General features: G+C 67.5%; 44 protein-coding genes, 1 tRNA gene and 2 pseudogenes (2 of these 47 cut by a window edge). 23 read left to right on the top strand and 24 right to left on the bottom strand.

Translation table 11 applies throughout. The features are described 5' to 3' along the window. From AC1RGU_RS12525 to AC1RGU_RS12485, 9 genes are all read right to left on the bottom strand, one after another. Positions 1-1358, bottom strand: the 5' portion of a protein-coding gene (locus AC1RGU_RS12525) for an amino acid adenylation domain-containing protein (RefSeq protein WP_492699245.1). It extends 6394 nt beyond the left edge of the window; only the first 1358 of its 7752 coding nucleotides appear in the window; its start codon is at positions 1356-1358; the stop codon falls past the left edge of the window. An 8-nt stretch (positions 1359-1366) separates the two neighbouring features. Next, positions 1367-4471 carry a non-ribosomal peptide synthetase gene (locus tag AC1RGU_RS12520; protein WP_492740796.1) on the bottom strand — a complete coding sequence of 1035 codons (3105 nt, stop codon included), beginning with the start codon at positions 4469-4471 and terminating at the stop codon, positions 1367-1369. A gap of 5 nt (positions 4472-4476) precedes the next feature. Next, the gene (locus AC1RGU_RS12515) at positions 4477-11532 is read right to left on the bottom strand and encodes an SDR family NAD(P)-dependent oxidoreductase (RefSeq protein ID WP_492699241.1); all 7056 of its coding nucleotides are present in this window, start codon (positions 11530-11532) and stop codon (positions 4477-4479) included. Further along, complete coding sequence (locus AC1RGU_RS12510) at positions 11532-16793, bottom strand: amino acid adenylation domain-containing protein (RefSeq protein ID WP_492699239.1); 5262 nt, start codon at positions 16791-16793, stop codon at positions 11532-11534. The genes AC1RGU_RS12515 and AC1RGU_RS12510 overlap by 1 nt, the downstream gene beginning before the upstream one ends. 5 nt (positions 16794-16798) lie before the next feature. Then, positions 16799-17500: a 4'-phosphopantetheinyl transferase family protein gene (locus AC1RGU_RS12505; RefSeq protein WP_492699237.1), complete on the bottom strand. Its 702-nt coding sequence runs from the start codon at positions 17498-17500 to the stop codon at positions 16799-16801. Then, the gene (locus AC1RGU_RS12500) at positions 17478-18224 is read right to left on the bottom strand and encodes a thioesterase II family protein (protein WP_492699235.1); all 747 of its coding nucleotides are present in this window, start codon (positions 18222-18224) and stop codon (positions 17478-17480) included. Before AC1RGU_RS12500 ends, AC1RGU_RS12505 begins: the two co-directional genes overlap by 23 nt. Positions 18225-18229: 5 nt before the next feature. Continuing rightward, complete coding sequence (locus tag AC1RGU_RS12495; protein WP_492699233.1) at positions 18230-18478, bottom strand: MbtH family protein; 249 nt, start codon at positions 18476-18478, stop codon at positions 18230-18232. A 160-nt stretch (positions 18479-18638) separates the two neighbouring features. Then, a complete protein-coding gene (locus AC1RGU_RS12490; protein WP_492699231.1) occupies positions 18639-18884 on the bottom strand; it encodes a FecR/PupR family sigma factor regulator in 246 nt (81 codons plus the stop codon). 39 nt (positions 18885-18923) lie between these two features. Further along, a complete protein-coding gene (locus AC1RGU_RS12485; RefSeq protein WP_492699229.1) occupies positions 18924-19457 on the bottom strand; it encodes a sigma-70 family RNA polymerase sigma factor in 534 nt (177 codons plus the stop codon). Between the two features lie 175 nt (positions 19458-19632). Here AC1RGU_RS12485 and AC1RGU_RS12480 point away from each other — a divergent pair, with 175 nt between their 5' ends. The 5 genes from AC1RGU_RS12480 to AC1RGU_RS12460 all read left to right on the top strand — a co-directional run bounded on the left by AC1RGU_RS12480 (position 19633) and on the right by AC1RGU_RS12460 (position 22966). Beyond that, entirely contained in the window at positions 19633-20481 is an 849-nt protein-coding gene (locus AC1RGU_RS12480) for a plasmid replication/partition related protein (protein ID WP_492699227.1), read from the top strand. A 352-nt stretch (positions 20482-20833) separates the two neighbouring features. Beyond that, the gene (locus tag AC1RGU_RS12475) at positions 20834-21550 is read left to right on the top strand and encodes a hypothetical protein (protein ID WP_492699225.1); all 717 of its coding nucleotides are present in this window, start codon (positions 20834-20836) and stop codon (positions 21548-21550) included. Then, positions 21547-22071, top strand: a complete 525-nt coding sequence (locus tag AC1RGU_RS12470) for a GTP-binding protein (RefSeq protein ID WP_062469903.1) — start codon at positions 21547-21549, stop codon at positions 22069-22071. Before AC1RGU_RS12475 ends, AC1RGU_RS12470 begins: the two co-directional genes overlap by 4 nt. A gap of 102 nt (positions 22072-22173) precedes the next feature. Continuing rightward, positions 22174-22503, top strand: coding sequence for a roadblock/LC7 domain-containing protein (locus AC1RGU_RS12465; protein WP_235944037.1), 330 nt, complete (start codon positions 22174-22176; stop codon positions 22501-22503). A gap of 103 nt (positions 22504-22606) precedes the next feature. Next, positions 22607-22966, top strand: coding sequence for a hypothetical protein (locus AC1RGU_RS12460; protein ID WP_070062428.1), 360 nt, complete (start codon positions 22607-22609; stop codon positions 22964-22966). 55 nt (positions 22967-23021) lie between these two features. On the opposite strand, the gene AC1RGU_RS12455 is transcribed toward AC1RGU_RS12460, so the two are convergent. The 5 genes and pseudogenes from AC1RGU_RS12455 to AC1RGU_RS12435 all read right to left on the bottom strand — a co-directional run bounded on the left by AC1RGU_RS12455 (position 23022) and on the right by AC1RGU_RS12435 (position 28153). Then, the gene (locus AC1RGU_RS12455; protein ID WP_492699222.1) at positions 23022-24263 is read right to left on the bottom strand and encodes a dienelactone hydrolase family protein; all 1242 of its coding nucleotides are present in this window, start codon (positions 24261-24263) and stop codon (positions 23022-23024) included. A 51-nt stretch (positions 24264-24314) separates the two neighbouring features. Next, on the bottom strand, positions 24315-24776 hold the full coding sequence (locus AC1RGU_RS12450) for a flavin reductase family protein (protein ID WP_253252594.1): 462 nt from the start codon (positions 24774-24776) through the stop codon (positions 24315-24317). 36 nt (positions 24777-24812) lie between these two features. Further along, positions 24813-26048 (bottom strand): annotated as a pseudogene (locus tag AC1RGU_RS12445) (styrene monooxygenase/indole monooxygenase family protein); the annotation flags it as partial. Between the two features lie 13 nt (positions 26049-26061). After that, positions 26062-27309 carry a styrene monooxygenase/indole monooxygenase family protein gene (locus AC1RGU_RS12440; protein WP_492699220.1) on the bottom strand — a complete coding sequence of 416 codons (1248 nt, stop codon included), beginning with the start codon at positions 27307-27309 and terminating at the stop codon, positions 26062-26064. A gap of 49 nt (positions 27310-27358) precedes the next feature. Beyond that, positions 27359-28153: an SDR family oxidoreductase gene (locus AC1RGU_RS12435; protein ID WP_492699218.1), complete on the bottom strand. Its 795-nt coding sequence runs from the start codon at positions 28151-28153 to the stop codon at positions 27359-27361. Positions 28154-28337: 184 nt separating this feature from the next. Between AC1RGU_RS12435 and AC1RGU_RS12430 the strand changes: the two genes are divergently transcribed. After that, positions 28338-29348 (top strand): AraC family transcriptional regulator, encoded by a 1011-nt coding sequence (locus tag AC1RGU_RS12430; protein ID WP_139702102.1) that lies wholly within the window; start codon positions 28338-28340, stop codon positions 29346-29348. Between the two features lie 15 nt (positions 29349-29363). Here the strand turns inward: AC1RGU_RS12430 and AC1RGU_RS12425 are convergent, their stop codons facing one another. After that, on the bottom strand, positions 29364-30173 hold the full coding sequence (locus tag AC1RGU_RS12425; protein ID WP_492699216.1) for a siderophore-interacting protein: 810 nt from the start codon (positions 30171-30173) through the stop codon (positions 29364-29366). Positions 30174-30280: 107 nt separating this feature from the next. Here AC1RGU_RS12425 and AC1RGU_RS12420 point away from each other — a divergent pair, with 107 nt between their 5' ends. From AC1RGU_RS12420 to AC1RGU_RS12400, 5 genes are all read left to right on the top strand, one after another. After that, entirely contained in the window at positions 30281-30904 is a 624-nt protein-coding gene (locus tag AC1RGU_RS12420; RefSeq protein WP_307696017.1) for a TetR/AcrR family transcriptional regulator, read from the top strand. Between the two features lie 419 nt (positions 30905-31323). After that, positions 31324-32274: a universal stress protein gene (locus AC1RGU_RS12415; protein ID WP_070062422.1), complete on the top strand. Its 951-nt coding sequence runs from the start codon at positions 31324-31326 to the stop codon at positions 32272-32274. After that, a complete protein-coding gene (locus AC1RGU_RS12410) occupies positions 32264-32779 on the top strand; it encodes a hypothetical protein (RefSeq protein ID WP_062469933.1) in 516 nt (171 codons plus the stop codon). Before AC1RGU_RS12415 ends, AC1RGU_RS12410 begins: the two co-directional genes overlap by 11 nt. A 76-nt stretch (positions 32780-32855) precedes the next feature. After that, on the top strand, positions 32856-33119 hold the full coding sequence (locus tag AC1RGU_RS12405) for a hypothetical protein (RefSeq protein ID WP_354343855.1): 264 nt from the start codon (positions 32856-32858) through the stop codon (positions 33117-33119). Between the two features lie 169 nt (positions 33120-33288). Continuing rightward, positions 33289-34932: an ATP-binding protein gene (locus AC1RGU_RS12400; RefSeq protein WP_492699212.1), complete on the top strand. Its 1644-nt coding sequence runs from the start codon at positions 33289-33291 to the stop codon at positions 34930-34932. On the opposite strand, the gene AC1RGU_RS12395 is transcribed toward AC1RGU_RS12400, so the two are convergent. Both AC1RGU_RS12395 and AC1RGU_RS12390 read right to left on the bottom strand, forming a co-directional pair. After that, positions 34929-35546 carry a DUF4337 domain-containing protein gene (locus AC1RGU_RS12395; protein ID WP_070062419.1) on the bottom strand — a complete coding sequence of 206 codons (618 nt, stop codon included), beginning with the start codon at positions 35544-35546 and terminating at the stop codon, positions 34929-34931. The two genes, AC1RGU_RS12400 and AC1RGU_RS12395, sit on opposite strands and share 4 nt — an antisense overlap. Positions 35547-35799: 253 nt before the next feature. Further along, a complete protein-coding gene (locus tag AC1RGU_RS12390; protein WP_492699210.1) occupies positions 35800-36171 on the bottom strand; it encodes a hypothetical protein in 372 nt (123 codons plus the stop codon). Positions 36172-36202: 31 nt separating this feature from the next. On the opposite strand from AC1RGU_RS12390, the gene AC1RGU_RS12385 reads away from it, so the two are divergent. Further along, positions 36203-37963, top strand: a complete 1761-nt coding sequence (locus tag AC1RGU_RS12385) for a tyrosine-type recombinase/integrase (RefSeq protein ID WP_492699208.1) — start codon at positions 36203-36205, stop codon at positions 37961-37963. 194 nt (positions 37964-38157) lie between these two features. Then, positions 38158-38523, top strand: coding sequence for a hypothetical protein (locus tag AC1RGU_RS12380; RefSeq protein ID WP_492699206.1), 366 nt, complete (start codon positions 38158-38160; stop codon positions 38521-38523). A 75-nt stretch (positions 38524-38598) separates the two neighbouring features. On the opposite strand, the gene AC1RGU_RS12375 is transcribed toward AC1RGU_RS12380, so the two are convergent. The 3 genes from AC1RGU_RS12375 to AC1RGU_RS12365 all read right to left on the bottom strand — a co-directional run bounded on the left by AC1RGU_RS12375 (position 38599) and on the right by AC1RGU_RS12365 (position 40803). Continuing rightward, a tRNA-Met gene (locus tag AC1RGU_RS12375) sits at positions 38599-38673 on the bottom strand. Between the two features lie 40 nt (positions 38674-38713). After that, entirely contained in the window at positions 38714-39346 is a 633-nt protein-coding gene (locus AC1RGU_RS12370; RefSeq protein ID WP_492699204.1) for a hypothetical protein, read from the bottom strand. Between the two features lie 260 nt (positions 39347-39606). Beyond that, on the bottom strand, positions 39607-40803 hold the full coding sequence (locus tag AC1RGU_RS12365) for a PIN domain-containing protein (RefSeq protein WP_492699202.1): 1197 nt from the start codon (positions 40801-40803) through the stop codon (positions 39607-39609). 1279 nt (positions 40804-42082) lie between these two features. On the opposite strand from AC1RGU_RS12365, the gene AC1RGU_RS12360 reads away from it, so the two are divergent. The 3 genes from AC1RGU_RS12360 to AC1RGU_RS12350 all read left to right on the top strand — a co-directional run bounded on the left by AC1RGU_RS12360 (position 42083) and on the right by AC1RGU_RS12350 (position 45976). Further along, a complete protein-coding gene (locus AC1RGU_RS12360; RefSeq protein WP_492699200.1) occupies positions 42083-43054 on the top strand; it encodes a hypothetical protein in 972 nt (323 codons plus the stop codon). Positions 43055-43290: 236 nt separating this feature from the next. After that, positions 43291-44109, top strand: coding sequence for a hypothetical protein (locus AC1RGU_RS12355; protein ID WP_492699198.1), 819 nt, complete (start codon positions 43291-43293; stop codon positions 44107-44109). Between the two features lie 310 nt (positions 44110-44419). After that, positions 44420-45976 (top strand): 3'-5' exonuclease, encoded by a 1557-nt coding sequence (locus AC1RGU_RS12350; RefSeq protein WP_492699196.1) that lies wholly within the window; start codon positions 44420-44422, stop codon positions 45974-45976. A 574-nt stretch (positions 45977-46550) separates the two neighbouring features. On the opposite strand, the gene AC1RGU_RS12345 is transcribed toward AC1RGU_RS12350, so the two are convergent. Beyond that, a complete protein-coding gene (locus tag AC1RGU_RS12345; RefSeq protein ID WP_492699194.1) occupies positions 46551-47819 on the bottom strand; it encodes an alpha/beta hydrolase family protein in 1269 nt (422 codons plus the stop codon). A gap of 15 nt (positions 47820-47834) precedes the next feature. Beyond that, positions 47835-48893 carry an SDR family oxidoreductase gene (locus AC1RGU_RS12340; protein ID WP_492699192.1) on the bottom strand — a complete coding sequence of 353 codons (1059 nt, stop codon included), beginning with the start codon at positions 48891-48893 and terminating at the stop codon, positions 47835-47837. 150 nt (positions 48894-49043) lie between these two features. Here AC1RGU_RS12340 and AC1RGU_RS12335 point away from each other — a divergent pair, with 150 nt between their 5' ends. Further along, a complete protein-coding gene (locus tag AC1RGU_RS12335; RefSeq protein ID WP_159270796.1) occupies positions 49044-49739 on the top strand; it encodes a TetR/AcrR family transcriptional regulator in 696 nt (231 codons plus the stop codon). 27 nt (positions 49740-49766) lie between these two features. On the opposite strand, the pseudogene AC1RGU_RS12330 reads toward AC1RGU_RS12335, so the two are convergent. Both AC1RGU_RS12330 and AC1RGU_RS12325 read right to left on the bottom strand, forming a co-directional pair. Next, positions 49767-49964 (bottom strand): annotated as a pseudogene (locus tag AC1RGU_RS12330) (GntR family transcriptional regulator); the annotation flags it as partial. Positions 49965-50018: 54 nt separating this feature from the next. After that, the gene (locus AC1RGU_RS12325) at positions 50019-50972 is read right to left on the bottom strand and encodes a LysR family transcriptional regulator (RefSeq protein ID WP_159270795.1); all 954 of its coding nucleotides are present in this window, start codon (positions 50970-50972) and stop codon (positions 50019-50021) included. Between the two features lie 135 nt (positions 50973-51107). Here AC1RGU_RS12325 and AC1RGU_RS12320 point away from each other — a divergent pair, with 135 nt between their 5' ends. The 6 genes in view from AC1RGU_RS12320 to AC1RGU_RS12295 are tightly spaced (at most 30 nt apart) and all read left to right on the top strand, a layout consistent with a single transcriptional unit that may run on beyond the window. Beyond that, a complete protein-coding gene (locus AC1RGU_RS12320) occupies positions 51108-52151 on the top strand; it encodes a porin (RefSeq protein WP_159277269.1) in 1044 nt (347 codons plus the stop codon). Positions 52152-52181: 30 nt separating this feature from the next. Beyond that, a complete protein-coding gene (locus tag AC1RGU_RS12315; RefSeq protein ID WP_390344562.1) occupies positions 52182-53156 on the top strand; it encodes a Bug family tripartite tricarboxylate transporter substrate binding protein in 975 nt (324 codons plus the stop codon). Positions 53157-53169: 13 nt separating this feature from the next. Further along, positions 53170-54681: an FAD-dependent monooxygenase gene (locus AC1RGU_RS12310; protein WP_492699188.1), complete on the top strand. Its 1512-nt coding sequence runs from the start codon at positions 53170-53172 to the stop codon at positions 54679-54681. Further along, a complete protein-coding gene (locus AC1RGU_RS12305; protein WP_139701785.1) occupies positions 54678-56015 on the top strand; it encodes an amidohydrolase family protein in 1338 nt (445 codons plus the stop codon). Before AC1RGU_RS12310 ends, AC1RGU_RS12305 begins: the two co-directional genes overlap by 4 nt. Continuing rightward, positions 56015-57007, top strand: a complete 993-nt coding sequence (locus AC1RGU_RS12300) for an alpha/beta hydrolase (protein ID WP_492699186.1) — start codon at positions 56015-56017, stop codon at positions 57005-57007. The genes AC1RGU_RS12305 and AC1RGU_RS12300 overlap by 1 nt, the downstream gene beginning before the upstream one ends. Then, a protein-coding gene (locus tag AC1RGU_RS12295; protein ID WP_062472329.1) for a VOC family protein crosses the window boundary here: on the top strand, positions 57004-57671 show its 5' portion. 265 nt of this gene lie beyond the right edge of the window; only the first 668 of its 933 coding nucleotides appear in the window; the start codon lies at positions 57004-57006; its stop codon lies off the right edge, out of view. The genes AC1RGU_RS12300 and AC1RGU_RS12295 overlap by 4 nt, the downstream gene beginning before the upstream one ends.

The raw sequence follows: 57671 nt of genomic DNA, 5'->3' as shown, positions 1-57671 counted from the left end.
GCATCGGTGAGCACGAGGTTCGCGAGCACGCGATCGGGGTCGTCCGACATCGCCTGCAGCACGCGCTGGTAGGCGCGCACCAGGCGCTGCGCGGTCGTGGCGTCGAACAGGTCGGTGTTGTATTCGAGCCGGCCGCGCACGCCGTGCGGGTCGATGTAGAAGTCCAGCGACAGGTCGAACTTGGCGCCCGCATCGTCGAACTCTTCCAGCTCGGCGCGCACGCCCGCGAAGTCGAGCGCGACGGCCTCACCGGCCATCTGCACGCCGAACATGGACTGGAACAGCGGGCTGCGCGCGGGATCGCGGCGGTCCTTGCGGCTGGCCAGCAGCACCTCGAGCGGCAGGTCGGCATGGTCGAGTGCGGCCAGCGCGTCGGTGCGCACCTGCCGGCACACCTCGCGCAGCGTGCGCCGGGGCGCGAGCCGCGCGCGGAACACCTGCGTGGTGATGAAGAAGCCCAGCAGGTCCTGCACCTCTTCGCGGTGGCGCCCCGCGTTGGGCACGCCGATGGCGAAATCGTCCTGCCCGCTGCAGCGCGACAGCAGCACCTGCCAGGCCGCGAGCAGCACCACGAACGGCGTGCAGCGTTCGGCGCGGCAGAAGGTCTGCAGCGCTGCCGCCAGGGCCGGCGGCAGCTCGAAGCCGAGCGCGGTGCCGGCGAAGGTCTGCTGCGCGGGGCGCGCGCGGTCGGTCGGCAGGTCGAGCGAGGGCACCTCGTCGCCGAGGTGGCGGTTCCAGTGCGCGAGCTGCGGCGCGAGCGCCCCGCCCTGCACGCGGGCACGCTGCCACACGGCGAAGTCGGCGTACTGCACAGGCAGCGGCGGCAGCTGCACCGGGCCGTCGCTGCGCAGCGCCAGCGCGTAGGCCGCGCCAAGGTCGCGCGCCAGGATCGGGTTCGACCAGGCGTCGGACACGATGTGGTGCAGGCAGACGGCCAGCACATGCCGGTCGTCGGCCAACTTCGCGAGTCGTGCGACCAATGCGGGCGCGCGGCCCAGGTCGAACACATGCGTCGCGGTGCGGCGCACGAGCGCATCGACCGCGGCTTGCTGCGCGTCGGCGCCCTGGTCCGAAAGGTCGATGCGCTCCAGCGCGAACGGCACCTCGGCCTGCACCACCTGCATCGGCACGCCGTCGTGCTCGACGAAGTGCGTGCGCAGGATCGCGTGGCGCGCAACGACCGCCTGGAACGCGCGCGCCAGCGCATCGGCGTCGAGCGCGCCGGTCAGCCGGAACACGCGCGGCAGGTTGTAGGCCGTGAGCCCGGGCTCGAGCTTCTGCAGGAAGCACAGCTGCTCCTGCGCATACGACAGCGGCACCGCCTGGCCGTCGTGCACGGTGCGGGTGATCTCGTCCATGGCCCTGCTCATGCGGCCTCGCCCACGGATTCGTCGGCGAGGTCGCGCTGCCGGTGCGTCTGCGCCAGATTTTCGAGTGCGACCGCGTCGGCGCTCGCCTCGCGCAACACGGCGGCCAGCGCCGCCGGCGTCGGGTGATCGAACACCACGCCGGCCGCCACCTCGACCTGCAGCAGCTTGCGGATGCGAGCGACCAACTTGATGACCTGCAGCGAGTGGCCGCCGAGTTCGAAGAAGTCGTCTTCCACGCCGACCGGGCCGCTGCCCAGCAGCGTGGCCATGCCGTCGGCGAGCAGCGCTTCGAGCGCGTCGCGCGGGGCCTTCACTGCACGCTGCGGCGCTTCGGCCGGGGCCGAGGCCGCCAGCGCGAGCCGGTCGATCTTGCCGTTCGGCAGGCGCGCGAAGGCGCTCACGGCCGTGCAGCTCGCGGGCACCATGTGTGCGGGCAGCAACACGGCGAGTTGCTCGCGCAGCGCGCGGCCGTCGGCCGCCTCGCTGTCGCCGACGAAGAAGGCGGCGAGCGTGGTCGCGCCGGCTGCATCGGGCACGGCGAGCACGACCGCCTGGCGCACGCCGGGCCGCGCCAGCAGCGCCGCCTCGACCTCGGCCGGCTCGACGCGGTAACCGTGGACCTTCACCTGGTGGTCGGCGCGCCCCGCAAGCCGCAGGCCGCCTTCGGGCAGCACCCACGCGAGGTCGCCCGTGCGATAGAGGCGCTCACCGGCGCGGAACGAGTCCGCGACGAACACGTCAGCGTTCGCGCGGTTCAGGTAGCCGCGGCACAGCTGCGTCCCGCCGATGCAGACCTCGCCCAGACCGCCGGTCGGCACGAGGCCGCGCGACGCATCGAGCACGCGCACGCGGTTGTTCGCGAGCACGCGCGTCAGCGGCAGCTGCTCGGGCACGGGCGCGCCGGGTTCGACGGCATGCACCATGACGCCGACCGTGGCCTCGGTCGGCCCGTAGTGGTTGTAGATGGCGCACTGCGGCGCCAGCCGCGCGATGCGCTCGACCAGCGCGCGCGGCGCGGCCTCGCCGCCCAGCACCAGGGTGCGCGGCAGGCAGGGCGTGGCGCTTTCGAGCAGCGCCTCGAGGTGCGAGGGCACGATCTTCAGTGCGTCGATGGCGTGTGTGCGCATGAAGCGCGCGAAGGCCTCGGCGTCCTTGGCCTCGTGCGGCACCGCCACGACGAGGCAGGCGCCGTTGTGGAACGCGCCGAACAGTGCGGTGTTGCCCAGGTCGGCCGCGACCGAGCTGGTGAGCGCCCAGCGGCGGCAGGTGTCGAGCTGCATTGCGGTCGAAGCGGCTGCCACGTAGTTCTGCAGCTGGCCCTGCTCGACGGCCACGCCCTTGGGTGCGCCGGTGGAGCCGGAGGTGTAGAGCACGTAGGCGAGGTCGCTCGGTGCAGCGATGTGCGATGCGGCTTGTGCTTCGGGCAGCGTGCTCGCATCGGGCAATGCCGCGTCGATGGTGAAGATGGGCTTCGCATCGGCCAGCACCGCCGCGCGGCGCGCCTCGGGCCAGTCGGGGTCGAGCGGCAGGTAGGCGGCGCCCGCGCGCCAGACAGAGAGGATCGCCACCGGCAGGTCGAGCGCGCGCGGCAGGTTCAGCGCGACGATGGCGCCGGGCGTCACGCCCTGCCCTTGCAGCCAGCGGGCGACGCGGCCCGTGCGCTGGTCGAGTTCGCGGTAGCTCAGGCGCTGCTCGCCCGCTTCGAGTGCGGGCGCTTCGGGCGTCTCGGTGGCCCAGTGGGCGATGCGCTGCGTGACGGTCTGCGTGCCAACATCGGCCACGGCTTCTTGCGACTGCAACAGCAGCTCGCGCTCACGCGCGCCGACCAGCGGCAACGCGCCGAGTGCGGCGTCAGGGCGTTCGACGACGGCGCCCAGCAGGCAGAGGTACTGCATCAGCAGGCGCTGCGCCGCCACCTCGCTGTGGCACGCGGCATCGGCATGCACCGAGAGCGCAGCGCCGTCGGCGTCCCATGCGATCTGCAGGGCGAGTTCGAACGTCGGCACTGGCCCCGGCAATGCAGCCAGTTGCCATTGCGGATCGGCGCCGTGACGACGCGGCCGGTCGTGGCAGGCGAAGCCGACCGCGAGGTGCGTGGCAATGGGCGGTGCCTCGACGGCCCAGTACTCCTGCGCCTCGACATGCGCGGCCAGCGTGCCGTCGACGTTGTCGAACCAGTCGGCAAAGCGCGTCTCGGGCGCGGTCTCGACGATGAGCGGCAGCACCTTGTCGAACACGCCGACCGCACCCTGCATCGGCGGGTAGTCGCGGCGGCAGTCGTGCTGCCAGCCGGCGATGAAACGGCCGGTTCCGTCCAGGCGCGCGAGCAGCAGCCACCAGACGGCCTGCAGCAGCGTGTCAGGCTGTGCGCCCAGCGTGTCGGCGCAGGCGGCGATGCGGCCCGCCAACGTGGCATTGACGGATTCGTCAGCACGCACGCGCACAGCCTGCTGGGAGGCAGCAGCCTGCCGGCCGACGAGGCGCGGCGGCGTGGGCGAGGACGCCTGCGCGAGGTAGCGCTGCCAGTAAGCACGGCCCTCGGCAGCGTCTTCGCCATCGAGCAGATCCTGGCGCCAGGTCACGAAGCGCGCATACGGGAACACCTCGGCGGCATCGAAAGCGTGCGCGTCCGCAAAGGCCGTGGCGATCTGGTCGAACAGATGTTGCAGGCTGCCCCGGTCGCCAACCCAGGCATGCACGGAAAGCGCCAGCGTGTGGCGCGCCTCACCGGTGCGTGCGAGCCCGGCACGGACCATCTCGCCACGCGCGATGTCCAGCGGCGCGGCTTCCATGTTCGCCAGCCATTCGGTCAACCCAGACTCAGGCGCATCGCGCAGGTCCGCGTCCGCCCAGGCCAGCGGCGTCATCCCGTCGGTGTACTGCTGGCGCAGCCCCCGGTAGCCCGGCACCGCGCGGATGGCGCTGCACAGGGCGCCGTGCGCACCCAGCACACGCGCCACCACGTCGCGCAGGCGCGCGGCGTCGATTGCGCCCTCGATGTCGGCGCGCAGCAGCAGGCGCGGCGCATCGGCCTGCACCGCGCGTTGTTCGGGGCTCAGCGGGAAGGTCGTGTCGTCGAAGGGGTCGGTCATGGTCGTCATTTCGTTCAGGCGCCTTGTTCGTCGGCCAGGCGGGACTCGGTGCCGCGCGCGCCGTCGTCAAGTGCGGCGCGGTCGAACATCGCGCCCATCGCCACCACGATCTTTCGCAGGCCCTCGAAGGGGTCGCGTGCATGGGCGGCGAGCATGTTGTCGAGCATCACGACGTCGCCCTGGCGCCAGTCGAAGCGCACGGCGCAGGCCTCGTAGGCCTCGCCGACGATGGTCATGGTCTCGTCGGCGATGGGCGAGCCGTCGCCGTAGGTCACGTGGCGCGGCAGGCGCTCGACGCCGCCCATGGCCAGCAGGTCTTCGCGCACCTGCGCCTCGAGGCAGGCGACGTGGTGCAGCTGCACCTGGTTGAAGAACACGCGCTCGCCGGTGAGCGGGTGGCGGATCACGGCGGGACAGCGGGTGCGCGTCTGCAGCGTGTCGCCGTCGAACCAGCGCCATTCGATGCCGGCGGCGGCCAGGCGCGCCTCGACCTCTTCGCGGCGATCGGTCTTGTAAAAGTCCTGCCAGCTCACGTCCAGGCCGGGCGTGAAGGTGCGCACGTACTGCAGCCCCTTGCGCTCGAAGCCGGCGACCACCTCGGCCGGCAGGCGGCGCAGCATCTCGCGGCAGTCGACGATGGGCGTGGCGCCGCCCACGGGCGACGGCAGCTCGCAGAAGAACCACTGCTTGCGCGGCCAGCGGTCCAGGTGCGCGCTCTCGTTGTGGAACAGGATCATCTGGCGCTCGGGGTACGGCGTGGAGCGGTAGGTCTTCTTGCCGCCCTCCTTCTTCGGCAGGTCGCCGTAGCTGCCGTACAGCTCGGGCTCGATGGCCTCGGCAAAAGCTTCGAAGTCCTGCGGCGTCTTCAGGCCGAAGTCGCGGAACAGGATGCCGCCGTGCCTGGCGACCAGCATCTCGATGTAGTCGGCCTGGCCCTTGGCCCAGGCGACGGTGTCGAGCTCGGGGCTGGTGGCCTGCAGCACGATGGGAAATTCGGCACCGGGCTTCAGGAACGAGGTCTGCACGGCGGGCCGCGCGGCGGCGCGCACGGGGGCGCGGCCGGCGCCCAGGGCGTCGAGCTTTCCGAGTTTGCCGAGCTTGTTGTCCAGTTTCGAGGCGGGACGGACGTTGGGAGCGTTTGTCATGGCGATGGATTCCTCCGAGGGCATGGGGGCCAGCGCATCGATCGGCTGGCCAGGTGTGACGACGATCCGCTCCAGCAGCGCGTGCCACGAAGCGGTGAAGGTTTCGACGGTCTCCCGCCGGTAGAGGTCGGTGGCGAACACCCACTCGGCGGTGAGCGCGCCGTCGTGTTCGCTGGCGAACACCGCCAGGTCGAACTTGGATTCGTTCATCTGCTGGGGCAGCACCTGGACCTCGGCGCCTTCGATGGCAAACCGGATCCCGGGCGTGTTCTGGAGCACGAAGAGCACCTGCACCAGCGGGTTGCGGTCGCGCGCACGCGGCACGCCCGACAGCTCGACGATGCGGTCGAAAGGCATGTCCTGGTGGTCCATCGCGGCCAGGGTGTCGGCCTTGGTGGCGGCCAGCCATTGCGCGAAGTCGGTGCCTGCCTTCGCACGGCGCGAGCGCAGCGGCACCACGTTGACGAAGAAGCCGAGCAGCCCTTCGAGGTCGGGGTGGCCGCGGCCCGCGACATCGGTGCCAATGACGATGTCGTCGGCGCCCGAGGCCTGGTGGAAGAACAGGAAGAACGACGACAGCAGCAGCGTGAACAGCGAGGTGTCCGACGCGCGCGCGAGCGCGGCCAGCGACTGCGACAGCGCCGGCGACAGCGTGAGCCGCACCGAGTCTCCGGCATGCGTGGGCACAGAGGGGCGTTGGTGATCGGGCTTGATGCCCGAGGCCTGCGGTGCACCCGCCAGCCGCTCGCGCCAGAATGCGGCCTTCGGCGCGAAGCTTTCAGAGGCGAGCGCGTGCGCATACCAGGCGGCGTAGTCGGCGTACTGCACGGGCAGCGGCGCCAGTTGGAGCGGCTGGCCGCGCCGCGCACGCTCGTAGAACGCGGCCAGCTCGCGTGCGAACACGGCGATCGACCAGCCGTCGAACACGATGTGGTGCACCACGAGCACCAGCACATGCTCGCGCGTCGCCATGCGCACGACGGTGGCCTTGATCAGTGGACCTTCGGCCAGCGCGAGCGGTGCGCGCACCAGTTCGTCGAACAGCTGGCCGTAGCGCGCGCTGTCGTCGAGCGCGATCACGGGAATGTCGAGCGGCGCGCCGGAACGCACGACGGCCATGGGTTCGCCGTCGTCGTCCTCGGTGAACACGGTGCGCAGCACCTCGTGGCGCGCGACGATGGCGTCGATGGCGGCGCGCAGCGCGCGGATGTCGAGCTCGCCGTGCAGCGCGAGGCCGGCCGACATGTTGTAGGCCGCGCGGCCGCTGCGGTTGGTGGCGTCGGTGAGGCGGTCGACCAGCCAGAGGCGGCGCTGCATCGGCGACAGCGGCAGTGCGCCGCCGCGCGCGACGGGCGTGATCTCCATCGCGCTGCGCTGCGGCGCGGCGGCGGTCGAGACGACGCCGAGCCGCGCGGCCAGGCCGGCGATGGTCGGCGCCTTGAAGAACTCGCTGGGGTGCAGCTCGGTCGCGTAGCGCTTGCGCACGCGCGACAGCAGCTGGATGGCGACGAGCGAATCGCCGCCGAGTTCGAACAGGTTGTCGTCCACGCCGATGGGCGCGATGCCCAGGCGCTCGGTCCACAGCGCGGCAAGCGCGGTCTCGACCTCGCCCTGCGGCGCGACGAACGGGGTCTGCAGCGCGGGCCTCGGGTGCGCCGCGCCTGCGGCGGCGGCCGGTGCCTCGTCGCCGAGCAGGTCGAGCATGCCGTTGTCGAGCGGGCCCAGGCGCGTGGCCAGGTCGGCGGTCGAGATGACGGTCTGCGCGCGCGCCGGGCCGTTGACGATGCGCTCGAAGACGCGCGCGCCCTCCGGGCCGTCCATGCCGATGTCGTCGGGCACGTCCATGTGCGCGGCCATGCCGAGGCCGCGCCAGGCGTCCCAGTTGACCGAGAACACCGGGAACGCGCCGAGCCGCTCGTGCGCGACGGCCACGGCGTCGAGGTAGGCGTTGGCGGCGGCGTAGTCGCTCATGCCCAGGCCGCCGGCCACGCTGGAGATGGACGAGCACAGCAGCACGAAGTCCAGCGGCTGGCCGCGCAGCGCGTCGAGCAGCACGCGCGTGCCGCGCACCTTGGTTGCGAACACGGTGTCGACCTGCGCGCGCGTGCGCCCGGCCATCATGCCGCCGCCCGCATCGCCAGCGGCATGCACGACACCGTGCAGCGGGCCGAAGCGGGCATTGGCCTGCGCGAGGGCCGCGCGCATCGCGTCGGCATCGGACACGTCGGCCGACACGGTGAGCACCTGTGCGCCGAGCGCTTCGAGTTCGAGCAGTTGCTGCAGCCGCGCCTTCAGAGCGGCGGGCGTGCTGTCGGCCGCCACCAGCGCCGGCCATTCCGCGCGCGCCGGCAGCGCCGTGCGGCCCAGCAGCACCAGCCGCGCCTGCCAGTGCACGGCCAAGTGCTTCGCCAGCGCGAGGCCGACACCGCCCAGGCCGCCGGTGACAAGGTAGACGCCCTCGCGGCGCAGGCGCGGCTGCGCGGCAGCGGTCAGCGTCGCGGGTTCGTAGATCTTGATCCAGCGGTGCGCGCCGCGGTAGGCCACCAGCGGCTCACCGGGCTCGGCCTGCAGCGCCGCGGCCTCGGCCACGATCTGCGCGACCAGCCGGCCTTCGGCATCGCTTTCGGGCGCGGGCAGCACGACGTCGATCACGCGGCAATGCACGCGCGGGTATTCCTGGCCGATCACCTTGCCGATGCCGCGCAGCGTGGCCTTCTCGGGGCACAGCGGCTCGGCGCCGGTGACGTCTTCGAGCTGGTTGGCGACGACGGCCAGCGGCAGCGTGCGGTCGCCGGCTTCGAGCGACTGCACGAGCGCGAGCAGGCTGAAGAAGCTGCGTTCGAGCAGCTCGGCCTGCGGCTGCTGCGCGGGCGGCGCTTCGTCGAGGCTCCACAGGTGGTAGATGCCGGTGATGGCGCCGAAGTCGGCCGCGATCTCGCTCTGCAGGCGGGCATGGTCGTCGCGCGCGCCGGGGCGCAGCGTCCAGTGGCCGTGGGCCGTGCGCGCGAAGGCGCTGCCGCGCTCGGCCAGCACGACGGTGCGGCCCTGCGCGCGCAGCTGCCGCACGAGGTGGCCCGTGAGGCTGCGGCTGTCGCCGAGCACGAGCAGACAGCCGTCGGTCGATGCCGACGATGCGACGGCCAGCGGCTCCGTGCGCTGCCACGAGGGCACGTAGAACGCGTCGCCAGCCGGACGTTGCGCCACCTTCGCAGCGTTGGGCGCTTCGACCCAGTAACGGCGGCGCTGGAACGGATACGCCGGCAGCGGCACGCGCCGACGCGCAGCACCCGCGCGGCAGGCGGCCCAGTCGATGTCCACGCCCGCGACCCACAGCTGCGCCAGCGTCTGCGCGATCTGCTGCGCGTTGCGTGCCTGCTGCTGCGGATGCGCCTGGCTGGCGAGCACGCCGGCGGCGGTGTCGGCCAGCGGATGCTGGCGCGCCAGGCCCGCCAGCGTTTCGCCGGGGCCGACTTCGAGCAGCACGCGACCCGGCACCTGCAGCAAGGTGCCCACGCCGTCGGCGTACTGCACGGTGCCGCGCAGGTGGCGCGCCCAGTAGGCGGGGCTCATGGCCTCTTCGGGCGTGATGAGCTGGCCCGTGACGTTCGAGACGAAGGGGATCGTCGGCGGCCGGCGCGGCACCGAGGCGATGAGCGCTTCGAGCGGCGCGAGCAGCGGCTCGGTCATTGCCGAGTGCGAGGCGATCGACACATGCAGCCGGCGCGGCAGGTGGCCCGCCGCGCGCAGCCGTGCCTCGGCGGCCTCGACCGCCTCGCGCGGGCCGGAGATCACGCACAGCTGCTCGGCGTTGGCGGCGGCGAGGTCGCAGCCCGGCGCCAGGAAGGGCGCGAGCGCGGATTGCGACAACGGCACGGCGGTCATCGCGCCGGGCGGCATCGACTGCAGCAGGCGTCCGCGCAGGGCCGCGACGCGCAGCGCGTCTTCGAGGCGGAACACGCCCGCCAGGCAGGCGGCGACGTACTCGCCCAGGCTGTGGCCCATCATCACCGCGGGCCGCACGCCGCGGCGCATCCACCACTGCGCCATCGCGTAAGCGACGACGAAGAGCGCGGGTTGCGCGAGCGCGATGTCGAACAGCCGCGCGTCGGCTTCGGCCTCGCCGCCGGGCGCGGGGAACAGCACGGTGCGCAGGTCGAAGCCCAGTTCGGGCTCCAGCAGCGCGCAGCAGCGGTCGATGTCGTCCCGGAAGGCCGCGTCGTCCTCGTAGAGTGCGCGGCCCATCTGGGCGTGCTGCGTGCCGCCGCCGGGGAAGAGGAAGACCACCTCGGGCGCCTGTGCGGGTGCGGCGCGCACGGCCAGGCCCTCGCCCGCCGAGAGCAGCTGCACGGCCCCTTCGGCGTGGTCGGCCACGACGGCGCTCCGGTGCTCGAAGGCGCGGCGGCCGGACTGCAAGGTGTGGGCGATGTCGGTGAGCGGCAGTGCGGGGTGCGCGCGCAGGTGCTCGGCGAGTTGCTGCGCGGCCTGCCGCGTTGCGGTCGCGCTGCGGCTCGACAGCGGCAGCACTTGCCAGCCTGCCGTTGGTTCGGACGCAACAACGGGCGGCGCCTCTTCCAGCACGACGTGCACATTGGTGCCGCCGATGCCGAAGGAGCTGACACCCGCGCGGCGCGGCGTATCGCCCTCGGGCCACGGGAGCGCCTCGGTGTTCACGCGGAACGGGCTGTTCGCGAAATCGATCTGCGGGTTCGGTTGCTCGAAGTGCAGGCTTGGCGGCAGCGTGCGGTGGCGCAGCGCCAGCGTCGCCTTGATGAGCCCGGCCACGCCGGCTGCTGCGTCGAGGTGGCCGATGTTGGTCTTGACCGAGCCGATGGCGCAGTAGCCGCAGCGCCCGCCATCGCCGCCATCCGCACGGAAGGCCTGTGTGAGCGCGGCCAGCTCGATCGGGTCCCCCAGCGTGGTGCCGGTGCCGTGCGCCTCGACATAGCCGACCGTGTGCGCGGGCACGTCGGCCATCAGCTGCGCCGCGCGGATCGCGCCGGCCTGGCCTTGCACGCTCGGTGCGGTGAAGCCGATCTTGTCGGCACCGTCGTTGTTGGCGGCCGTGCCCTTGATGACGGCGTGGATGGTGTCGCCGTCGCGCAGCGCATCGGCCAGTCGGCGCAGCACGACGATGCCCGCGCCGCTGCCGATCACCGTGCCCGCGGCCTTGGCGTCGAAGGCGCGGCAGTGGCCGTCGGGCGAGAGGATGGCGCCGTTCTGGTAGCGGTAGCCGCCCTCCTGCAGCAGGTTGAGCCACACGCCGCCGGCCAGCGCCATGTCGCAGTCGTGGCTCAGCAGGCCCTGGCAGGCCAGGTGCACGGCCACCAGCGAAGTCGAGCATTCGGTCTGCACGCTCAGCGCCGGGCCGCGCAGGTCGAGCTTGTAGGCCACGCGCGTGCACAGCGAGCCGGCGGAGTTGCCGCTCATGAGGCCCAGCATGTCGGCGATGCCGGTGCCCGCGTCGATGCCGACGGCGGGCAGCAGGTGCTTCATGAGGTAGAGGTTGGGGCCGTCGCCCGCGTAGACGCCGACCGGCGCCCCGCCCTTCGGGCCATCACGCCCCACTGGCCAGCCCGCATGGTCCATCGCCTCCCAGGCGCATTCGAGAAAGATGCGCTGCTGCGGATCGAGGTGCTCGGCCTCGCGCGGCGAGTAGCCGAAGAAGCCGGCGTCGAAGCGGTCGAAGCCGTCGAACAGCACGCCGGCCTTCACGTAGTCGGGATCGGCCAGCGCGCGTTCGGGCACGCCGCGCGCGCGCAGTTCGTCGTCGCTGAAGACGGTGACCGACTCGACGCCGTCGCGGATGTTGCGCCAGAAGGCGTCCACGTCGGGCGCGCCGGGAAAGCGGCCGGCCATGCCGACGATGGCGATCTCGAGGCCCGTGGTGTCGGGGGCAGAAGGCAGGGTGTCGTCTTGCGCGTGCATCAGAGGGTTCTTTCCGTGGGTCGGCGGCGTTGCAGCAAGGCGGCGCGCTGCTGCTGCGCACGCTGTTTCGCCTGCGCGGCGTCGTCGGAGGCCGCGGCGGGGCTGCGCTCCTTCTGCTCGATGTGACGGGCGAGCGCGCCGACGGTCGGGTACTTGAAGAGGTCGACCACCGCCAGGCCCGGCTGCAGGCGGTCTTCCACCAGCCGGTGCATGCGGATCACGAGCAGCGAGTTGCCGCCGAGGTCGAAGAAGTTGTCGTGCAGGCCGACCTGCACGACCTTGAGCAGCTCGGCCCAGATCGCGGCCAGCGTCTGCGCGACGTCGCCGTGGGGAGCTTCGTAGCCTGGCGTGCCGGCTGCCGCCGGTGCGGGCAGCGCGCGGCGGTCCACCTTGCCGTTGGCGCCGAGCGGGAAGCTGTCGAGCACCATCAGCGCCGAGGGCACCATGTAGTCGGGCAACGCCTGCGCCAGCTGCGTCTTGAGCGTGGTCGCATCGAGCGATGCGTCTGCAGCGGGTGCGACGTAGGCGACGAGCGACGGGCCCGCTGCGCCCTCGTGCAGGCACACCAGCGCCGCGCGCACGCCGGGCTGCTCGCGCAAGCGCGCCTCGACTTCGCCGAGCTCGATGCGGAAGCCCCGCACCTTCACCTGGTGATCGAGCCGCTCGAGGTACTCGAGCTGCCCGTCGGCGCGCCAGCGCACGAGGTCGCCGGTGCGGTACAGGCGACCGCCCGCCCCGTCGAAGGGGTCGGCGACGAAGCGCTCGGCCGTCAGGGCCGAACGCCCGAGGTAGCCCCGCGCGAGGCCGTCGCCGCCGAGGTACAACTCGCCGGGCACGCCCTGCGGCACGGGCTGCAGGTCGGCGTCGAGCACATGGGCAGTGCGGCGGCCGACCGGGCGACCGATGGGGGCGTAGCCCTGCACGATGGCCTCGGCGTCGGCGGACCACAGGGTCGGCGTGATCACGGCTTCGGTCGGGCCGTAGGCGTTCACGACGCGTGCCGGGTGCAGCACGCGGCGAACCAGCGCGAGGTCTTCGCCGGTCCAGGCCTCGCCGCCGAAGAGCGCGAGGCGCACGGCGTGGTGGAACGGCGGCTGGTCCTGCAGCAGCTGGCGCGCGTAGGCCGGCGGCAGGTCGACCACGCTGACGCGGTGGCGTTGCAGCAGGACATCGAGTTCGCTGGCGAGCGAGCACCACTGCGGCTGCAGCACCAGTGCGGCGCCGGAGGTCAGCGGCAGCAGGCACTGCTCGATGGCGGCGTCGACGTGCGGCAGCGCGAACTGCAGCGAACGGTCGCTCGCCGTGAAGCCGCAGGTGTGGGCCATGGCCTGGAGGTGCATCGACAGCGCGCCGTGCGCGACCGCCACGCCCTTGGGGCGGCCAGTGGTGCCCGAGGTGTGGATCACGTAGGCCAGGTGGTGGTCGTGCAGCGCGAATTGCGGGGCCTCGTTCGATTCGTCGTCGAGCGATGCGTCATCGACCGTGATGCGCGTGACGGGTCCATTCACTGAGCTGTGGCTGCCGGTCAGCAGCAGCGCGGCGCCGCTGTCGGCCAACAGCTGCGACAGCCGTTGCGGCGGGTGCGAGGGGTCCATCGGCAGGTAGGTCCCGCCGGCTTTCAACACCGCGAGCAGGCTGACGACGCGATCGACCGAGGCATCGACGGCCACGGCGACCCGCGTGTCGGGCTGCACGCCGTGGCGCAGCAGGCGGTGCGCGAGGCGGTTGGCGCGGCGGTCGAGGGCGGCGTAGGAGAGCTCGGTGTCGCCGGCGATCAACGCGATGGCATCCGGTGCACGGCGGACGTGCGCCTCGAAAAGCCGGTGTGCGGGAGTCGCGGCGGATGCAGGCGACGGGCCCGTGCCCCAGGCGTGCAATTGCGCCTGCTCTTCGGCAGCGAGCCACGGCGCATCGCCGATGGCGCGGGCCGGGTCGGCCGTCAGCGCGTCGAGCAGCGCGCGGTAGTGCGTGGCCATGCGCGCGATGGTCTCCTCATCGAACAGCTCGGCCGCCGCGGTGAGGACCGCGCGCAGCTGGCCGTCGGCGCGCTCGCGGATGTCGAGCGCGAGTTCGCACTGCGCGGCGCTGTCGTCCATGCGGTACTCGTCGACCGCCAGGCCCGGCAGGCCGCGCAGCACGGCCGTGTCTTCGCGCAGCAGGTTGAACATCACCTGGAAGAGCGGGTTGTGGCTGAGGCTGCGCTGCGGCTGCAGGGCGTCCACGAGCTGTTCGAACGGCAGGTCCTGGTGCGCCTGTGCGCCGAGCGCGGCCTCGCGGGTCTGGGCCAGCAGTTGCGCGAACGGGGTGCGGCCGTTCAGCGTGGCGCGCAGCACCTGCGTGTTGACGAAGAAGCCGATGAGGCCCGTGGTCTCGGGGCGGTGGCGGTTCGCGACCGGCACGCCCACGCGCACATCGGGCTGGCCCGTGTAGCGATGCAGCAGCGCCTGGAAGCCCGCGAGCAGCACCATGAACAGCGTGGCGCCGTGCGCCTGCGCGGTGGCGTGCAGGCGGGCGACGAGGGCCGCGTCGAGGTCGAAAGCGTGCGAGGCCGCGCGGTAGTTCGCGACCGCATGGCGGGGGCGGTCCGTGGGCAAGGCCAGCACGGGGTGCGTGTCGCCGAGCTGGGCGCGCCAGTAGGTCAGTTGCCGTTCGGCCTCGCCCGCGGCGAGCCAGTCGCGTTGCCACGCGGCGTAGTCGGCGTACTGGATCAGTGGCGTGGCGAGCGACGGCGTTTCGCCCTTTGCGTGTGCGGCATAGGCGGCACCGAACTCGTCGAGCAACACCTGCAGCGACGCACCATCGGACACGATGTGGTGCGTGACGATCGCGAGGATGTGGTGCGCGTCGCCGAGCTGAAGCCACGCGGCACGCAGCACGGGGCCGGCCACGAGGTCGAAGGGCTCGACCTGCAGCGCGCGCGCCTGCGCGGCGGCGGCGCCTTCGCGTTCGTCGACCGGCAGTGCGCGCAGATCGATGTGGGCGAGCGCCAGCGGCGCCGTCGGCAGCACCTGCTGGCCGACCGTGCCGTCGGCCGCGGTGCGGAACACGGTGCGCAGGCTTTCGTGGCGCGCGAGCAGGCCTTCGAGTGCCGCCTTCATTGCGTCGGTATCCAGCACGCCCGACAGGCGCAGCGCCACGCCCACGTGGTAGGCGCTGTTCTGCGGATCGAGCTGCCAGAGGAACCACTGGCGCGCCTGCGCATGCGACAGCGCGAGCAGCCCGGTGCGGCGCTCGGCCGGCAGGGCCGGGATCGGTTGGTGCGCGCGGCGCTGGCCGAGCGCCCGCACGCGCCGCAGTTCGCGCGCGAGGTCGCCCAGGCGCGGCTGTTCGAACAGCGCACGCAGCGGGAAGTCGATGTCCCAGCGCTCGCCGATGCGCGCGGCCACCTGCGTGGCGGCGAGCGAGTTGCCGCCGTGGGTGAAGAAGTGCGCGTCGCGCGCCAGCGGCCGTTCGACAGGGCGGCGCAGCACCTCGTGCCAGATCGTGGCCAGGGCCTGCTCGACGTCGTCGAGTGCGGCTTCGGGTGTGTCGACTGCAGGGGCGCTGCCGCCCAGCACGAACGCGCCGTGTGCGTAGATCGCATAGGCGTCGGCCGTGCGATCGATCCAGCCCTGGCGGCAGGCGCCGCGCTGCAACTTGCCGCTCGTGGTCTTGGGCATGCCACCGGGGTTGAGCAGCATCACGACCGACAGCGGCTCGCCGCACTGCTCGCTCACAGCCGCGCTCAGCGCCTCGACCAGCACCTCGGGCCGCACCAGCTTCTGGATGCTGCGCGACACCTCGGCCGCGAAGCCGATGCCCTCGCCTTCCGGCCCCTCGACCGCGAAGGCCGCGACGCGGCCCTTGCGCACGGCCTCGACCTCGCGCTCCACTTCGCGCTCGATGTCCTGCGGATACAGGTTGTGGCCGCGCACGATGATCATGTCCTTGATGCGGCCGGCCACATAGAGCTGGCCGTCGTGCACGAAACCCAGGTCGCCGGTGCGCAGCCAGCGCGTGCCGTCGTGCTCGACGAAGGTCTGCTGCGACACCTCGGGCTTGTTCCAGTAGCCGCTGCCCAGGCTCGGGCCCGAGGCCCAGATTTCGCCGACGGCGCCATCGGCGCACACGCTCAGCGTGGCGGTATCGACGATGCGCACCGCATGGTGCGTCACGCTGCGGCCGCAGCCCACGAGCATGGCGCCGCCCTCGTCGCGCACCACGGCGCCTTGCGCCAGGCGCGCCTTGTCGAAGGCGTGCGCGACCATGCCGGCGCCGCGGTGCCCGCCGGTGACGAACAGCGTCGATTCGGCCAGGCCGTAGCAGGGGTACACCGCCTCGGCCGGAAAGCCCGCGGGCGCGAAGCGTTGCTGGAACGACCGCAGGGTGTCGGCGCGCACCGGCTCGGCGCCGGAGAACGCGAGGCGCCAGGACGACAGGTCGAGCCTTTGCAGCTGCGCGTCGGACACGCGATCCAGGCACAGGCGGTAGGCGAAGTCGGGCCCGCCGCTGACCGTGGCGCGCAGCCGCGACACGGCTTCGAGCCAGCGCACGGGGCGCTCGAGGAAGTAGCGCGGAGACATCAGCGCCACCACGGCGCCACGGTGCATCGGCTGCAGCAGGCCGCCGATGAGGCCCATGTCGTGGTTCAGCGGCAGCCAGGTGACGAAGGTGTCGCTCGTGCAGACCGAGAGGCCCTCTTCGATCGCGCGCATGTTCGCCATGAGGTTGGCGTGCGTGACCATGACGCCCTTGGGCGCCGAGGTGGAGCCGGAGGTGTATTGCAGGAACGCGATGTCGGTGGCGGCCGGCGTGTGCGGGCGCCATGCGTCGGCGCCGGCGGCGTCGATCTCGTCCACGGCGATGAGCGTGGCCTGCGCGAAGGCGCCGGCCACGCCCGCCATCGCGTCGCGGATGGCGGCGTGGGTCAGCACGCAGCAGGCGCCCGCGTCGGCGGCGATGCCTTCGAGCTTGCCCAGGTGGCGCCTGCGCGTGGACTCGGGCGGGAACACCGGCACGGCGACGAGGCCCGCGTAGAGGCAGGCGAAGAAACTGACAACGTAGTCGTCGCTGTTGTCCAGCATGATCAGTGCGCGGCCGCCGGGTGCGAAGGCCTGCTGCAGCTGCGCCGCGAGACCGCGCACGCGCGTGTCGAGCGTGCGGTAGCTGATGGGCGTGTCGAGTGCGGCGCCGTCGCGGTCGGTGATGGCGATCAATGCGATGTCGTCGGGGCGCTGCGCGGCGAGGCTGCGCAGGTGGGTCACGAAGTCCACGGGATGCATCGGGTTCACAGGGGTTGTTCCTTGGTGTGCCAGGCCAGCGCGGCGGCATAGCCCGGCGGCGCGGACAGCGCCATCGCTTCGATGCCGGCCCACGCGGGCACGGCGCAGTCGACGGCGAGCGCGCCATGGGCGTCGGGGTGGATGCCGACGCTTTGCAGGTGTTCGGCCATGCCAACGCCGGCGGCTTTCAACACAGCTTCCTTGCCGACCCAGCGTCGGTAGAAGGCGTGTGGCAGGTCGGCGTCGCTGCGGATTTCGCGCTGCTCGCGCGCGGTGAAGGCCATGGCGAGCAGCGCATCGGCGTCGGCCATGAGGTCGCGCGCGCAGGCTTCGATGTCGACGCCCACGCAGCGCACGCGCGCCGGGTCGGCCAGCGCGATGAGCGCGTGGTCGCCGGCGTGCGAGATGTTGAAGAGGGGCGCGGCGCTGTCGCCCGCTGCTTCGACGTAGGGTTTGCCGTGTGCGTCGGCACGCAGCGGCACGTCCGCCGGACGGCAGGCAAGGCGCTGCGCGATCAGGCGGCGCACGGCGGCGCGGGTGTGGGCGAAGCGCACGCGGTCGGCGCGGCGGGCAAAGCGATTGGCGCGGGCACATTCGTCGGGCGTGAGGTCGGCCCAGGCATCGCCATCGTTCGCCGCAAGGTCCAGGTCCAGGCGGTGCAACGCGATGCCCGGCGGCAACGGGTCATGCCAGGGCACGAGCCGCATCGACGCCTCCCGCCGTTATCACCGCCGGCGCAAGGTGCCGCGCCAGCGCGGCCAGCACGGAGGTCTCGTGCTGGCGGATGAAGAAGTGGCCGCCCTCGAACCAGTCGAGCGTGAAGCGCGCATGCGCGGTCTCGGCGGCCCAGGCCTGCATGCGCCACGGCGCGATGTCGTCCTGGCGGCCGGCCAGCACATGCAGCGGCACGGGCAGCGGCGCGGGGTCGGCGTGCACGAAGCTGCGGCACAGGCGGTAGTCGGCGCCAAGGGTGTCGAGCGTCATGCGCAGCAGCTCGGGGCAGTCGAACAGTTCGTCGGGCGTGCCGCCCTGCTTGCGCAGGTCGGCGATGAGGGCTGCGTCGTCGGTGATGCCGAGAAAGCGGTCGGGGTCGCGCTGCGAAGGTGCCGCGCTGCCGGAGACGATCAGCGCACTCGGCAACGGCCGGTGCTGCTGTCGCTGGTGCTGTGCCATGCCCCAGGCCAGCAAGGCGCCCATGCTGTGGCCGAAGAGCGCGTAGCGACCGCGCAGCACGCCTTCATGCTCGGCGCACAGCTGCGCGACCATGCGGTCGAAGCTGTCGACGAAGCGTTCGCCCAGGCGCCCGCCGCGGCCCGGCAACTCGACCGGCACGACCTCGATCCAGCGCGGCAGCGCACGCCGCCAGCGCAGGTACATGGTGGCGCTGGCGCCCGCGCAAGGCAGGCACAGCAGGGGCAGCGAGGCCTGCATGCGCGTCAGGCGGAGGTGGAGACGTTGTCGGTTGGCTGCTGCGCGGCCATCCAGTCGCGCAACGACTTGGGGCGCATGTCGGTCCACTGGGCTTCGACGTAGTCGAGCACGGTCTTCTTGTCGCCCTTGACGCCGTCGACGGCGGTCCAGCCGCCGGGCACGGCCTTCCAGTGCGGCCAGATGGAGTACTGCGCTTCGTGGTTGACGAGCACGATGAAGGTCTCGTCCTCGCGGTCGAAACAGCTGGTAGACATGGGCGGTCCTCTTGGTAAGTGCAATGACGGGCAGGGTTTGCCCTTGCGATACAAGACGCGCCGCGGGGCCGGGTGTTTAGTCCCGAGTGCATGAAAACCGCGCACGGCTGCGCCACGGCGGGGCCGCTCTACGAGCTGCGAAAAAAAGAGAGGGAGCGGGCTAGCGGGCCGTGTCTTCGGCGTCCGGCGAAGGGACGTCGTGCGCGGGCGGCACCAGGCCGACGAGCAGCCAGAGGCGGGCCGCTTCATCGTAAGCCTGGCGATGGGCGGGATCGGCGGCGAGCCAGTGCGCGAGCTCGGCGCTCGCGGCGGCGTCGAGCTCGCCCTCGCCGGCGTGCTGGCGGCGGACCCACGCCCAGGCGGTCTGCCAGGTGGGGTCGCTTTGCGTGTCGTTGGGGCTGCTCATCGGCGGCCATCGTAGCGCCGATGCGGTGCGTCGGAAAACTCAGGCGGCCTGCACGAGGTAGCGGCAGCTTTCGAGGGCCGCGTCGACGTCCTTGATCATGAAGTTCACGAGCGTGGCGGAGCAGCCCAGGCGCGTGGCGATCTCGCGCTGGGTCAGGCCACTGAGACGGTTGAGTTCGAACGCGAGGCGGGTGCGCGCCGGCAGCGCTTCGAGCACGCGGTCGATGGCCACCAGCGCCTGCCGGCCGCCGAGCACGCGGTCGGGCGCGTCGTTGCTGCTGGGCGGGCTCACGAGTTCGACGTCGTCGCAGTAGGTGCGGTAGCTGGCCTCCACGGAATGGTGGCGGTGGTAGTCGACCGCCACGTTGCGCACCACCTGGCAGCAGTAACCGAGCGGCTTGCGGACATCGCGCACCGAAGCGCCGTCGGCGAGCTTCAGGTAGGCGTCCTGCAGCACTTCGTCTGCGAGGTCAGCGGTGCGGACGATCTTTTGCGCGACGCGCTGGAGCTGGGCACGGTTCGCGATGAAGACCTCCCCCAGCGTGGGCGCGGACGGGGAAAGCGACAGATCCATGGGTACTCCTGAAGTGTTCAAGGGCAAAGATGCAAATAAGAACTATTACCATTTGATGACGCAAGAAGGCCCTGTTTTTCCCGGTGGCGCCTTCTCGTCTCTCTCCCTGTCTAGACGTTCGAGCGGCCGAAACCGAGACACCTAAAATTCCGCCCCTTACATCGCACCCGTACCCATGAACATCGTCGTCAACGAAGAACTCAAAGCCTATATCGATCCCTTGACGCCGGAGGAGTACGAAGCCCTCGAACGCAGCATCCTCACCGAAGGCTGCCGCGACGCGCTGGTGCTGTGGGGCGACGTGCTGGTGGACGGCCACAACCGCTACGGCATCTGCCAGAAGCACGGCCTGCCCTTTCAGACCGTGCAGAACACGCGCTTCAAGACGCTGCAGGACGTGCACCTGTGGATGATCGACCAGCACCTGGGCCGCCGCAGCATCTCGGACTACTTGCGCGGCGTGCTGGCGCTGCGCAAGAAGGACATCGTGGACGAGCGCCGCGCCCGCAGCACTGCCACCACCCCGACCACGGCGGACGATCCGCCCTTCGACGTCGACGACGCGCCAGCTTCGACCTCTTCTCCCTCCACTCCCGCTTCCGACGAGGCCCTGCCGCCGCCCGTGCCGCTGAACAGCCGCGAGGCCATCGCCCGCGCCGCACGCCTGAGCAGCAGCCAGGTCGTGATGATCGAGAAGATCCAGAAGCAGGCTGCGCCCGAACTGGTGGCGGCCGTGAAGTCAGGCGTGATCTCGATCAACACGGCCGCGGCCGTCGCCTCGCTACCCGCCGAAGAGCAGGTGACAGCCGCCAACGCCGGCAAGGACGAGCTCAAGCAGGCCGCCAAGCGCGTGCGCGAGGCCAAGCGCAAACCGCGCGAAGCGGCGCCCGAAACCGAAGAAGGCGCCGAACCGGCGGCGCTCGACGCCGTGCAGCAACTGCAACAGCGCGTGGCCGAGCTCACGGCCGAGAACGCGGACCTGCGCCGGCAAGTGGCCGAGCTGCAGGCCCAACTGGCGCACTGACGCCCCGGCGGGCGCCCTTCTCCCCGCCCGCCGCTTTCACCGCCCCCTCCCTGAAACCTCGCGCGCCGCGCTGCGGCCCGCGAGGCTTTGTCGCGTCCGCGACCCACTGAAAACAGTTGTTCGTAATCTTGTGTTTTTATTTGCAACAAGTGTTATATTTTTGACGCCACCTCCAAACAAACACTTTAGTTCTCCCAGCCAGCGTTGTGATCGGCGTCTCCGTCCAACTTCTTACAGTGAGTGCTTAAGTTGCAAAAAGAACGGCGATGCCGCCTCCAATCGGTGTTTTCGATGCGGTTGAACGCAACATCCCACAGCGGCCGGCCGATGGGCACGGTGGTGCGGAGGCTGCATGACGGCCGTTAACACCGTTCCCAAAAGTCAACGCGCCCTGCTGAGCTACAGCGTCGAAGGGCTGCCGCACCGCGAAGAAGTGCTGCTCAAGTCGCTGATCCGGCTGCTCGACCACCGCACGCACCAGAACTGGTCGTGGAAGGCCGAACAGGCCGACCTGCGGGTCGTCGGCGACCAGGTCGCCCTCGCAGCCGCCTCGCCCCAACCGGCGGTGCCCACGCTGACCGTCGCCCATGCCGACCCGCAACGCGGCCCGTTCCTGGCCCTGCCGCTGCACACCGATGCGCTGGAAGTGGTGCTCAACCGCCTCGGCGCGATGGTCGTCCACGCCCGCGGCCTGGGGCTGGCCATGACCGAGGTGCCGATCGGCGAGCACGAAGAGTTCCGCATGCTGCGCTGGCCGCCCGCGGCCGTGCTCGAGGCGCCGATCCGCCTGCGGCTGGCCACGCTGATGTCCAACCGGCCGGCGTCGGTGCTGTCGCTGCAGCAGCGCTCGCCCGCCACGCGCCAGGAGTGCGCGGATTTCCTGGCCGACCTGCAGCGCGCCGGCCTGCTCGAACGCGCCGCACCACCCGGCGCGCTGGTGGCGGCCTCGGCCCCCGACAGCGTCTTTCCCGACAGCCGCTTTCCGGCACCCGCCCGCGACACCGTGCAGCCCGGCCTGCTCGCACGCATCAGGAACCGACTCGGCTTGCTGCCGTCAGGCCCTCAATGACCGTAGAACACAAGATCCTCTTCACCGGCACCATGGGCGCCGGCAAAACCACGGCCATCGCCGGCGTGAGCGAGATCCCGCCCGTGAGCACCGACGTGCGCAACAGCGACACCTCGGTCGCCAAGGCCACCACCACGGTCGGCCTGGACTACGGCGAACTCACGCTCGACAACGGCGAGAAGCTGCGCCTGTACGGCACGCCCGGCCAGATGCGCTTCGACTTCATGTGGCGCATCCTGGGGCGCGGCGCGCTCGGCGTGGTGATCCTGGTGGACAACAGCCGCCCCGATCCGCTGGCCGACCTGGACATCTACCTGGACGGCTTCGCCGAACTCATCGCGCAGACCGCCTGCGTGGTGGCCGTGGGCCGCATGGAAACGCACCCGAGCCCCGGCATCGACGCCTACGCCCGGCGCATGGAGGCCAAGGGCGTCGTGTGCCCGGTGCTGCCGGCCAACGTCACCGATGCGCAGCAGGTCGTGCAGCTGCTGGAACTGCTCCTGCTCCAGCTCGAGGTCTGAACGCAGGACGCCCCCTCTTTTTCTCCTTTTCCTTCCATTCAGGCAGCAATGAACATCACTCCAAGAATCAGGCTTGCAGCGGAATCGGCCATCGACACCCTGATGCGCGAAATCAAGGGCGTGAAGGCCGTGGTGATCTCGACCGAAGACGGCCTGGAGCTGGCCGCGCGCGTCGAGAACACCGCGCAGGTCGCGCGCCTGTCGGCCATCGCCAGTTCGCTCGCCGCTTTGGGCGCCGTGGCCGGCGAGGAAAGCCAGCTGGGCCACTGCGACAACGTGGCGATCGAGGCCACGCACGGCCACATCCTGATGCTGCAGGCGCGGCATCCCGAGATGACGCTGATCGTGAGCGTGGTCACCAGCCGCGAAGCCATCATCGGCCAGGTCCTGTACTTCGCGAAACAGGCAACGCAGCTGCTGCAGCACGCCTGACGCCGGGCGCCGGCGCACCACACCCATTCGACACCGGCAGCCGCCCATCCCCTTCGCCCGGGTGGCCGCCGACTTTCAGGGGCGAGGACTAGGAAAGATTTCGATGGCAAATATCAAGCAATCCATGGACGAACTGATGACCTGCGACGGCGCCCTGTGCGCGGCGTTGGTCGATTCGAGCAGCGGCATGATCCTGGGCCAGATCGGCTCGGGCGTCGATCTCGAGGTGGCCGCCGCCGGCAACACCGAAGTGGTCCGCGCCAAGCTGCGCACCATGCGCGACCTCGGCCTGAACGACAGCATCGAAGACATGCTGATCACGCTCGGCAAGCAGTACCACATCATCCGCCCGATGCAGAAGAAGGAAGGCCTGTTCGTCTACCTGGTGCTGGACAAGACCAAGTCGAACCTGGCCATGGCACGCCGCAAGACGCTCGACGTCGAACAAGGCATGACGGTCTGAGAAGCCCGCCGCGTCCCGCGCGGCAGCTTCGCCGCGCGGACGCATCAGGCGCGCATCAAGCGCGCGTCAGCAACGTGTTCGACGGCAGCGTCTCGTCGAGCAGCTTGCGCGCCGTTTCCACGCCCGCCACCGGCAGCAGCGCCGCGTCGAGCAGGCCCACCTGCACCAGCACGCTCGCCTGGTCCCAGTAGATGTGCTCGTGGTAGAGCTTGTCGCCGCGGAACTTGATGACCGCGAGCAGCGGGATCTCCACGCGCTTTCCGGTGGGCGCCACGCCGGGCAGCATCCACGGGATCTCGGTGGTGTGGGTGAAGCAGAACAGCATCTCGTCGACCACCTGCGTCGCGCCCACGGTGCGCGAGATCGGCACCAGCGAGGTGTCGGGCGGGTTGCTGTTGACGAAGTGGTTCGTATAGAACGCGTGCAGGTTCTTGTAGCCCACGCCGCCGGTCATGGTCGGGATGTGGTTGACGTAGGGCTCGGCCACCATGGTGCCCATGGTGTCGTCGACGTTGCGGGTGCCGAACTCGTACTCGCAGTGCTTGTCCCACAGCGCGGCCAGGTCGTAGTTCGGGCCGATGGCCGACTTCAGCGCGGCCACGCTGCGCTCGTGCGCCATGAGCGCCGAGGCACGGTGGAAGTGCTCGCCGCCCACGCGCGCAAAGGCGTGGTCGACGCCGGGGTACACATGCACCTCGACGTTCGGCCGGCCACGCAGCGTCTGCACGATGCGGTCGCGCGCCTCGGGCGGGCAGAAGCCGTCGAGCTCCGCCACGTGCAGCGCCAGCTTGCAGCGGATGCGGTCGGCCTCGTCGAGCGCGGCGTCGATGCCCACGCCGTAGTAGCCCACGGCCACGTCCGCGTCGGTACGGCAGGCCGCCAGGTAGGCGAGCTTGCCGCCCAGGCAGAAGCCGAGCACGCCGACCTTGCCGCCGGGCACCTCGGGGCGCTGGCGCAGCGCGGTGATGGCGGCCTGCATGTCCTGCATGCCGAGCGCTTCGTCGAAGCCCTGGTACAGCGCGAAGGCGCGCTGCCAGTCGTCGGGCGTGTAGCCCAGCTGCACATCGGGCTCCTGGCGCCAGAACAGGTCGGGCACGAGCACCACGTAGCCTTCCTCGGCGTAGTAGTCGGCCACGTCGCGCATGGTCTTGTTGACGCCGAAGATTTCCTGCGCGAGCACGAGGCCCGGGCCGGTGCCGCCGCGCGGCAGGGCCAGGTAGGCGCCGAAGCTGCCGCTGCCGTCGGCGGCCTGGATGCGGATGTCTTGCGACGACGATGGGGATGCCTTGTTCTGCATGGGTGTGTGACTCCGTTCAATGCTCAAAGGTGGACGTGGGGAACCAGGGGCTCACTGTACGCATTCCGGATGGCGCGTCGTGACCTGGTAGTAGCCCGAGTGAAAAACCAGCGGCTCGCCGTCGAAGCGCTCGTAGCCCTCGACCTCGCCGATGAAGATCAGGTGGTCGCCGCCGTCGTACTGTCGCACGTTGCGGCACACGAAGCGCGCGAGCACGCCGTTGAGCAGCGGCACGCCGGCCGTGCCCTCGCAGCAGTCGACGCCGCCGAACTTGTCGGCCTGCGGTGTCGAGAACTGGCGCGACAGGTGATGTTGCGGCGCGGCCAGCACGTTGATCGCGAAGTGGCTCGCGCCGGTGAAGTCGGCCACGCTGGGCGCCTGCCGCGCCAGGCTCCACAGCACCAGCGGCGGGTCGAGCGACACCGACGAGAACGAGTTGGCCGTCATGCCCACGCGGCGCCCGTCGAGTGCGCGCGTGGTGATCACGGTGACACCGGTGCTGAACTGGCCCAGCGCCTTGCGGAAGTCGCGCCGGTCGAAGCGGTCGACCGCGGCCTCGCGCGCCTTCGCTTCGAGAAAGCGATCGGCCTCGGCCGCGTCGAACCACCAGGGCGCGAAATTGCGCGGGTCGTCGAAGCCGTTGACCACCGCGCTCGCCACGGCCGGCCTGTGCGTGGCGCTCTGCAGCAGCTTCTGCAGGTGCGGCGCGGGCGGCGTGAGCAGGCTGTGCGTCCAGTCGGTGGCCCAGCGGGCGTAGCCCTCCCAGTAGCGGTCGAAGGTCTGCTGCATCCACGCGGCGTCGAAGGGCGCGTCGCCGTGCTCGAGGATGCGCTTGAGGTAGATGTCGGCCGCCTTGGCCGCGTTGTTCGAGCCCTGCCCCGTGATCGGGTCGTTGAGCACCACCGCGTCGGCGAGCCCCAGCACCTGGCGGCCCGAGGGCAGCGTGGCCACCGGGTGGCGCACCACGGGCGTGACGCGGCCACGCAGCACGCCGTGGTCGTCGGTGAGCTCGATGTGTTCGCAGCGCTCGGCCTCCCACGGCAGGAAGGTGGCCAGGATCTGCTTGCTGCGCGCCAGGTGCTCCTGCGGCGTCTTCACGTCGTCCCAGCAATCCATCGGGCCGCCGGGCACGCCTTCGAACACCATGATCTCGCACGGGCCACTGGTGGTGAGCGCCGGGAACACGAAGTACTCGCCGACACCCGGAATGAGGTTGAAGCTCACGGCCGCGAACGGCTCGCGCGGGCGCATGCCCCTCACGTAGGTGAGCGCCAGCGCGCGCTGCGGCGCGTCGAAGGGCGAGCGCGCCGCGTCGCGCGGGAACAGCGCCGAGATCTCGCCCTTGCCGCTCGCGACGACCACGAGATCGTGCGTGCGCGCGCATTCTTCCAGCGTGTCGATGTCCGCGTCCTGGTGCACGAGGCGGCCGCCACGCGCCTCGAAGAGTTGCATCCACGCAGAGATCTTCAGGCGCTGATCGACCGACTGCGCGAGGCCGTCGAGCTTCGCCTCCCACGCGATGGCACGGCTGCCTTCGGGGCTGCGCACCGACATGCCGATGCCCTCGACCACCGGGCAGGTGTCGGCCCAGCTGTCGAGCCCCAGTTCGCGCTCGGTCTGCAGCGCGGTCTCGAACATGCACTGGCTGGACATCACCGGCCCGTCGAAGATCTCCTGCGCCGTGCGGTTCGCATACACCGTCACGGCGTACCCTTTGGCCCGCAGGCCCAGTGCGAGCTGCATGCCGGACTGGCCGGCGCCGACGATGGCCACGCGTCGTGTCATGGGCTGGCTCCGCCTACGCAGCCGCCGCGGCGGCCGCGCAGGTGTCGAGGTAGCGGTCGGCCTCCTGCGGGTCGGAGAACCACGGGAAGAAGGTGCGCGGATCGTCGAAGCCGTTGGCAATGGCGCTGGCCATCGGCGCCACGGCGCCGGCGCTGCCGAGCAGCTTGAGCACGTGCGGCGGCGGCGGTGCGAGCAGCATGTTGGTCCAGCGCGTGACCCACTGCGCGTAGCCGAACCAGTAACGGTCGAAAGTCTGTTGCATCCACGGCGCATCGGCCGCGCCCTCGCCGCGCGCCAGGATGCTTTTCAGGTAGGTGTCGGCGCACTTGGCCGCGTTGTTCGAACCTTGCCCGGTGATCGGGTCGTTGAGCACCACCACGTCGGCCAGGCCGAGCACCTTGCGGCCCGAAGGCAGCGTCGCGATGGGCTTGCGCACGGTGGGCGCGAAGCGGCCGGCGAGGATGCCGTTGTCGTCGGTGAGCTCGATGTCGGCGCAGCGCTCGGCCTCCCAGGGCGTGAAGGTGTCGAGGATCCACTTGCTGCGCGCCAGGTGCTCCTGCGGCGTCTTCACGTCGGCCCAGCAGTCCATCGGGCCGCCGGGCACGCCCTCGAACACCATGATCTCGCACGGGCCCGTGGTGGTGAGCGCCGGGAACACGAAGTACTCGCCCACGCCCGGAATGAGGTTGAAGCACACGGCCGAGTACGGCGTGCGCGGGCGCATGCCCTTCACGTAGGTGAGCGCCAGTGCGCGCTGCGGCTGGTCGTAGGTCGACTTGGCGGCGTCGCGCTCGAAGAGCTTGGAGATCTCGCCCTTGCCGCTGGCCACCAGCGTGAGGTCGTGGCTGCGGGTGCAGGCCTCGAGGTCGTCGATGCCGGCGTCCTTGAAGACCAGCTCGCCGCCCTTTTGCTGGAACAGCGCCATCCACGCCGGCACCTTCACGCGCTGGTCGACCGACTGCGCGCTCGAGTTCAGCCGCGCCGCCCATTCGATGGCCTTGGCGCCCTTCTGCTCGGGGTGCGGCACGGCGAAGCCGATGCCGTCCACCGTGGGACAGTCGCTGGCCCAATGGTCGAGCCCGAGGTCGCGCTCGACCTGCAGCGCGGTGTGGAACATGCACTGGCTCGACATGACCTTGCCGTGGCGGATGTCGTCCGCCGTGCGGTTGCTGTACATCGTGACCTCGTAGCCTGCGTCCAGCAGGCCCAGTCCCAGTTGCAGGCCCGACTGGCCTGCGCCGACGATGGCGATTCGCTTCATGGCTTGCTCCTTCTGTGTTGTCTCGTGGGGGTGTTGTTGTGGATGCCGATCAGGGTTCCATCAGGCGGGGAATGGCCGGCACGGCCTGCTCCGGGCCCATGGCGGAGTAGCCGCCGTCCACCGCATAGTCGGCGCCGGTGACGAAGCTCGCGTGCTCGGAGCACAGGAACAGCACCACCTGCGCCACCTCGTCGGGGTCGCCGACGCGCCCCAGCAGGTGGTAGGGCGCGGCCACACGGTCGGTGCGCGCGCGGTCGCCGCCGGTCAGCTGGTCCATCACGGCCGACCAGGTCCAGCCCGGCGAGACGCTGTTCACGCGGATGCGGTCGGGGGCGAGGTCCATCGCCATGTTGCGCGTGAGCTGCGCCATCGCGGCCTTGCTCACGGGGTAGAGCCAGCGCCCGGTCTGGGCCACGCGCGAGGAGATGCTGGTGAAGTTGACTACCGCCCCGCCGCCAGCCGCGACCATGTGCGGGTGCACCGCCTGCAGCATCGCGACGGCGCTGGCCACGTTCACGTTGAACGAGGTGAGCCAGTCGGCGCGCGGCGACTTGAAGCCGTCGTCCACGTACGAGCACGCCAGGTTCACCAGAAAGTGCACGCCGCCGTGGCGGGCCGCGGCCTCGTCGACGCAGGCCTTCACCTGGGCGTCGTCGGTGATGTCGGTGCGCACGAAGCGCACCCCGGCGCCCAGCGCGTCGGCCAGCGGCTGGCCCTTGTCGGCGTCGATGTCGGCGACGACCACCTTCACGCCCGCCGCGTGGAAGGCGCGCACCACGCCGGCGCCTATCAATGTCGAACCACCCGTGACGATGGCGCTTTTGCCTTCGAGTCCCTTGAACATGACGCTTGCTCTCCTCGGTTGAATCGCCGGTTCGGCGAATGGGCCAAAGGTAGAGCGCCGGGCCTCGCCGGCCGATCCCGAAAACGCAGGCGCTGTCCCTGTCGCGCAGGTTTTTTCGGGGGGTCCAAGGGACGGCCCGAATTGTGGGCTGGAAGGCTTTTTGCTACGGTCTGCCCGCTTCCCTATGGAAACCGCCACCGCCCCACGGCTGCCGCTGCAGCGTTACCGTTTGTTCGAGAGCCACGACATGGACGAGGCGCGCGAGAGCGTGGCCCGCGTGTTCTGCCCCCACGGCCTCACGATGCTGCGCCCGCGCACCGAACTGGACGCCTGCCACCACAGCGCGCGGCTGCACCGCGACGTGAGCCTCAATTACGTGCAGTACGGCCCCGGCGTCCAGATCGACCCTGGCTACCTGCAAGACTTCTTCTTGTTGCAGATTCCGTTGCGCGGCGGCGCCGACATCCGCTGCGGCGGCCAGCAGGTCGAGGCCACGCCGCGCGTCGCCTCGCTGCCCTCGCCCACCGAACTGCTGTCGATGCGCTGGGCCGACGACAGCCCGCACCTGATCGTGCGCATCGCGCGCGCGGCGCTGCTGTCGCGGCTCGAGGCGCTGCTGCAGGCGCCCGTGCGCCAGCACCTGGTGTTCGACCTCGGCGTGCCGCTGGACAACCCCGCGCTCGCACCGCTGGTGCATTTCATCGACTACCTGCGGCTCACGCTCGATGCCGGCAATGCGCTGCAAGGCGGCGGGCGCCTGGCCGAGCATGCCGAGGAGTACCTGATGTCGAGCCTGCTGATGTCGGCGGGCCACAACCACTCGCGCGCCCTGGCCGGCGACGCGCAGCGCCACCTGCTGCCGCGCGCGGTGCGCAAGGCACAGGAGTTCATGGCCGCGCACGCCGAGCAGCCGCTGTCGCTGGCCGACGTGTGCCGCGAGGCCGGCTGCAGCGCGCGCGCCCTGCAGCTCGCGTTCCGCCAGCATGCGGGCCAGGGACCGATGGAGTTCCTGCGCGAGCTGCGGCTGGACCGGGTGCGCGCCGAGCTGCAGGCCGCGTCCACGCAGACGGGCGTGCGCGACGTGGCGGAAAAATACGGCTTCCTTCACCTGGGCCATTTCGCGGCCCAGTACCGCGCGCGCTTCGGCGAGCGGCCTTCGGACACCCGCACGCGCCACGCACCGGCGGAACACTGACCCGGCGCGTCGGGCTCAGGCCCGGTCGCGGTGGTCGGCTTCGCCGTGCTTCCAGTAGCCCTTGGCGGTCAGGCGCGTGCGCGCCAGGCCCTGGTCGTTCAGGAAATGGGCGCGCAACGTGCGCACCACGCCCGACTCGCCCGCCAGCCAGATGTAACCGGGCCCCGCCGGCTGCGGCCGGTGCATCAGCTGTTGTTGAAGCGCCAGCCCCGGCTCGGCCGGATCGCCGGTGAGCCAGCAGGTGCGCAGCACGGCCTGGCTGCGGATCTCCTGCACATCGGCCGCCGTGGGCACTTCGACATAGGTCTTGAGGCGGATCTCCGGCCCGAGGCTCGCGGCAATCGACTGGATCGCAGGCAGCGCGGTCGCGTCGCCGGCCAGCATCACCCAGCGCGCGTCGTCCGGGAGCGCGAAGCCGCCGTCGCGCGGCCCGGCAAAGCCGATGCGCTCACCCGGCTGCGCCCGTGCCGCCCAGGCCGACGCAGGGCCTTCGTGGCCGCCGTCACCATGCAGCACGAAGTCCAGCTCGAGCGTGGCGGCAACGCGGTCGATGCGCCGCAGGGTGTAGGCGCGCCCATCGCCGCCGGGCACGAACACCTTCACCCAGGCGCCGGGTTGGTCGGCCGCCGCGTGGCGCAAGAAGGCCGCGACGTCCGGGCCGCCGAGGGTGATGCGGCGCATGTGCGGCGTCACGAGGCGACACTGGAGGACATGGGCTTCCAGCCGCGCACCGCGCTCGGGCGGGGCCGCCGCACTCGGTTGCGGGGATTGGAAGGCAGAGGGCAACGCACGCGGCGCGTGGGCCTCGAAGGCATGGGCAGTCATGGTGTGTGTCTGTCGAAGATGGCAGATGCTTGAATGCGAGCATTTGCTCGGTCGCCCCTAGAATACGAGCCATCACTCGCATTGAAAACTCGCATTCGGACCATCCGATGAAATCCCTTCCCCAGCCAAGAAAGGCGCCGCGCCAGGCGCGCTCCCAGCAGATGGTCGAGGTCATTCTGGAAGCCACGGCTCGCGTTCTGGGAGAACGCGGCTATGCCGGCACCAACACCAACGTGGTCGCCGAACGCGCCGGCGTGAGCGTGGGTTCGCTCTACCAGTACTTCCCGAACAAGGACTCGCTGATCACGGCGCTGCACGAGCGGCACGCCGCGCAGATGTACGCGGCCATCGACGACGTACTGGCCACATCGCGCGCGCGCAGCCTGCGCGGGCGCGTGCAGGCCATGGTGCGTGCACTGCTCGCGGCGCATGCGGTGTATCCCGAGCTGCATCGCGTGCTCGAAAAGGAATTTCCCTTCTTCGATGCGCCGCGCGAAGAGAGTGCGGCCGATCACGACATCTTCCGGCGCGTGCGCCAGCTGCTGGACGAGCACCGCCCCGAGCTCGCGCCGCGCAACCTCGACCTCGCCACCTGGGTGGTGCTGCAGATCATGGAGACGCTGGTGCATGCGGCCGTCATCGAACCGCCCGCGCAGTTCGAGCCGGCCGCGCTCGAGGCCTCGATCGTCGATGCGCTCATGGGCTATCTCTGCGGCCCGGCCGGGCGCTAAACAGTGGGATCTCATGCGTGAACCTCCAGGAAGACGGGGACAGACACGGAAACACGCCCCCTCCTGCGCATGACAAATGAAAAGGAAAAATGGGAAGCCCAACCGCGCATGCCCTGCACCGCGCGGCTCCAATCTGGCAAAGGTTGTGCGGGTACTGAACGGATTCGGCCGCATCCGGCCTAGACTCCCCCGCATGAACGCCCAGCCCTTCCTCCGCACCTTGACGTCCCGCCCCGGCGGTTGCACGCCTGCGTGGGCGCGGATGACAGCGGCGGCCCAGCAGACGCCCGCACATTCCTGAGCCCGGCGGTCCGCCTCTTTCCCCCTCTCTCTTTTCAGCGCAAACCATCGACCGCCGGGCACCTGCCCCGCGCGGCTGCGCCCCCGTCATCCGGGGTCGCGTTCGACTGGAGTGCGTCATGCATCATCATCAGGTTCAGCGGGAGCACGCCCTTCCCGGAGGCGGCGTCGCATCCAGCACGCCGTCTTTTCAATCCATCCTCGCCGTCACCGACCTGACGGCGCGCGGCAACCGCGCGGTCGAACGCGCCGCCCTGCTCGCGGCCGAACACGGCGCGCTGCTGAAGCTCGTGTACGCGCCCGCGGACCTCGCGCCGCTCGCGCACGCCGAGGCGGCGACCGCCCTCGCGGGGTTGGCCCGCGCCATGGCCACGCGCTTCGATGTGCTGGTCAAGCAGGTCGCGGGGCCTGGCGGCGGTCTCGCGCAGATCGTGGACGAGGCGCGCTACGTCGACCTCGTGGTGCTGAGCCACGAACGCGACCGCTCGCCCGCCGCCTTCTTCACCGGCCAGCCCGTGGAGCGCCTGCTGCGGCAGCTGCGCTGCCCGGTGCTCGTGACGCGGCTCGACACGCGCCTGCGCTACAGCCGCATCCTCGTGGCCGTCGACTTCACGCCCGCCTCGCGCGAGCTCGTGAGCCTGGCTCACGGACTGGACCCCGACGCCGCGCTGGAGCTGTTCCACGCACTCAACACGATGCACGAGAGCAAGCTGCGCTACGCCGAAGTGTCCGAACACGCCATCAAGACCTACCGCCACGACAGCATGCGACAGGCGCGCGAGCGGCTGTTCTCGCTCACCGACTCGTCCAGCGCGCGGCGCAACCGCGTGCTGTCGGCCATCGGCCGCGGCGACCCGGCGCGGCAGGCCACGGTGCAGCAGCAGCACGCGCGCGCCGAGCTGCTGGTGGTCGGCAAGCGCCGCGCCCATCCGCTGGCCGACTTCCTGTTCGGCAGCGTGGCGCAGCGTGTGCTGTGCTGGGCCACGGGCGACGTGCTGGTCGTGCCCGCCGACCGCCGCGCCGACACCCCGTCGCTCGTCATTTCGAGGAAGCTGCAAGATGTTCGCTGAAGACCCCCTCACCAAGTACCCGCTGCGCCAGTCGCTGCTGCCCGGCGCCGAAGGCCTGGCCGTCTTCGCCCAGCGCGGGCCGGTCGACTGGCTCTCGCGCCCCGACCAGTACGTGTTCATCTGCGAAGGACGCGGCGGCCGGATCTACGCGGCGAACGAGGCCGCGCTCGAAGAAGCCCAGCAGCTGATCCGGGACGCGCACGGCGACCAGGTCGTCTCGCGCGAACCCGAGATCCACACCTTCGTCGATCCCGCGCTCGACGCCGTGGTCGAGCCGATCATGTTCCTGCGCCTGAAGAGCCCGCGCGCCTACGCCACCGTGCTGCGCGACGAACTCGACCGGCGCCGCGCGGACGTGAAGGAAGAAGACCTGCAGCGCCACGACGTCGTGATCCGCGCCGAGGTGCGGCTGGCCGACCTCATGGGCTACGCGAAGTCGGCACTGGCGATGTCGAACGGCTCGGCGGTGATCTGGAACTGGCTGCTGCGGTACGGGATGGCCTGAGGGCTGCGGCCGGGCGCCTCTTCCCCTCCCACAAACCCGGTAGCCGGATTTCGGCCGGCGCGGCTAGATTTGCGGCATGGCCGACAACCCGCTGCTCCTCTTCTTCACGATGACCGAGAAATTCTCGGACCACCTGACCGCGACCGGCGCCTATCCGGAGAAGTTCGTGCTGAACCTGGCGCAGCACGACACCTACCTGCGCGACGTGGCGCTCTTCAACGCGGGCCGCCAGCGCCCCCTGGACCCGGCCTTGCACATGGGCATCCGCATCGAGATCGATGCGGCCTCGCCGGGTGTGATGGTGGCCTCCGACGGCACGCAGGTCCTGCTGCTGGGGTAGCGCTGCGCCTGAACTCGCGCAACCTGGGAAGGCGCGAACCGGTCAATGACCGGACAGGGCGCCCGATCAAAACCGGCGCACCGCCAGACAAAGGCGGCTGACGAGATCCTCCGCAGAATCGGACTCCCCTCGGAGCGACGCGCATCGCCAAGCGTCGATCGAAGTCCAAATGAACCTGAATCTGGGAACTGCTGCGTTCTTCACGGCGCTGGCGGAGTTTGTCCTTGCCGCCGGCATGCTGGCGCTGTGGGCGAAGGGACGCGCGCGCTATCTGCTGGTCTGGGGCGTCGGCTTCCTTGTGTTCGGGATCGGCGCTTTGCTGCTCATCCTGCGCGACAGTATCCCGGACTTCTTCTCCATCCTCCTCGGGAATTTCCTCACGACACTGAGTTCGGTCCTGTTCTACGTGGGCATCTGCCTGTTCTTCGATCGGCGCCGCGCGTGGCTGCCCTGGATGGCGGGGGTACTGGCCGTGGAAGTGGCCTTGCTGGCCTGCTTCTCCTATGTCAGGTACGACACCTCGGCCCGTGTCTACGTGTACGGCGCGGCCCAGTCGGCGATCGCCCTGATGACCCTCCAGGCACTGTGCACGATGGGTCGTGGGCGCGGGGCAAACAGCAACCCCGAAGTGGTCGTCGTCGCCTTGCTGGCGTTGCTGGTCCATAGTGCACGCTTGGTCGGCACGCCCTTCTTTCCCGTGCCACAGGATTTTCTGGCGTCGGGCAATTTCCAGACCCTGCTGGCCTTCGGCTTGAAGCTGACCCACATCGGCTACGCGCTCGCGTTCGGCAACATGCACGCTGCCGCCTTGCATGCCGATCTGCGCGCGGCCCTCGCCCACATCGAGGCCAAGGCCCATCAGAAAGTCGAGATCCTGGGCTACATCGGCCACGACCTGCGCGCACCGCTTGCGACGATCGGCGGGTACGCGTCTCTCCTGCTCGCCGATGCGCACGACACGCAGCGCAAGCATCTGCTGACCATCCAGCGCAGCGTCAAGTACCAGCTCCACCTGATCGACGAACTGCTGGAGTACGCCAAGGCAGAGCTGCAACCGCTGACGGTCCACCCCGTCACCACCGACCTGCCGCGCCTGCTGGACGACATTTCCGACTACGCCGTCGCTCTGTGCGCGCAGCGGAACAACCGCTTTCGCTACCGCCCTTCCGAGCGAATGCCCCGAGAGATCGGCCTGGACGGAAAGCGCATGCAGCAAGTGCTGCTGAACCTGCTGTCCAACGCCGCCAAGTTCACGCGCGACGGTGTGGTGACCTTGTCGGTCACGGCCCGGCCCCAAGGGCGCGCCTGTGTCTTGAGCTTCGCGGTCAGTGACACCGGGATCGGCATCGACATGAGCCGCAACGTCGACATCTTTGGCGCCTTCCAGCAGATGCACCCCGCGAGCGGCAGCACGGGATTGGGCCTGTTCATCGCACAGCGCATCGTCTCGGCCATGGGCGGAACGCTGGGCGTGGCCAGCGTGGCCGGTCAGGGTGCGACGTTCTCCTTCACGCTGTCGGTGCCGGTCGATGCCTCCGAAGCGGACTGGCCCGTCGTCGCGCAGCGGGAGACCGCGCCTGGCGAAGCGTCACCGGCGCCCGCGATGCCCCGAGATGCCATGCCGGAGGATCGCGCCCTGGACGAACTCGCCAGCCTGGCGCTTGAGGGCCGCGTCACGGACATCGAGCACTGGATCGCACGCCACGCCGACGAAGCCGCCTACGCGCCGTTCCTGGCTCTGCTTGCCGACCTGCTGGAGCGGTTGGACCTGCGCGGGATTCACGCGCTGGTGAACCGCCCCGCCCCGTCCTAGATATGCAGTGCCGCCAGCGCGCCGATCGCCACGCCCGCGACGGCCACGCCGTACATGGCGCGCTCCAGCCATTTCTTCCGGGTGAGCAGCGCAATGGCCGCCAGCGCAATGGAGACCTGCAGCACGGTGGTGGCCTGCGCCCAGCGGTGGTGCTGGTGCATCTGCGTCTCGGATTGCGCGTCCCAGCGGCTGGCCTCGTCCTCCAGCTTCTTGGCGGCGGCCTGGATCTCGGTCTTCTCCTGCTCGTAGCGGGTGACCTTCACCTGCCAGCCCTGGCGACGGCCGTCGTCGGTGGCGGTGTCGCGTGCGAACTCCGCCAGCGCCTGCTTGGTGCTCTTCGACTGGAAGTAATTCCACTGGTTCGAAGCCTCGGTCTTCTTGATGGCCGCGTTGTTCTTGTAGAGGCCGGCGTTGGCCTGCGTGGCCCCGCCCATGTACGCGAAGATCGCGCCCGCCGTCGCAATGGCGGCGGTGCTCACGGCGATCTTTCCTGTCGTGCTCATGCCCTTGCCTGAAGAGGCGGCACCGTCATGGCCGTGGTCGTGGCCGCCGGAGGCGGCATGTTCGAGTTCGTGATCGTGCGGACCATGCACGTGAAAGCCGTGTCCTGACATGAAGTTCTTCTAGGCGTTGTTGTTGGAAATCTGGAGGGCGCGCGAGTATGCCCGGACTTCATGCGTCGATGACTCGGGGAAAGTCCTGTCGGCTCTGCGGGTGCGCAGGGCTCGCAGGCAACCACCGTGAGCGCGTGGCTGCGCTCCGGAAACGTGCTGCGCTCAGGTCAACCGCGCGTGCGTGCGAGCCGGGCCTGGCAGCAGATCACTGATGCCAGGCCCGGCAGATTCGCAGGGATCGACGTTCCCGATGTCAGTCGCGATCCTCGTAGTAGCGACGGTGCTGCTCGCGCTCCCACTGCCGACGACGCCATTCACGGCGCTCTGCGCGGCGTTCCTCCCAGCGTTGCGCGCGACGCTCTTCCCAACGGGATTCAGGCTCGTAGTAGACAGGTGCCGGGGCGGAGTAGACCGGCTGCGCGGGCTGGTAGTAGGTCGGGGAGGGCCTCGAATAGACAGGCGCCGGCTCGTAATAGACCGGTGCGGGCTCGCTCACGACCACGCCAGGCAGGTTGACGCCAATGGACCAGCTGGTGGCTGCACTGGCCGATGCGGCGGTGAACAAGGCTGCGGCAGCAACGAGACCTGCGAAACCCAGCTTGAGAGTGGCTCGGGGGAAAGTCATTTCATCTCCTGGAGGGCGAGAAATAGCCCTGATGCACAACCAACGCCTGGCCTTGCGGCGCCGCGTACATCGCCATGGTGAAGAACGTTCCCAAATGTCACGCTGCCGGCTGGTAGTGGTGGGGTTAGCCGGAATCCCTGGAACAAATGCCAATCCGCGCCCAAGCCCCGGAGCAAAACAAAAAGCCCCAGTAGCAGAACTGCTACTGGGGCTTGTGTGTGGCGGAGTGGACGGCCGCCAAATTATAAATCCAGCACTACCCAATAGCAACCAGCAAAGTACAAAAAGCTTTTGGCTGCAAGCACTTACAAAAAACCTGTCGCCCAACAAGGGCCAGCCGCATTTATTGGCGTCCAGTCTAAAAAATGGGCAAAAGCATAGGCATGTTTTTAGGGCTGCATTTGGTAAAATTCCTCTACCGAATTGCGCCACAAAGGGCACACGCCCAACAAGGCACAGCTACGCCCAAAACATGACCCGCCATAATCTTTTAACCATCACAAGCATCCGAAGCAAAGCCAAAAAACCCGGCTATCACCTTGATGGCCGGGGCCTGTACCTCCGGGTGGCTCCTGGGGGCAGCCAAGCCTGGATCCTACGCTACAGCTTCCTCGGGCGCACCCGTGACATGGGGCTCGGGTCCTTGGCTGACGTGAGCTTGGCACGCGCTCGTGAACGCGCCCAAGAGCACCGAATTCAAATCGCCGAAGGTATAGACCCTATTCACCACCGCGAGCAACAGAAAATCGAATTGAAAGCAGCCAGCATCAAATTGGAGCAGGCCAGCGTGACCTTCAAGGCCTGCGCCGAGGAATATCACAAGGAGCACGCCGACGATTGGAAAAATGAAAAGCACCGAGACCAGTGGATCAATACGCTGAAAACCTATGCCTTTCCGAATTTCGGACAGACGCCAATTTTCGAAGTCGGAAAACCTGAAATTCTCAAGGCGCTGAAGCCGATTTGGAAAGAGAAAGCTGAAACGGCTGACCGAGTTTTCCAGCGGATTCGCAAAGTGATGAATTTCGGTGCAGCCAAAGACTATTGCCGTGGCGTCGATAGCGAGTTCTGGGAGCAGGTCAGGATCGCACTGGGCGCCAACGAGAAGGCTCGCAGGGTCGAGCACCACCCGTCCTGCCCGCATCCGCTGATCGGTGCGCTGCTCGCCCAGGTGCACGCCAGCACGGCAACCAGCACAGTGCAGCTGGCATTCGAGTTCGGCGTGTTGACGGCCGCCCGTTCGGGCGAAATTCGCGGCGCCCGCTGGTCGGAGTTCGATGCCTCGCTCAGCAACTGGACGATCCCCCCGGAACGCATGAAGGCCGGGCGCGAGCACCGAGTGCCCTTGTCGAGCCGGGCCACCGAAGTGCTGCGCGCGGCGCTCGCCTTGCAGGCCGAACGGGAAGCAGAAGGTCGCACTTCAGTGGGCTATGCCGATACCGACGAACTGGTGTTCCCCTCGCCTCGCGGCAAGACCTACAGCGACATGGTGTTCACGCAGCTGCTGCGCCGCCTCGAACAGCCGTACACCATGCACGGCTTTCGCGCCACCTTCCGCACCTGGGGCATGGACCACACCGAGTACCCCGCCGAGATGCTTGAGTTCGCGCTGGCGCATCTGGTGGGCGACCAGACAGTACGCGCTTACGCTCGCAGCGACATGGTAGAGAAGCGCAGGCAGCTGATGGAAGACTGGGCTACCTACATCCAGGCCAGCAGCCGAACAGGGGACTCTCAATCCGTAGGTCGAGTGTTCGAGTCACTCAGGGCCCACCACCAACAAGCGCAGTAATGCTGAACCGCCCGCTATCTTTCAGGTAGCGGGCATTTTTTATTGCGGCCCAATATGAGACGCGATATGCGACACGTCTCATATCCAGTGCTGCGACATGGCCGCTCTGCACATACGATGCGCCGATGTGGAAGCCCGACTCTCGAACCCTACACGGGGTCAACGTCTACATAGGCGCTGCGATACTCGGGCCAATGACCCAATCACCGAAAAAGAATCTCTCCAAGGACATGGAGATGTTGGATGCAACGCTCGTTTATGCCCTGCACAACGAAACTTTGGGAACGATCCATGTTCACTACGAGACTATGGCAACCGAGGACTTGGACGGGCCGTACCTACACGCGGCCTATCTCGGCGCCACTGAGCCATCCGCGGAAATTCAGATCGAGTTTTTGCCCGGGTTGGTAGCCTATTGCGTCTGGTCAGTCACCGAGCACGGTGGCCGCAAGCTGTTTGAGCCAACGGTGCCTCCCGCCCTGATGCGCGAGGTCGTCCGCGAACGATTTGGGAAAGCCGTGAAGTTGCGGGTGCCGACTCAGGAAAGCAACTCTGTGTAGTACAAAGGAAAGGCCCCGCTCAAGCGAACCCGGCGGGTGAAGCGTTCGCAATGAGGCAAACGTGGAGACAACTGCTGGTTGCAGGGGCAGATTCGAACCGCCGACAGCCGGGATATGAACCCGGTGATCTACCGCCTGATCCACCCTGCGGTGGGCCAATGATTCCGTGGTTCGCGTGAACCGTGAAACCCTACAGGGGGGCCGCTGCTTCCGGCGGCTGGGCCTCCTTCTTCAGAGCGCGCGCCTCTTCCTCTGTCAATCCTGGGAGCTGGACCGACTCCACGATCACGGTGCCGGCGGCGATGATCTTGTTGACGCGATCATCGATGTCTGCGAAGTAGCGAGTGCCGTGGACCGCCGTCCCCTCGACCAGCTGCCGATGTGAAGGTGCAAGCAGGAAGGCAACCGAAAACGCGTCTCGCGCCTGCGGCTCTAAATACAGGCAGTTCTCGTTCCACCATTTATGGCACTCGGCAACGACGGTGGTCATGTCGCCATCCCATAGGACGGCAAGCAGCCGACGCCACAGCGTGAATGCCTGTTGATGCGCCGCGAGTCTCTTATCGACAGCCGCAACTCGCAGTTGGTGCTTGGCCTTGAATTCCTCGACCAACATGGCGCGTTCGGCCTTGAACTGCTCCACGAGCATCATGTATTCGTTCTTGACGCCTTCGATCTGGCGCGTGATCGCCGCGATGTCCTCCTTGTCGGCAAGGTTCTGCCCCTTCTTTCCCAAGTAGGCGGGAAAGAAGGAACGAACGAGGTTGACGACCAGCAGCATTACCAGGGCGATCAACCAACCACGCAGCTCACCATCCGTCATTTCAGTTTCCTTCGACTGTTGTTCCGTACCGCGCTGACACGACACCGCGACAGACGGCCAGCAGCGGATTCTGCCCCTCCATCCATCCGCCCCCCGCCCCTCCGGAAAGCGCGCCCCTCGCAAACAATGAGCGCTCGGCGCTGCGTGACTACCTGCAGGATTTAACTGCTGAAGCGCTGCAGTTCAGGGGCGAACTAGCGGCGGCGGACAACGACGACGCGGCGCGCGACGCGTTGTTGCTCGCACTCTCAGGACGTTCCTTACGTCGTGCCAATGTCCTCGGCAAGGCTTGGGCTGTCGACCGAATCGATCTCTAGTTCCTCGATGGCGTCCTCAATTTCATCGCCTGCCTGATAGTCGCTTGCCACAACGACGCGGAGTGCACCCGAGACGCTCAGTTCCGCCTCTTCTTCGGCCTCGACGACATAGTCGTTGTGTTGACTGTAGGTCGCGCCACGGCTTTCGATCTCTTCAACATCCCACTTCGGAACGTAGTAGCTGATACTGAAATAGCCGGTGGCTTGAAACGGAACAATGTAGATCGAGTTGCCGTGGTAGGCCGCTTGCTCCCACTCGAATTCGACGTTATCCAGGTCGCCAAACATCGCGATGTAGGCTTCGCGGTCGTCACCCGGAATGCTCGGCGAATTAAATGTCGTTGTCGCGAGGCTTTCGCCGCCGTGCAACGAAACGTAGGACGTCAGAGCGTTTGGGTCTTTGAGGCTCAATTGCTTCAACCCTTCGATGATCGCTTTGGGTGAAAACACTTCTGCTTCTGCCCAGCTAGTCGCAGTCGCTGTAGCTTGAACTTCGGCCTCATGCGCTGCCTTCTTGGGAGCTTCGTCCTCGACGATCAAGGTCTGCACTACATCCGAAGCGATGAGTTCCTTGAGGTTCTGAAAAACCGTCACCCCATCAACGCTGCTGCATGCTTCCTTAAGCCTTCCGTCAGAGCAAACCAGCACAAGCGGGCCTTCGGCCACAAGCTGCAACAACGATTGATAGATCATCGCGTCAGGCAAATCCTTGCGCTCTTTCGCAGCTTTGAACGGCTTGCCCGCCGTGAAGTACGCGTCCATCGCGGCCAGTACATGATCCCCCGACAGCGGCAGGTGTTTTACCCCATGCACTTTCGTCCAGTCATCGAACGACGCGGCCGAGGCTTGTACTACCTCTTCCTTTTTGGTTTCGAGATTCTTGACTAGGTCGTCAATTGCCGCCTTGATGTCTGCAGGCACGGCGCGTTCAAGCAATTCACTTGCGGCCTTCCTGAACTTCGCAAGAGCGTCGGCGCCGTCTACGTTGAGTTGGGTCTCAAACTCGCGCCGCACGATCTCTGGCAGAACGATCTCGATTTTCCCTGCCGTGCACAGATGGCCCAGGGTTTTGAACTCTTGGCTTCGGCGGAAAGTATCGCTGCGGAAAATATTGGTATCTAAAACGACGCGTAGCGGCATGAGCCTAGGATACCTGTCGTTGCGATCGGCGTCCGATTGGAAAGCCGGCCAGCAACAACATCGGAGCGGCCAAGCGCCAGCGTGTCTGACACTGTCCGCCAATTTGGCATGGGCTAAACGGTAAGGATGCGTTCCCCCGCCATTGGAAGTAGTGCCAACAACCAAGGACATGGCCGTCCCGGCGTTGGAGCGCGTCCTGGCGCAGGCCGAGAAGGCCGCGTGCGTAGCGCGCCGCAGCGGCGTCGACTACCCCCAAGGACACGCGGCCCGAGGCTCGCGAAGTGCGTGCGCTCTGGCAGCTCCCCCATGCCCTGGGCCAAGTCAAGACCTCGTCCGAGGCTGCCTGGCGACCCACGTGAACGCATCGTCTTTCGGCCACTAAAGCTGACACCGTAGACGAGGTTGCGCTTGCATGCGCGGCCATTGGCGACGTTGCGCGGCCTCAAAAGCTTTGCTACATTTAGCCCCCCGTTCCCCGAAGTTCCCGTAGCTACTGCTGCTGGCGACTTTGGCGGCTGGCGCTCCCAGCGGAAGAACGGGCTCCTTTACCTTTCTCCCTTTACCGAAGTTCTCTTACTGGATCGATTGCGGGTTCTCCCTTCGATCTGCCGGATCAACGTGGGCTACCCCCATCCGAGGTCCTTATTGGCTCGATATGGATGCATCCATTCGGCCGGAAAACCAGTAACTAGTAACTCGCTGTGGGGGAGCGCCCCCGAAGCATTTTCGGAAAGCACATGGTAAAGAAAATTCTCGATGGCCTACCGTCGCAGCACTCTGCTGTCGACGTGCACCAAGGCAATCACACAACGGGACATCAAGCCCCAGAACAGTTCGTCCGGCTCAACCGATTCATCGCCCTGATGGGTTGGTCGCGGTCAACTTACTACAACCGGGTCTCGGCCGGAATCGTTCCAGCGGCGCGCGCTAACGGCCCAAGAACGCGTGGCTACTTCGCGAGCGAGGTGATAGCGATCCAGCAAGCGCTGATGATTGGCCCGTCGCTCGCCGAAGGCCACACGGAGTCGACCTAGGCAGCGGCATCCCTACCAAGCGGCCCGACGACCATCCGGTGACGGCCCGCTTGCCACCTCAAACGACTACGGCGACATGCGGCCTTGAGACCGCCGTCGCCCTCACCTTAATCGGTCCTTAGTTTGATCATGCCTAGGTCTTAACCGGTGGCAAGCATCAAACTGAATTCGTTTTTACCTTGCTCCCAAGGCCCACACAGGCGGCCTGGAGCAAGGCATCCTCAACCATTCGTACGGCATTGCACATGTCCTCCTTTCCCACCGGCAAGTTCTTCGTGAACGTGCCCGTCCCTCCGCCGCCGAAGGCCGCGCCCACCGCAACAGGACCGGATGCCACGGCGTCGCTTTCTGCGGCAAACGGCGTGCTGATGTTCGCGTACACCCCCGCCCTGCCACTCGGCTACCTCAACGCGTACTCGATCCAGCAGGTATGCACCGGGCAGCCGATCGCCGGCGTGCGCATGCAGCGCAACACGGTCGAAACGTTGCTCACAGCCCCCGGCCGCGTGCTTCAGCAACTGAAAGCGCAGTCAACGCTGTTTCCTGCTCCCGCAGATGCGGCCGACCATACCTTCCGTCATGTCAGTGAGCGCGCCTTCGACTGGGCGAGCAACGAAGGGCTGCTGTACTGCAAGACGATCGGCATCGAGTCGCACAAGGCACTGGCGATCATGCAGCGCATCCCCCACCCGATCCCTTTGCACATGTTCGAGGGCGTCAGCCAACTGAACATGGAGGCCAAGCGCCAGGGCTACTACGTGCTGATGTTCAGCCACTTCGACGACGAGGACGATGTCGTTCGCTTCCGGGATGTGACGAGCGAGCTTTTCGATGCTGCCGTCTGCGAGCCCGACCCTCTCTTTCACGCGGCCTTCTCGATTCGCAGTTCGACTGCGGAGTCGGGTCTTCTCGTTGGCTCCCAGGACATCATGGCTCAGGTGAGCGTCGAAGGCGGTCGCCACCGTTTCTTGACCCAAGCCTTCATTGCAGCCCAAGTTTCCGACCGCGTAATGTTGAAGATGCGCCGCGACGGCGACTCACTTGCCCAAATCGGCGCCGTCATGGAGCTGAACAAGTCGAGCGTCAAACGCCGTCTCGACAAGATGCGGCCACTTCCCCCGTCCAAAGGCGATGACGACTGGCGTCAGACCTACGCCGGCCTGCTCGACCTTCCGCCCCGACGTGGCAGGCCCCTCGACATTTCGAGCGAGGGCTAGGCCGAGCATCTCCCCGCCGGCGCAGACTACCCGACGGGTCTCAGCCCATCGGAGCCCTTCGCAGCAGGGGCGCCGAGCCGCTTGACTAGGACCAGCGCCCTCCAAAAAAAAAGCACCGCTTGCTTTCTTCGCCCCTCGGCGGCTCTCGATCTGGAAGAGCGTTGCGGCAAACCGCCCGTGATCGCGCAACTTACGCAACGCCCCCCCACCCGCCCTTCCCCCCTTCGATCATCATCATGCTCAAACCCACCCGCGTCGATGCATTCGACCACCTCAAGCTTCGCCTAACTGGCCCACTCTCGGCAGAGCAGCGCGCAGAGCTGAAAGCACATTGCCGTCAACTCACCCAGGAGGGCATCAAGGTGCCCTACGCGCCGAACTGGCCCTATGTGCTCGAGGTGAGCCAGCCGCATGCCACTTTCTTCCCCGCGCTGCTGCAGGTGATCGGTACCGAGATCGCCGCCGAACCGGCTGGGGCCGAGGTGGCCAGGGGCTACACGACGCGCTTTCGCATCGAAGCAGACCGGATGCTGCGCTATTTCCTCCAGACTGCAACGCTGCGCCACGCTTCCCGAAAGATCAAGCAGTTCGAGCAGTCGATCTACTTCGGTCGCCGCACGCGCACGCGCCGTTTGGTCCTCTATGCGGACCGGCGCTCAAAACTCTCGACGCCGTCCAAGGGGCAGCATTGCCTGCACACAGAGGTGCGGTTGAAGGGCAGTCCGGCGCTTCGCGCGGCGCAACTCGGCACGGTCGCCGAATTTCACGACTTTGACTTCGATAGCTTCTGGGACCGGAACATGCGATTCTGGGAGTTTGGTTCCCGCGGCGCGCTCGGCAAGAACTTGAAAGGAAAGTCGACCAGCGACCAAGCCGCTCATGCGCGCGCGCGCAGGATGTTCAGTTCCAAGCGCTATCTCGTCGGCACGATGTTTGTGCTGCAAAAGGCGATGGCGGCGAATCCTTCGATGATTCGCGCGCTCAACCAGATCAGCGCGAAAACCTGGGAGGAAAGCGCCCGCAATGCAGCACTGAACGGGTTTCGCTCTGGCTAGCGCTACGCACCGTTCCCCCTACTGGTATAGGTATCAACTTTTTCTTTCTGCTTGTTGTTTTGAGCTTCGAAAACATGTCTTTCTCTTGCCGTTTTCGATGCTTTTCATCAGTTTTGGCTCGTTAGCGCAACCGCCAAAACATTACACATTTGGCATCGCGCGCAGAGCCGACGAAGGCTCTCATTTCGGCCTCCGTTGTTCTCGGTATCTCACTCAAAACGGATGACCGATGCCTACGCGGAGCGCCCCTCATCACGCATCCGATGCGGAGTCGCTCAGCACAAGCCCACCATCTCGTCTTACCGTCGTTATGAAGAAAATCAAGCTCTCAAAGGAGGCCCGGCGCATCGCCGAAGGCACCAGCCGATACGTTGAGGTTCCGGCGTGTCCTGGCAGTGGAAAAACCACGGCTGCTACTGCTCGTGTCGCCCATCTCCTGCAAACAGATCGCGGAACCAAGATTCTGGTGCTCTCGCATTCGAACACCACGGTCGACAACTTCAAGGATCGGCTTCGTGCTTTGGGCCTTGGTGATCACTCTGGCATCTCAGTCTTGACCTGCCATGCCTGCGCGCTCCGGGCCGCTGGCGGCGGCATCTCGGTCCCCACTGGTCTGGAGAGCGAGGCTTACGACAAGATGCTGCGCAAGGGCATGAAGGCCGTGAAGAAACGCGGTCAGGACGCTGTGGATGCCGACCACTTGATCATTGACGAGTACCAGGACTCCAGCACGCTCCAGATCAAGTTCATCGTGGAATTGGCTCGCCATGTGCAATCGATGGTCGCCCTGGGCGACAGCATGCAGATTCTGTACGGATTCGCCGGCGTCACCTACACGCCTTTGAAGGCGGTGATCAAGGGCGTGAAGACGTTGCCACTATCCACCTCGTTTCGCTTGACTCGGGAGACCGCCGATCTGGCCGAGGCCCTTTCCAAGCCCATGAATGGGCCTTCAATCAAGACCGAGACGACAGGCAAGAAGCCGAGGTATCTCACCTCGACGGACTCGACAACGATGGCAAAGCGCGTGGCCGCCAGCATCCGCAAGCTGATCGGCCGAGGGGTATCGCCGTCCAGTATCGCCGTGCTGGGCCGCAACCGGTCAACCGTCAGGCCCGTGGCGCAGGCGCTTCGTTCGGTGGAAGTGCCATCTACGCTGCTCGGAGCCGGTCCCGCGCTCGACGAGCGGTTGCTGGAACTGATTCGGGTGGTCGATGCGGTCGAACAGCATGTGCCCGATCTATCGCTTGTCGCTGGTAGTGGTGCCGGCGTGCGCGCCCGCCGGGTGCGGTATCGCGATGCGCTTGGCCTCGTGCTTGAGGACGTGATCGGCTTCAATGACATGGCTGACAGCCGTGAGGCCAAGCGGTGGAAGACCTTCGTATCTGAGACCGCCAAGGTGGCGGCGGCCCAGTCGCGCCATTTGGAGACGCGCTACATGGGCTGCGTGCAAGCGTACCTGCGCCTGCGTGGAGGCGTACAGGCCGACAAGGACTTGCGCGCCCACCTGAACAACTGGCAGCCCATGTGCCGGGCCTTTGGGTCCGCCGCCGAACTGAATGCGCGCGTCCTTCAGGACGTGGCGGGCGATGCGGTCACCGTCACAACCATCCACCAAGCCAAGGGCATGCAATGGGACCATGTATTCGTGGTTAGTGTGACGGACGGCGTGCTACCCGACAGCCGGAACAAGTCGAAAGAGCAACTGGATGAGGAGCGCCGGATTTTGTATGTGGCCGTGACACGCGCCCGCCAGCGCGTATGGCTGCACCATGCCCCGATGTGGAGCCGGCATGCAAGTCAGATCTTTGCCGAAGAATCGCGCTTCATGGTCAGCAAGGCCGTGAGAACCGTGCTCAAGAAGTGAGCCCGAAGCCCAACCGACGATAACCACAGGCGCGTAAACGCCTGGTTATCGGCTCTTGAGCGCGCAGCAAGTGGTGGAAGCGTGCTGAGCGCAAGCCGGCAGTTCCGGTCGGCCGCTGGCTTTCATGGCCGATCGCGGGGGGCGGTTCTATCATCCATCCTGCGTGTGCACAGTTGGCGACGAATCAAAACGCTCGGAGTGGCCACGCCCAAATGTCTCAACTATAGGGCTGCAGACAGTCTTACTCTACTGGCGGCGCGACTGGCGCTGTTGACTGTCGTGCGGTCGCAGGAACTTCGGTACGCGCAGCGGCATGAAATTGATTCTGAGGGTTGCGAGTGCCGCATGCAGATACCCAAGGTGGCCACCGGCACATCAAGACGTCGCGCGGCCTCGTGGCGCCACCAACCGACGCCGCGAGCTCGACAGCCTGGGCTTTGAATTCCCCTTTGTACTGCCTCTTGGGCAGCTTACCTTCTCCCATCTCGATTCTCCGTACCTCTGAAGTTACCAATTTCTTGCTGTACGTGAAATCAAGGCAGGGTCAGGTAGCGCCGGCCTCAAAAAATGGTCGTCAGTGGTCGGATAGATTTTCCATCTTTAGTCGCCGCGTGAGCCAGTTTGCCGTGAACTCGAAGTGCTCACGCATGTTCGATTCCGCCGTGTGGCCGTCATCCCCGAACACCAGTTGGGTCACGTTGAAGCCTAGCGCTGCCAGAGCGGCGGGCTCGTCTCTGGAGACGAGATTTTCGTGCGCGCCGTTCACCATGAGAATGGGTTTGCGCAGCTGCGCCGCAGTCGGCATCTTCAACTGGCGCGAGAGCTGGAAGGCTTCGTAGTATTCGCACATCGCTTCACGCGGTGTGGTCTGCGGATTCATGTTCGCAAACACGGTGTAGGGCGCGACGATCCAGGCAGGCGCCACCTTGCAATGCGCTTGTCCAAAGCTCGCATCGCTGGGGCCGCCCACATTGACCACCGCCTTGTAGAGGTCGTTGCTCAGCCCGCCAAGCGTTCCCAGATAGCCGCCCATGCTCCATCCATACAAGGCCACCCGGCTTGCGTCCAGGTCGCTGCGGGCCTTGATGTAGTCCGCCACGGCGTCGAACATCACATGGGACTCCGGCCGGAACCCCAACTGGTTCTCCCCGGTGTCTGGGTTTTCCACAATGATGGTGGCGAAGCCCCGACCCATGAAGTAATCACTGTGCCGGATCATCTCGGTCTTCAGGTTGTCGAGGCCGCCGAGAATCACCAGCACCGGCAGTTTCTCGTTGCGACTTGTTCGTGCAGGCGGCGCCCGGAAGTAGCCGGTAAATTCTTTCGCGCCGGTCTTGAAGGCGATGCGCTGGAGCGGCTTTCCCAGGAGCGCATGGGCTCGTTCGGTTGCCTGCAGATCGGCGGTGGGAACCCGCTTGGGAAGCCGGTTCATCCGCAGGTAGAAGGCGGCCTTCTTGTATTCGACCGATGCGGCAGCGTTGTTTCCTCGCGCTTCGGAGGCGCGGGCTCGTTCCAGGTGCAGTTGGGCGGGCTGGTTGAACGTCGCCTGCCAGATCGCCTGCGACGGCCCGGCGTGTTCCGGCAGCGCTGCGGCGATTTCGTCGAAGGTGCTTGCTTCGATGCCGGCGTCCTCGAGCCACCAACAGATGTTGAATTTGAACGAGGGGTGCATGCGGGCGATGCCCTGCGGATACTCCGCCTGCCCCTTGCTGCAGAACTCGGCCATGCTGTCCGCGGTCTTGGCGGCCGGGAGACTTCGGGCCGCAGATGCTTGCGGCGCTGCCGCGATGCAAAGAACAGCCGCGAAGGCTGTCGAGAGTTTCAGGATCAATCTGTTCGTCACGGTTTTTCCTCTTGTTCAGGATTCGGTTCGGGTCGGCACACCAGGCAGCCAGCCATTGCCGCGATACCAGGCGAGCGTGTCGGCCACGGTTTGCTCGATCGGGCGAAACTTCAGCTGAAGCTTCTGCTCGCTCTTGGTGTGGTTGAAATGGCTGCGCCCCGCCTCCTTGCGCATCAGCCGCACGGTGGCCAGGCTGAGCAAGATGGGCTTGCCTGTGGCCCGCGCATAGAGTTCCTGCACCGCCGCCAGCAGGTACAGGAGCGGAAAGGACAAGTGGCGTGTCGGCGTGCGGATGCCCGCGATCTTTCCAACCAGGGGCACCAGTTCCTGCATCGTCATGTGGCGCCCGGCTGCCAGATAGCGCTCACCGCGCTGGCCGCGTTCCGCGGCAGAGATCTGCGCCTTGGCCACGTCGCGGGCATCGACAACGGAAAAGCTGCCCGGCACCAGCCCGGGCAGTTTGCCGAGCACCACATCGTTGACGAACTGTCCTGACGAGGTGGGACCGATGTCGGCCGGCCCCCACATCCATCCGGGCAGGACAAAGCTCGCGTGCATGTCCGGGTGCGCGCCCAGAAAGGCCAGCACGACCTGGTCGGCCATGATCTTGCTACGGTAGTAGTCGTCGCTGGCATCCGCCAGGTCGCGCAGGCAGGTCTCGTCCATGGGCACGCCCGGCTCGCCGTTCAGCACCGCGATGGACGAGGTCTGAACGAAGCGCCGGATGCCGGCACCGTAGGCCCGCTCGATGAGCTGGCGGGTGCCGTCCACGTTGATGCGCTTGAGCTCTGCCCAGTGGCTGCCGCCCTTGAAGTTGTCCCTGAAGAACGCGGCGGTGTGGAACACCACGTCGCACGCTTGCAGCTCGCTGGAGAACGCAGGCACGTCGGCCATGTCGCCCAGCACCAGCTCGACGCCTTTCACCCCCGCAAACTGCTGCTGGCCCTTGGCCTTCGAGCGAACCAGGGCCTTGACGAAGACGCCGCGCGCGACCAGCTCGCGCGCGAGGTTGTTGCCGAGAAGGCCGGTCGCGCCAGTGACGAACGCGGTCTTCAAGGGCTTCGGTTTTTCCATATCAATCGAACTTCAAAAATCAAACGAGTTTTGAATGTACCTTCACCATTTCTAAATATCAAGTGATATTCGAACGTGGGATTCAGGACGGCGACCCGGAAGGAGGCGCTGGCAGGCGCTATTCAAAGTTCATGTGATATCTTTTCGACCATGACCCCGACGACAGCAAAAACGCGCCTGACCCGCGAGGAAAGCCGGGCGCAGACGCGCGAGCGCTTGATCGAAACCGCGCAGCACTTGTTTGTGTCGAACGGCTATGGGGGCGCGTCGATCCGCGACATCGCGGACAAGGCGGGCTACTCCCAAGGCGCCTTCTATTCGAACTTTTCGAGCAAGGAGGACGTCCTGCTGGAGTTGCTGCGGCGGCACATGGAAGCCGAAGCGCTGCAGCTTTTCAAGGTCATGGGCGACGAGCGGCAAGAGCCCGAGCAGATGCTTGCCGAGCTGGAAGCCTGGGCTTCCACACTCAATCACGATGCCGACTGGTGCATGCTTTCCATCGAGCTTCAGCTGCATGCCAACCGCAGTCGAAGCTTCGCGCAGGAGTACCAGAAGGTGTGGGACAAGCACCGATCCGAAATCGGCGGCGTGATCGGGCAGTTGTTCGACAAGCTCGGGCGCACGCCTCCCGCCGCACCGGACGAGCTGGCCGCAGCCTTCATGGCCCTGTCGCACGGGCTGGCATTGCAGCGGATGAGCACTCGCCCCGATCCCTCGGGACGCCTGATCATGGTTTTCCTGCGCGGGCTGATCGCAGGCGCGCAAGGCCTGGAAGCGGTCGCCGTCGCATCAGATGGCCCCGCTGCGCGCGAGCCGAAGAAGCGCGCTGCGAAAACCACGCGCTGAGCCGGGACAGGGACTCGGGCAGCCTTTTCAGGCAAGCAGCGCCTTCACAAGGTCGAGTTGGCGGTCGGGCTTCTCGGTGCCCAGTTCGAGGCTGGCCTCGATGCGTTCGAGGTGCTCGATCATGCAGGTCACGGCCGCTTCGCCCTTGCCGCACAGACGAAGAAAGTCGGAATGCTCGTCAGACGAGCAGTGCGGGTCGTTCGACGAGTGGTAGAGCACAGTGATCCCCGCACCCTCGCCCCGCTGCAATGCGCAGCCTGGGGCATTCGAAGGGCTACGTCATTTCTCGCTCGCCCCTCTGACACGCTTCGTTGTCGCCCGGCTCGACGGCAAACCCTGCGCAACCTCCAGAAGCAACCCGCGGAGCCAGGCGATCGCAGGATCTCGCTCCTGATACTTGTGCCATTGCATGTGCTCAGCAAACGCAGGGATCTCCACCGGGCACGCGACGACGCGCAGCGGAAAGCGCTCGGCGATCTGCTGCGCCAGCCGTGTCGGCAGCGTGGCGATGCGCGGCGTTCCGACCAACAGCGGCGGCACCAGGGTGAAGCTGGGCGCGATGACGTCCTGCCTGCGGGCGCGCTTGCCCACGGCGATCAACTGCTGGTCATAGGTCAGGCGCCGACCACCGCCCCACTCGACACCGATGTGCGAGGCCTCGAAATACTGCTCCGCCGTGAGCTTCTTCGTCATGCCGAAATGCTCGGGACTCACGAGACATGAAAACGTGTCCTCGAACAACAACTCGGAAGGATGCCCGGGCACGATGGCGAACTGCGGCGTGATGAGCAGCTCGATCTCTCCGGCCTGCAACAGGTCGCGAGACTGCGGGCTTCTGGCGCGCAGGTCGAACTCCATCCGAGGCGCTGCGCTGGCCGCACGCCTGACCACCTCCGACAGCAACACCGAGATGACGTAGTCCGAGGAATCGATGACGAAGCGCCGCTGCGAGGTGGTCGGGTCGAACGTCGGCTGCGCCCGGGCGATGGCCTGCACACGCAGGAGCACGTCGTGGACCGGTTTGACCAGTTCGGCAGCCAGCGGCGTGAGGACGAATGACTTGCCGATCGGCTGCAGCAACTCGTCCTTGAAGTACTCGCGCAGGCGCCGCAAAGACAAGCTGGTCGCAGGCTGGCTGAGGAAGACGCGCTCCGAGGCGCGCGTCACGCTGCGGGTGGTCAGGAGTGCGTCGAGCACGACGAGGAGATTCAGGTCGAGTTTGTCGAATCGCATGTCGGTTCTTCCATTTGCGCGGCAAATGACAATACTTTAAACAATTCATTTGTCGCATGGATGTGGGCTGCGAACAATCGAGCCCATCGAGGGACGCCTCGGTCCGTCACCTCACTCACCCGGAGACAAACAAGAATGACCTCATCGCTCGCGCGGCATGCAGCTGCGCCAAGATCCGGCTTGCGCCGTTCGCCTGCCAGGCACATCCATCTGGTGGCCGCGTGCGCGGCATGGGCTGCCACGAGCGCAGGCGCCCAGAGTTCCATCACCCTGTCCGGAAAGGTGGAAATGTCCGTCGACCACCTGCGCATCTCCTCGCCCAACGGCAGCTCCCGCACGCTGACGGCGCTGTCCAGCGACTCGTCGCGCCTGATCTTCGAAGGCGTCGAGGACCTGGGTGGCGGCTGGGGCGCGAAGTTCAAGCTCGATCATGGCTTCAACGCAGACACCGGCACTGTGGGTTTCGGCGGAATCTACTTCGGCCGCGAGGCCATGGTTGGGCTGGTGACGCCCTATGGCGAATTGCGGCTGGGTCGCAACTACATCCCCATGGACGACCTCACCGGGCCGCTCGATCCCTTCTACTTCACCGGCATCGGCGCAGCCTGGCCGATGACCCTCTTCACGCCGCGCATCAACAATTCGGTCAAGTACCTCAGCCCGCGCATGGGCGGCTTTCAAGTGCGTGCGCTTGCCAGTGCCAGCGAAGGCGTCAGGGGTGCGCAATACACCGGCCTGGGCGTCTCTTACAACGACACGAATTTCGACCTACACGCGGCCTACACCATCCAGAAGAACGCGGTGCCCGCCGGCGATCGCAAGGAATTCATGGTGGGCGGCGACTACAAGTTCGGCGGTCCGCGCCTGACCGGTTTCTACATCCAGCGCAACGATCCGGGCCAACCCCGACGTTCCTCGGCATTGGTCGGCACAAACTGGCCGCTCGGCGCCGGTGAAATCCGCGCGAGCTACCTGGTCGAGCGGCAAGGGGCAAGCAAGGCCTCCAGAGTCGCCCTCCAGTACATGCACTTCCTCTCTCGGCGCACGGCCGTCTTTGCCGGCATCGCACGCCTGAACAATGGCGCGGGCTTCTCCGAAACACTAAATCCAGCGCTGCCCGTTCTCGCCAAGGGCGAAGACGTCATGGGCACGCAACTCGGCGTTCGCCACAGCTTCTGACGCGGCCCTTCAAGAAAAAAGGACATCCCAATGAGACGAACCTTCCTGACCTTCTGCGCCGCAGCCACCGCACTGCTGGCGCTCACGCCAGCCTTCGCGCAAGAGACGGCGTATCCCAACAAGCCCATCCATGTCGTGTTTCCCTATCCTGCAGGCTCTTCGCTGGAAGTGGTGGGACGCCTGGTGTCGGAACGCGCCTCGCGCATCCTCGGCCAACCGATCGTCTTCGAGAACAAGGCCGGCGCCAACGGCATCCTCGGCACCACCCAGGTGGCCCGGGCCAAGCCGGACGGCTACACGCTGGCACTGACGACGACCTCGGCCCTGCTCCTGAACAGCCTGCAGCGCAAGGACCTGCCCTACGACCCGGTGCGCAGCTTCACGCCGGTCATTGCCGTCGCTGACATCCCGGTGGGCCTGATCGTCAGCTCGCGGCTGCCCGCGACCGACCTGCGCGCACTCGTAGAGCAGCTGAAGAAGCAGCCGGGGCAGCCCTATGCGAGCGTCGGCATCGGCTCCTTCAACCACCTGCTGATGGAGCAGTTCAAGGCGGTGGCGGGCGTGGACATGCTCCACGTGCCCTACCAGGGCGCCGCGCCCATCATCCCTGAACTGCTCAGCGGTCGCGTGGACGTGACGGTGCTTAGCGTCGGGTCGGTGCTGGGGCAATGGAAAGCGGGACAGGTGCGGGTGCTGGCCTTCATGTCGGACAAGCGCCTGGCATCGCAGCCGGGCGTTCCGACGATGACGGAAGTGTTCCCGTCGTTCCGCCCGTTCGGCAACTGGATGGGCTTCGTCGCACCGGCGAACACGCCGGAGCCGATCGTGCGCAAGCTCAACGCCGCCTTCGCCCAGGCGCTTCAGCTGCCGGAGGTGCGCAAGAAGATCGAGGAAGAACAGTGGCGCGTCATGGGCGGCTCGCCGCAAGACCTGGCGCGCCTGATTTCGAATGATCGCCCGATGGTCGAAGCGGCCATCAAGGCAGCGGGCATCCAGCCTGAATAGGGAGCAAACAAACATGCAGTCATGGGATGTCATCGTGGTAGGGGGTGGCCCTTCGGGCTTGACGCTCGCCGCCGAACTGGCGGGTGCGGGCGCTAAGACGCTGGTGCTCGAACGCAGGACCGAGGGCGTGCAGTCGCGGGCGGGGACCATCCTGCCGCGCGTGCTCGAGTTGTTCGATGCGCGTGGCATTGCGGATCGGTTCATCGAGCGCACGCGCGAGATCGTGCCGTACCCGTTTCGGCCTTCGCACATATGGGCCGGCTTTCATCCGATTCGCTGGCAGTACCTGGAAAGCCGATTCGGCTTCACGCTGGGATTGCCACAGAACTTCACCGAAGAAATCCTCTGGCAATGGGCGACCGAGAGCGGCGCGCAAATTCGCCGCGGCACGGAACTGCAGTCCTTCGAGCAGGATGGCAGCGGCGTGACCGTGTCGGTCACCGATGCCCAGGGGGCGCCAGCGACGCTGCGCGCGCGCTACCTCGTCGGCGCGGACGGCGGCCGCAGCACGGTGCGCTCCGGTGCCGGCATCCCGTTCGATGGCCATTCCGGCACCTTCCGCGGCATCGTCATCGATGCGCACCTAGATGCGCCCTGGCCCGGAGGACGCATCAACGTCGACAACGAGATGGGCTGGGTGCGCGGTTACGCCTTCGGTGAAGGCATCACCCGTTTCAACATCGTCCATCGCGACCGACGCATGGCACCGAAGGATGAACCCGTCACCCTGGAAGAAGCGCTGAAATGCATCGCGGACGTGCACGGCACCGACTACGGCGTCACCAGCCACCGCTGGGCATCGCGCTTCGACGACCAGATGCGTTCGGTGCCGTCGCTGCGAAAGGGTCGCGTGTTCCTGGTGGGCGAGTCGGCCCGCATCCACTATCCAGCCAGCGGCGTCGGCATGAACTTCTGCCTGCAGGATGCCTTCAACCTGGGGTGGAAGCTGGCCAACGTGGTCAACGGCCATGCCGATGAGTCGACACTGGACAGCTACGACGCGGAGCGCCTGCCTGTCATGCGCGCCCTGCTGGAGAGCGTCAAGGCGCAGTGTGTGCTGCAGTTCAACTTCGACGAAAGCGGCCTCACACTCAAGCGGCGCATGGCCGAGCAGATCATTCCGCTGCCGGACGTGCAGCGCAAACTGGTGCTGGAGTTGTGCGGGCTGGAAGCGCCGTATCCGCACGAAGCGGGCAACCACGCGCTGACCGGTTGCCGCCTGCCCGACTTCGACCTCCTCACGCTCGATGGCCGGTCGCTTCGGCCGGCCGAGCTCCTGCGCGATCGCAAGTTCCTGCTGCTCGACCTGGAAGGCCAGAGCCGCCAGTTCGAAGCGCTGCAGTGCGCTGGCCTGCCCTTGAACGTCGTCAGCGCCCGCGTCGGCCGCGTACCGGCAGAGATGGACGGCGTGACGGGCATCCTGGTGCGCCCGGACGGCTACGTCGCCTGGGCCAGCAGCGCCTTGGCACGGGCCGGTGAGGTCGAGGCGCAACTGGGCCGCTGGCTCACGCGGAGCAAGCCGTGAACACCCACCGCACCCTCCTGGCCGGTGGCTGGGTCCTGAGCATGGACCCCACCATCGGCGACCTGCGCCGCGGCGACGTCCTGATCGAAGGCGAGCGCATCGTCGCGGTCGCCCCCCACATCGAGACCGAAGCGGCCGAGCGCATCGACGCGCAACGCATGATCGTCATGCCGGGTTTCGTCGACACCCATCGGCACACCTGGCAAACCTGCGTGCGGCATCGCTATGCGGACATCGATCCTCAGATCTACTTCGTGGAAATGCTCGGCGCCAAGGGGGCTGCTTTCCGCACCGAGGACGTCTATGCCGGCACCCTGCTGGGCGCGGTGTCGGCCCTGGACAGCGGGACGACCACGATGCTGGACTGGTCGCATGTCCAGAACACACCGGAGCATGCGGACGCCGCCATCCTAGCCCTGCGCGACGCCGGCATCCGGGGGGTCTTCGCCCATGGCTGGCCGCTGGTCGAGGGGCATTCCTGGATGTTCGACAGCGAACGCGGTCATCCGCAGGACATCCGCAGGCTGCGCAGCCAGTACTTCTCTTCGGACGACCAGTTGCTGACGCTGGCGATGGCCGGGCGCGGCCCGGAAATGGCACGCCGCGAGGTCTGGCTGCAGGACCTGCGCCTGGCGCGCGAACTAGACATTCGCTCCACCATCCACATGGGCGCGTATGCGCGCAATGCACCGGTCCGCGCGATCGCCCAGATGCACCAGGCCGGCGTGCTGGGCGACGACCTTACCTTCGTTCATTGCTGCTTCTGCGGGGACGACGAACTGGCCATGATGGCCGACGCGGGCGTGACGGCCTCGTTGGGCGTGCACTGCGAACTGAACGCGCAGGGAATCGGCGATATCCCATTCGACCGGTTGCTGGCCGCCGGGATCCGTCCCAGCCTGAGCGGCGATACCGAAACGAAATGCGCTGGCGACATGTTCACGCAGATGCGCCATGCCTTTGCGCACTACCGCTCCTGGATGGGTGGCGGCCATTCGAAGGCCGCGAACGCACCACCGACCATCACTTTGCGTGACGTGCTCGAGTTCGGCACGATCGCCGGTGCAAAGGCCACGGGGCTGGCGCACAAGACGGGATCGCTGACGCCGGGCAAGCAGGCCGACCTCATTCTGGTGCGGCAGGACGACCTGAACCTCACCCCCGTGTCCGACGCCGTCGGGGCCATCGTGCTGGCCGCCCATCCAGGCAATGTCGATTCCGTCTACGTCGCCGGACGCGCGGTGAAGCGCAATGGCCGCATGCTGCACATCGATGTCGACGCGCTGCGCGCCCGCGCCTTCGACTCGCAACGACACGTGCTGGGGGAGATGTGATGCCGGCCATGCCGCAGCTTGATCCCCAACTCGCCGTGGTGGTTGCTGTCCTGCAGGCACGCGGTGCGCCCCCACCGTTCAGCGGCACGCCGGACGAGGCGCGTGGTCGCATGCGCGCCGCGGTCCTTGCCGCGCGCGAGCGCTCCGGATTGCCGGATGTGCAGTCTGCGGAGGACACCGTTGCCGCGCACGCAGACGTGCGCGTTCCGGTGCGCGTGTACCGCCCGCATTCGCACAGGCCGTCGCTGCCGACCGTCGTCTTCTTCCACGGCGGCGGCTTCGTGCTCGGAAGCGTCGAGCTGATGGACGACATCGCGCGCAAGCTGTGTCGCGACATCGAGGCGGTGGTGGTGTCCGTGGACTATCGACTCGCGCCGGAGCATCCCTTTCCCGCCGCGCACGACGACGCGCTGGCTGCCACGTTGTGGGCGCTGGCCAACGCCGTGGCCCTCGGTGGCGATCCCGCGTGCGTGGCCGTGGCCGGGGAAAGCGCGGGCGGCAATCTCGCTGCCTCGTCGGCTATCCAGGTTCGCGACCGCGGCTTTGCGCTCGCGGGTCAGCTGCTCATCGTGCCCGGCGTCGATTTCGCACGCGACACGGTCAGGCTCGAGAGAAACGATGGGTGTGCGTATCCAATGCTCACGCCGCACGACCTGCGGGAGGTGGCGCGGCTCTACCTGGGCACGGCAGCGGACCGTGCGACGGACTTTCCTCCGTCTCCCCTGCACTGCGCAGACTTGGGCGACTTGCCCGCCACGGTCATCGCCGTGGCAGGGTGCGACCCCCTGTACAACGAGGGGCTGGCCTATGCGGCGCGGCTGCAGGCGGCTGGCATTGCCACGCAGGTGCTGCGCTACGAAGACATGTTCCATCCCTTCTTCGGGTTCTTCGAGGTCTCGGAGGCTGCACGGCGCGCCAATGACGAAATCTGCAGCTGCTTCGCAGCGACCCTGCGTGCCTGCCCCGACGACACAAAGGAGGCTGAGGTATGAATCAAGCCCCCCATGCGTCGGTCCATTCGGTCGACCGCTTCGTGTTCAGCGTGCCCGACCTGCATGAGGCCGAGCAGTTCTACCGCGCCTTCGGCCTGGACGTGCGCCGCGAGGGCAACCGCCTGGCGCTGCACACCTTCGGTCATCCGCATTGCTGGGCCTGGGTCCATGCATCGGGCCGGTCGAAGCAACTCGAGTACGTGCGCTATGGCGTGCATGCGCATCAGCTGGATGCCTTGCGGGAACGCATTGTCACGGCTGGCCTCGAGGCACAGCCGCACCCGCTGGGCGATGCCGAGGGCGTCTGGCTGCGCAACCCGGACGGCACACACCTGCAGCTCGTGGCAGCGTCGAAGGTGTCGCCCTCGCACAAGTCCCGCCCGGTCGTGACACCGCCCGTCGCACCGGGCCATGGCGCCGCGCCAGCGCGCAGCCGCGCGCTGCAGGTTCGCCCCCGTTACCTGTCGCACGTGCTTTTCTTCACGCCCGACGTGCCGCGAATGATCCGCTTCTCGCAGGAGATCCTGGGCCTGCGGTTGTCCGATCATTCCGGCGACTTGATCGCCTTCCTGCATGGAGCCCATGGCTCCGATCACCATCTGGTGGCCTTTGCGAAGTCGCACGCGGCCGGCCTGCACCATTCGAGCTGGGACGTGGGCAGCAT

This window comes from Variovorax sp. GW823-FHT02B07, assembly GCF_058797695.1.
The sequence above is the reverse complement of the archived record's forward strand: the minus strand, read 5'-3'. Positions and strand labels throughout refer to the sequence as shown.

What these genes read in the sequence shown, in the direction of transcription:
- AC1RGU_RS12520 (WP_492740796.1), bottom strand. Translation starts at nt 4,471, where the DNA reads ATGACGACCATGACCGACCCCTTCGACGACACGACCTTCCCGCTGAGC.
- AC1RGU_RS12515 (WP_492699241.1), bottom strand. Translation starts at nt 11,532, where the DNA reads ATGCACGCGCAAGACGACACCCTGCCTTCTGCCCCCGACACCACGGGC.
- AC1RGU_RS12510 (WP_492699239.1), bottom strand. Translation starts at nt 16,793, where the DNA reads ATGCATCCCGTGGACTTCGTGACCCACCTGCGCAGCCTCGCCGCGCAG.
- AC1RGU_RS12505 (WP_492699237.1), bottom strand. Translation starts at nt 17,500, where the DNA reads ATGCGGCTCGTGCCCTGGCATGACCCGTTGCCGCCGGGCATCGCGTTG.
- AC1RGU_RS12500 (WP_492699235.1), bottom strand. Translation starts at nt 18,224, where the DNA reads ATGCAGGCCTCGCTGCCCCTGCTGTGCCTGCCTTGCGCGGGCGCCAGC.
- AC1RGU_RS12495 (WP_492699233.1), bottom strand. Translation starts at nt 18,478, where the DNA reads ATGTCTACCAGCTGTTTCGACCGCGAGGACGAGACCTTCATCGTGCTC.
- AC1RGU_RS12490 (WP_492699231.1), bottom strand. Translation starts at nt 18,884, where the DNA reads ATGAGCAGCCCCAACGACACGCAAAGCGACCCCACCTGGCAGACCGCC.
- AC1RGU_RS12485 (WP_492699229.1), bottom strand. Translation starts at nt 19,457, where the DNA reads ATGGATCTGTCGCTTTCCCCGTCCGCGCCCACGCTGGGGGAGGTCTTC.
- AC1RGU_RS12480 (WP_492699227.1), top strand. Translation starts at nt 19,633, where the DNA reads ATGAACATCGTCGTCAACGAAGAACTCAAAGCCTATATCGATCCCTTG.
- AC1RGU_RS12475 (WP_492699225.1), top strand. Translation starts at nt 20,834, where the DNA reads ATGACGGCCGTTAACACCGTTCCCAAAAGTCAACGCGCCCTGCTGAGC.
- AC1RGU_RS12470 (WP_062469903.1), top strand. Translation starts at nt 21,547, where the DNA reads ATGACCGTAGAACACAAGATCCTCTTCACCGGCACCATGGGCGCCGGC.
- AC1RGU_RS12465 (WP_235944037.1), top strand. Translation starts at nt 22,174, where the DNA reads ATGCGCGAAATCAAGGGCGTGAAGGCCGTGGTGATCTCGACCGAAGAC.
- AC1RGU_RS12460 (WP_070062428.1), top strand. Translation starts at nt 22,607, where the DNA reads ATGGCAAATATCAAGCAATCCATGGACGAACTGATGACCTGCGACGGC.
- AC1RGU_RS12455 (WP_492699222.1), bottom strand. Translation starts at nt 24,263, where the DNA reads ATGCAGAACAAGGCATCCCCATCGTCGTCGCAAGACATCCGCATCCAG.
- AC1RGU_RS12440 (WP_492699220.1), bottom strand. Translation starts at nt 27,309, where the DNA reads ATGAAGCGAATCGCCATCGTCGGCGCAGGCCAGTCGGGCCTGCAACTG.
- AC1RGU_RS12435 (WP_492699218.1), bottom strand. Translation starts at nt 28,153, where the DNA reads ATGTTCAAGGGACTCGAAGGCAAAAGCGCCATCGTCACGGGTGGTTCG.
- AC1RGU_RS12430 (WP_139702102.1), top strand. Translation starts at nt 28,338, where the DNA reads ATGGAAACCGCCACCGCCCCACGGCTGCCGCTGCAGCGTTACCGTTTG.
- AC1RGU_RS12425 (WP_492699216.1), bottom strand. Translation starts at nt 30,173, where the DNA reads ATGACTGCCCATGCCTTCGAGGCCCACGCGCCGCGTGCGTTGCCCTCT.
- AC1RGU_RS12420 (WP_307696017.1), top strand. Translation starts at nt 30,281, where the DNA reads ATGAAATCCCTTCCCCAGCCAAGAAAGGCGCCGCGCCAGGCGCGCTCC.
- AC1RGU_RS12415 (WP_070062422.1), top strand. Translation starts at nt 31,324, where the DNA reads ATGCATCATCATCAGGTTCAGCGGGAGCACGCCCTTCCCGGAGGCGGC.
- AC1RGU_RS12410 (WP_062469933.1), top strand. Translation starts at nt 32,264, where the DNA reads ATGTTCGCTGAAGACCCCCTCACCAAGTACCCGCTGCGCCAGTCGCTG.
- AC1RGU_RS12405 (WP_354343855.1), top strand. Translation starts at nt 32,856, where the DNA reads ATGGCCGACAACCCGCTGCTCCTCTTCTTCACGATGACCGAGAAATTC.
- AC1RGU_RS12400 (WP_492699212.1), top strand. Translation starts at nt 33,289, where the DNA reads ATGAACCTGAATCTGGGAACTGCTGCGTTCTTCACGGCGCTGGCGGAG.
- AC1RGU_RS12395 (WP_070062419.1), bottom strand. Translation starts at nt 35,546, where the DNA reads ATGTCAGGACACGGCTTTCACGTGCATGGTCCGCACGATCACGAACTC.
- AC1RGU_RS12390 (WP_492699210.1), bottom strand. Translation starts at nt 36,171, where the DNA reads ATGACTTTCCCCCGAGCCACTCTCAAGCTGGGTTTCGCAGGTCTCGTT.
- AC1RGU_RS12385 (WP_492699208.1), top strand. Translation starts at nt 36,203, where the DNA reads ATGCACAACCAACGCCTGGCCTTGCGGCGCCGCGTACATCGCCATGGT.
- AC1RGU_RS12380 (WP_492699206.1), top strand. Translation starts at nt 38,158, where the DNA reads ATGACCCAATCACCGAAAAAGAATCTCTCCAAGGACATGGAGATGTTG.
- AC1RGU_RS12370 (WP_492699204.1), bottom strand. Translation starts at nt 39,346, where the DNA reads ATGACGGATGGTGAGCTGCGTGGTTGGTTGATCGCCCTGGTAATGCTG.
- AC1RGU_RS12365 (WP_492699202.1), bottom strand. Translation starts at nt 40,803, where the DNA reads ATGCCGCTACGCGTCGTTTTAGATACCAATATTTTCCGCAGCGATACT.
- AC1RGU_RS12360 (WP_492699200.1), top strand. Translation starts at nt 42,083, where the DNA reads ATGTCCTCCTTTCCCACCGGCAAGTTCTTCGTGAACGTGCCCGTCCCT.
- AC1RGU_RS12355 (WP_492699198.1), top strand. Translation starts at nt 43,291, where the DNA reads ATGCTCAAACCCACCCGCGTCGATGCATTCGACCACCTCAAGCTTCGC.
- AC1RGU_RS12350 (WP_492699196.1), top strand. Translation starts at nt 44,420, where the DNA reads ATGAAGAAAATCAAGCTCTCAAAGGAGGCCCGGCGCATCGCCGAAGGC.
- AC1RGU_RS12340 (WP_492699192.1), bottom strand. Translation starts at nt 48,893, where the DNA reads ATGGAAAAACCGAAGCCCTTGAAGACCGCGTTCGTCACTGGCGCGACC.
- AC1RGU_RS12335 (WP_159270796.1), top strand. Translation starts at nt 49,044, where the DNA reads ATGACCCCGACGACAGCAAAAACGCGCCTGACCCGCGAGGAAAGCCGG.
- AC1RGU_RS12325 (WP_159270795.1), bottom strand. Translation starts at nt 50,972, where the DNA reads ATGCGATTCGACAAACTCGACCTGAATCTCCTCGTCGTGCTCGACGCA.
- AC1RGU_RS12320 (WP_159277269.1), top strand. Translation starts at nt 51,108, where the DNA reads ATGACCTCATCGCTCGCGCGGCATGCAGCTGCGCCAAGATCCGGCTTG.
- AC1RGU_RS12315 (WP_390344562.1), top strand. Translation starts at nt 52,182, where the DNA reads ATGAGACGAACCTTCCTGACCTTCTGCGCCGCAGCCACCGCACTGCTG.
- AC1RGU_RS12310 (WP_492699188.1), top strand. Translation starts at nt 53,170, where the DNA reads ATGCAGTCATGGGATGTCATCGTGGTAGGGGGTGGCCCTTCGGGCTTG.
- AC1RGU_RS12300 (WP_492699186.1), top strand. Translation starts at nt 56,015, where the DNA reads ATGCCGGCCATGCCGCAGCTTGATCCCCAACTCGCCGTGGTGGTTGCT.